This window comes from Candidatus Symbiopectobacterium endolongispinus (assembly GCF_018777385.1).
GTDB classification, from domain to species: Bacteria; Pseudomonadota; Gammaproteobacteria; order Enterobacterales; family Enterobacteriaceae; genus Symbiopectobacterium; species Symbiopectobacterium endolongispinus.
Genome location: NZ_JAFJYB010000002.1, coordinates 1 through 53,094, shown reverse-complemented (window position 1 = coordinate 53,094; position 53,094 = coordinate 1). Strand labels below are relative to the sequence as shown.

At 47.9% G+C, this 53,094-nt stretch carries 73 protein-coding genes and 19 pseudogenes (1 of these 92 only partly in view); 41 read left to right on the top strand and 51 right to left on the bottom strand.

The genetic code is table 11. The features are described from left to right. From JZM30_RS06835 to JZM30_RS06785, 12 genes are all read right to left on the bottom strand, one after another. On the bottom strand, nt 1-318 hold the 5' portion of the coding sequence (locus tag JZM30_RS06835; protein ID WP_252318127.1) for a hypothetical protein. 18 nt of this gene lie to the left of the window's left edge; the window shows 318 of its 336 coding nt (coding positions 1-318); its start codon is at nt 316-318; its stop codon lies beyond the left edge, outside the window. Between the two features lie 154 nt (nt 319-472). Continuing rightward, entirely contained in the window at nt 473-727 is a 255-nt protein-coding gene (locus JZM30_RS06830; RefSeq protein WP_252318125.1) for a baseplate wedge 1 family protein, read from the bottom strand. Between the two features lie 67 nt (nt 728-794). Continuing rightward, entirely contained in the window at nt 795-1,211 is a 417-nt protein-coding gene (locus tag JZM30_RS06825; protein ID WP_252318123.1) for a hypothetical protein, read from the bottom strand. Next, the gene (locus tag JZM30_RS06820) at nt 1,208-1,996 is read right to left on the bottom strand and encodes a baseplate J/gp47 family protein (protein WP_252318122.1); all 789 of its coding nucleotides are present in this window, start codon (nt 1,994-1,996) and stop codon (nt 1,208-1,210) included. Before JZM30_RS06820 ends, JZM30_RS06825 begins: the two co-directional genes overlap by 4 nt. Further along, on the bottom strand, nt 1,996-2,358 hold the full coding sequence (locus tag JZM30_RS06815; RefSeq protein WP_252318120.1) for a contractile injection system sheath initiator: 363 nt from the start codon (nt 2,356-2,358) through the stop codon (nt 1,996-1,998). The genes JZM30_RS06820 and JZM30_RS06815 overlap by 1 nt, the downstream gene beginning before the upstream one ends. A gap of 47 nt (nt 2,359-2,405) precedes the next feature. After that, nucleotides 2,406-3,062, bottom strand: coding sequence for a Gp138 family membrane-puncturing spike protein (locus tag JZM30_RS06810; protein ID WP_252318118.1), 657 nt, complete (start codon nt 3,060-3,062; stop codon nt 2,406-2,408). Beyond that, nucleotides 3,062-3,949 carry a phage protein gene (locus JZM30_RS06805; protein WP_438801476.1) on the bottom strand — a complete coding sequence of 296 codons (888 nt, stop codon included), beginning with the start codon at nt 3,947-3,949 and terminating at the stop codon, nt 3,062-3,064. The genes JZM30_RS06810 and JZM30_RS06805 overlap by 1 nt, the downstream gene beginning before the upstream one ends. After that, a complete protein-coding gene (locus JZM30_RS24640; RefSeq protein WP_438801475.1) occupies nt 3,942-4,232 on the bottom strand; it encodes a phage baseplate plug family protein in 291 nt (96 codons plus the stop codon). Before JZM30_RS24640 ends, JZM30_RS06805 begins: the two co-directional genes overlap by 8 nt. Then, complete coding sequence (locus JZM30_RS06800; protein WP_368858836.1) at nt 4,229-4,855, bottom strand: phage baseplate protein; 627 nt, start codon at nt 4,853-4,855, stop codon at nt 4,229-4,231. Before JZM30_RS06800 ends, JZM30_RS24640 begins: the two co-directional genes overlap by 4 nt. 21 nt (nt 4,856-4,876) lie before the next feature. Continuing rightward, complete coding sequence (locus JZM30_RS06795) at nt 4,877-5,815, bottom strand: glycoside hydrolase family 24 protein (RefSeq protein ID WP_252318114.1); 939 nt, start codon at nt 5,813-5,815, stop codon at nt 4,877-4,879. A gap of 54 nt (nt 5,816-5,869) precedes the next feature. Next, nucleotides 5,870-6,124 (bottom strand): hypothetical protein, encoded by a 255-nt coding sequence (locus tag JZM30_RS06790; protein ID WP_252318113.1) that lies wholly within the window; start codon nt 6,122-6,124, stop codon nt 5,870-5,872. Between the two features lie 45 nt (nt 6,125-6,169). Beyond that, entirely contained in the window at nt 6,170-6,592 is a 423-nt protein-coding gene (locus JZM30_RS06785; RefSeq protein ID WP_252318111.1) for a hypothetical protein, read from the bottom strand. Nucleotides 6,593-6,632: 40 nt separating this feature from the next. Between JZM30_RS06785 and JZM30_RS06780 the strand changes: the two genes are divergently transcribed. The 3 genes from JZM30_RS06780 (at nt 6,633) to JZM30_RS06770 (ending at nt 7,902) form a co-directional block, all read left to right on the top strand. Beyond that, nucleotides 6,633-7,019 (top strand): hypothetical protein, encoded by a 387-nt coding sequence (locus JZM30_RS06780; protein ID WP_252318109.1) that lies wholly within the window; start codon nt 6,633-6,635, stop codon nt 7,017-7,019. A gap of 179 nt (nt 7,020-7,198) precedes the next feature. Continuing rightward, nucleotides 7,199-7,456 carry a type II toxin-antitoxin system RelE family toxin gene (locus JZM30_RS06775; RefSeq protein ID WP_252318108.1) on the top strand — a complete coding sequence of 86 codons (258 nt, stop codon included), beginning with the start codon at nt 7,199-7,201 and terminating at the stop codon, nt 7,454-7,456. A 74-nt stretch (nt 7,457-7,530) separates the two neighbouring features. Next, nucleotides 7,531-7,902, top strand: a complete 372-nt coding sequence (locus JZM30_RS06770; RefSeq protein ID WP_252318106.1) for a helix-turn-helix domain-containing protein — start codon at nt 7,531-7,533, stop codon at nt 7,900-7,902. A gap of 20 nt (nt 7,903-7,922) precedes the next feature. Here the strand turns inward: JZM30_RS06770 and JZM30_RS06765 are convergent, their stop codons facing one another. From JZM30_RS06765 to JZM30_RS06585, 37 genes and pseudogenes are all read right to left on the bottom strand, one after another. Then, nucleotides 7,923-8,165, bottom strand: coding sequence for a hypothetical protein (locus tag JZM30_RS06765; protein WP_252318104.1), 243 nt, complete (start codon nt 8,163-8,165; stop codon nt 7,923-7,925). 62 nt (nt 8,166-8,227) lie between these two features. Next, complete coding sequence (locus JZM30_RS06760) at nt 8,228-8,494, bottom strand: hypothetical protein (protein ID WP_252318103.1); 267 nt, start codon at nt 8,492-8,494, stop codon at nt 8,228-8,230. Between the two features lie 102 nt (nt 8,495-8,596). Continuing rightward, nucleotides 8,597-8,902, bottom strand: coding sequence for a hypothetical protein (locus tag JZM30_RS06755; RefSeq protein ID WP_252318102.1), 306 nt, complete (start codon nt 8,900-8,902; stop codon nt 8,597-8,599). 5 nt (nt 8,903-8,907) lie between these two features. Next, on the bottom strand, nt 8,908-9,543 hold the full coding sequence (locus JZM30_RS06750; RefSeq protein WP_498037992.1) for a hypothetical protein: 636 nt from the start codon (nt 9,541-9,543) through the stop codon (nt 8,908-8,910). A 53-nt stretch (nt 9,544-9,596) separates the two neighbouring features. Next, nucleotides 9,597-10,061: a DUF3383 family protein gene (locus JZM30_RS06745; protein ID WP_252318099.1), complete on the bottom strand. Its 465-nt coding sequence runs from the start codon at nt 10,059-10,061 to the stop codon at nt 9,597-9,599. Nucleotides 10,062-10,069: 8 nt separating this feature from the next. Then, nucleotides 10,070-10,594: pseudogene (locus JZM30_RS24635) on the bottom strand (phage neck terminator protein). Nucleotides 10,595-10,686: 92 nt separating this feature from the next. Further along, nucleotides 10,687-11,019: a hypothetical protein gene (locus JZM30_RS06730; RefSeq protein WP_252318095.1), complete on the bottom strand. Its 333-nt coding sequence runs from the start codon at nt 11,017-11,019 to the stop codon at nt 10,687-10,689. A gap of 152 nt (nt 11,020-11,171) precedes the next feature. Then, on the bottom strand, nt 11,172-11,489 hold the full coding sequence (locus tag JZM30_RS06725) for a hypothetical protein (RefSeq protein WP_252318093.1): 318 nt from the start codon (nt 11,487-11,489) through the stop codon (nt 11,172-11,174). After that, entirely contained in the window at nt 11,486-11,899 is a 414-nt protein-coding gene (locus tag JZM30_RS06720) for a DUF4054 domain-containing protein (protein ID WP_252318091.1), read from the bottom strand. Before JZM30_RS06720 ends, JZM30_RS06725 begins: the two co-directional genes overlap by 4 nt. 38 nt (nt 11,900-11,937) lie before the next feature. After that, nucleotides 11,938-12,165 carry a hypothetical protein gene (locus JZM30_RS06715; protein WP_252318089.1) on the bottom strand — a complete coding sequence of 76 codons (228 nt, stop codon included), beginning with the start codon at nt 12,163-12,165 and terminating at the stop codon, nt 11,938-11,940. Nucleotides 12,166-12,170: 5 nt separating this feature from the next. Further along, nucleotides 12,171-13,055 carry a DUF2184 domain-containing protein gene (locus JZM30_RS06710; protein ID WP_252318087.1) on the bottom strand — a complete coding sequence of 295 codons (885 nt, stop codon included), beginning with the start codon at nt 13,053-13,055 and terminating at the stop codon, nt 12,171-12,173. Nucleotides 13,056-13,121: 66 nt separating this feature from the next. Next, entirely contained in the window at nt 13,122-13,634 is a 513-nt protein-coding gene (locus JZM30_RS06705) for a structural cement protein Gp24 (protein ID WP_252318085.1), read from the bottom strand. Beyond that, nucleotides 13,634-14,041, bottom strand: a complete 408-nt coding sequence (locus JZM30_RS06700; RefSeq protein WP_252318084.1) for a hypothetical protein — start codon at nt 14,039-14,041, stop codon at nt 13,634-13,636. Before JZM30_RS06700 ends, JZM30_RS06705 begins: the two co-directional genes overlap by 1 nt. Before the next feature lie 96 nt (nt 14,042-14,137). After that, a pseudogene (locus JZM30_RS06695) lies at nt 14,138-14,824 on the bottom strand (DUF2213 domain-containing protein). A gap of 9 nt (nt 14,825-14,833) precedes the next feature. Further along, entirely contained in the window at nt 14,834-15,727 is an 894-nt protein-coding gene (locus tag JZM30_RS06690) for a putative phage head morphogenesis protein (protein WP_252318083.1), read from the bottom strand. Next, nucleotides 15,720-16,897: pseudogene (locus tag JZM30_RS06685) on the bottom strand (DUF1073 domain-containing protein). The gene JZM30_RS06690 and the pseudogene JZM30_RS06685 overlap by 8 nt, the downstream one beginning before the upstream one ends. A gap of 140 nt (nt 16,898-17,037) precedes the next feature. After that, nucleotides 17,038-18,383 (bottom strand): annotated as a pseudogene (locus JZM30_RS23885) (terminase). A 231-nt stretch (nt 18,384-18,614) separates the two neighbouring features. Next, nucleotides 18,615-19,631 (bottom strand): annotated as a pseudogene (locus JZM30_RS06665) (terminase small subunit). Nucleotides 19,632-19,685: 54 nt separating this feature from the next. Beyond that, nucleotides 19,686-19,892: a hypothetical protein gene (locus JZM30_RS06660; protein WP_252318076.1), complete on the bottom strand. Its 207-nt coding sequence runs from the start codon at nt 19,890-19,892 to the stop codon at nt 19,686-19,688. Then, nucleotides 19,889-20,486 (bottom strand): annotated as a pseudogene (locus JZM30_RS06655) (Rha family transcriptional regulator). Before JZM30_RS06655 ends, JZM30_RS06660 begins: the two are co-directional and overlap by 4 nt. Nucleotides 20,487-20,764: 278 nt before the next feature. Continuing rightward, nucleotides 20,765-21,028, bottom strand: coding sequence for an Rz1-like lysis system protein LysC (gene lysC, locus JZM30_RS06650; protein ID WP_498037993.1), 264 nt, complete (start codon nt 21,026-21,028; stop codon nt 20,765-20,767). Beyond that, nucleotides 20,928-21,164 (bottom strand): annotated as a pseudogene (locus JZM30_RS24975) (hypothetical protein); the annotation flags it as partial. The gene lysC and the pseudogene JZM30_RS24975, both read right to left, overlap by 101 nt. Before the next feature lie 137 nt (nt 21,165-21,301). Continuing rightward, entirely contained in the window at nt 21,302-21,913 is a 612-nt protein-coding gene (locus JZM30_RS06645) for a glycoside hydrolase family 19 protein (RefSeq protein WP_252318072.1), read from the bottom strand. Nucleotides 21,914-21,915: 2 nt separating this feature from the next. Continuing rightward, nucleotides 21,916-22,053, bottom strand: a complete 138-nt coding sequence (locus tag JZM30_RS24630) for a phage holin family protein (RefSeq protein WP_438801474.1) — start codon at nt 22,051-22,053, stop codon at nt 21,916-21,918. Continuing rightward, a complete protein-coding gene (locus JZM30_RS24625) occupies nt 22,023-22,250 on the bottom strand; it encodes a phage holin family protein (protein WP_438801490.1) in 228 nt (75 codons plus the stop codon). Before JZM30_RS24625 ends, JZM30_RS24630 begins: the two co-directional genes overlap by 31 nt. Before the next feature lie 92 nt (nt 22,251-22,342). Further along, nucleotides 22,343-22,750, bottom strand: a complete 408-nt coding sequence (locus JZM30_RS06635) for a type II toxin-antitoxin system HicB family antitoxin (protein WP_252318070.1) — start codon at nt 22,748-22,750, stop codon at nt 22,343-22,345. 47 nt (nt 22,751-22,797) lie between these two features. Next, complete coding sequence (locus JZM30_RS06630) at nt 22,798-22,974, bottom strand: type II toxin-antitoxin system HicA family toxin (protein WP_252318068.1); 177 nt, start codon at nt 22,972-22,974, stop codon at nt 22,798-22,800. 201 nt (nt 22,975-23,175) lie between these two features. Continuing rightward, entirely contained in the window at nt 23,176-23,796 is a 621-nt protein-coding gene (locus JZM30_RS06625) for a hypothetical protein (protein ID WP_252318067.1), read from the bottom strand. Further along, nucleotides 23,793-24,149: a RusA family crossover junction endodeoxyribonuclease gene (locus JZM30_RS06620; protein ID WP_252318066.1), complete on the bottom strand. Its 357-nt coding sequence runs from the start codon at nt 24,147-24,149 to the stop codon at nt 23,793-23,795. Before JZM30_RS06620 ends, JZM30_RS06625 begins: the two co-directional genes overlap by 4 nt. After that, nucleotides 24,146-24,439, bottom strand: a complete 294-nt coding sequence (locus tag JZM30_RS06615; protein ID WP_252318065.1) for a hypothetical protein — start codon at nt 24,437-24,439, stop codon at nt 24,146-24,148. The genes JZM30_RS06620 and JZM30_RS06615 overlap by 4 nt, the downstream gene beginning before the upstream one ends. After that, complete coding sequence (locus JZM30_RS06610) at nt 24,424-24,831, bottom strand: hypothetical protein (protein ID WP_252318772.1); 408 nt, start codon at nt 24,829-24,831, stop codon at nt 24,424-24,426. The genes JZM30_RS06615 and JZM30_RS06610 overlap by 16 nt, the downstream gene beginning before the upstream one ends. Before the next feature lies 1 nt (nt 24,832). Further along, nucleotides 24,833-25,282 (bottom strand): annotated as a pseudogene (locus tag JZM30_RS06605) (recombination protein NinB). Nucleotides 25,283-25,415: 133 nt separating this feature from the next. Next, nucleotides 25,416-26,267 (bottom strand): annotated as a pseudogene (locus JZM30_RS06600) (ATP-binding protein). Further along, nucleotides 26,264-26,443 carry a phage replication initiator YdaU family protein gene (locus JZM30_RS24970; protein ID WP_498037991.1) on the bottom strand — a complete coding sequence of 60 codons (180 nt, stop codon included), beginning with the start codon at nt 26,441-26,443 and terminating at the stop codon, nt 26,264-26,266. The pseudogene JZM30_RS06600 and the gene JZM30_RS24970 overlap by 4 nt, the downstream one beginning before the upstream one ends. A 194-nt stretch (nt 26,444-26,637) precedes the next feature. After that, complete coding sequence (locus tag JZM30_RS06595) at nt 26,638-27,093, bottom strand: replication protein (RefSeq protein WP_252318063.1); 456 nt, start codon at nt 27,091-27,093, stop codon at nt 26,638-26,640. 100 nt (nt 27,094-27,193) lie between these two features. Next, the gene (locus JZM30_RS06590) at nt 27,194-27,517 is read right to left on the bottom strand and encodes a CII family transcriptional regulator (protein WP_252318062.1); all 324 of its coding nucleotides are present in this window, start codon (nt 27,515-27,517) and stop codon (nt 27,194-27,196) included. Between the two features lie 17 nt (nt 27,518-27,534). Continuing rightward, nucleotides 27,535-27,825, bottom strand: coding sequence for a transcriptional regulator (locus JZM30_RS06585; protein WP_252318061.1), 291 nt, complete (start codon nt 27,823-27,825; stop codon nt 27,535-27,537). 100 nt (nt 27,826-27,925) lie between these two features. On the opposite strand from JZM30_RS06585, the gene JZM30_RS06580 reads away from it, so the two are divergent. Together JZM30_RS06580 and JZM30_RS06575 are read left to right on the top strand one after the other, a co-directional pair. After that, nucleotides 27,926-28,390, top strand: coding sequence for a hypothetical protein (locus JZM30_RS06580; protein WP_252318060.1), 465 nt, complete (start codon nt 27,926-27,928; stop codon nt 28,388-28,390). Between the two features lie 385 nt (nt 28,391-28,775). Further along, nucleotides 28,776-29,078 (top strand): hypothetical protein, encoded by a 303-nt coding sequence (locus JZM30_RS06575; RefSeq protein WP_252318059.1) that lies wholly within the window; start codon nt 28,776-28,778, stop codon nt 29,076-29,078. Here the strand turns inward: JZM30_RS06575 and JZM30_RS06570 are convergent. After that, the gene (locus tag JZM30_RS06570; RefSeq protein WP_252318057.1) at nt 29,053-29,229 is read right to left on the bottom strand and encodes a hypothetical protein; all 177 of its coding nucleotides are present in this window, start codon (nt 29,227-29,229) and stop codon (nt 29,053-29,055) included. The genes JZM30_RS06575 and JZM30_RS06570 overlap by 26 nt on opposite strands. Nucleotides 29,230-29,361: 132 nt before the next feature. Between JZM30_RS06570 and JZM30_RS06565 the strand changes: the two genes are divergently transcribed. The 12 genes and pseudogenes from JZM30_RS06565 to JZM30_RS06510 all read left to right on the top strand — a co-directional run bounded on the left by JZM30_RS06565 (nt 29,362) and on the right by JZM30_RS06510 (nt 35,939). After that, nucleotides 29,362-29,562, top strand: coding sequence for a cell division protein FtsZ (locus tag JZM30_RS06565; RefSeq protein ID WP_252318055.1), 201 nt, complete (start codon nt 29,362-29,364; stop codon nt 29,560-29,562). Between the two features lie 89 nt (nt 29,563-29,651). Beyond that, nucleotides 29,652-29,945 (top strand): annotated as a pseudogene (locus tag JZM30_RS06560) (host-nuclease inhibitor Gam family protein). A 7-nt stretch (nt 29,946-29,952) separates the two neighbouring features. Then, nucleotides 29,953-30,540, top strand: a pseudogene (gene bet / locus JZM30_RS06555) (phage recombination protein Bet); the annotation flags it as partial. Between the two features lie 30 nt (nt 30,541-30,570). After that, entirely contained in the window at nt 30,571-30,717 is a 147-nt protein-coding gene (locus JZM30_RS06550; protein WP_252318053.1) for a hypothetical protein, read from the top strand. Continuing rightward, nucleotides 30,701-31,132 (top strand): YqaJ viral recombinase family protein, encoded by a 432-nt coding sequence (locus JZM30_RS06545; RefSeq protein WP_308167142.1) that lies wholly within the window; start codon nt 30,701-30,703, stop codon nt 31,130-31,132. The genes JZM30_RS06550 and JZM30_RS06545 overlap by 17 nt, the downstream gene beginning before the upstream one ends. 187 nt (nt 31,133-31,319) lie before the next feature. Continuing rightward, a pseudogene (locus JZM30_RS06540) lies at nt 31,320-31,991 on the top strand (phage N-6-adenine-methyltransferase); the annotation flags it as partial. A gap of 112 nt (nt 31,992-32,103) precedes the next feature. Further along, nucleotides 32,104-32,451 carry a helix-turn-helix domain-containing protein gene (locus JZM30_RS23880; protein WP_308167141.1) on the top strand — a complete coding sequence of 116 codons (348 nt, stop codon included), beginning with the start codon at nt 32,104-32,106 and terminating at the stop codon, nt 32,449-32,451. Then, a pseudogene (locus JZM30_RS06530) lies at nt 32,334-33,487 on the top strand (tyrosine-type recombinase/integrase). Before JZM30_RS23880 ends, JZM30_RS06530 begins: the two are co-directional and overlap by 118 nt. Before the next feature lie 201 nt (nt 33,488-33,688). Beyond that, nucleotides 33,689-34,069 carry an Arm DNA-binding domain-containing protein gene (locus JZM30_RS06525; RefSeq protein WP_252318051.1) on the top strand — a complete coding sequence of 127 codons (381 nt, stop codon included), beginning with the start codon at nt 33,689-33,691 and terminating at the stop codon, nt 34,067-34,069. After that, the gene (locus tag JZM30_RS06520) at nt 34,063-34,560 is read left to right on the top strand and encodes a hypothetical protein (protein ID WP_252318049.1); all 498 of its coding nucleotides are present in this window, start codon (nt 34,063-34,065) and stop codon (nt 34,558-34,560) included. Before JZM30_RS06525 ends, JZM30_RS06520 begins: the two co-directional genes overlap by 7 nt. After that, nucleotides 34,557-34,772, top strand: coding sequence for a site-specific integrase (locus JZM30_RS06515; RefSeq protein WP_252318047.1), 216 nt, complete (start codon nt 34,557-34,559; stop codon nt 34,770-34,772). Before JZM30_RS06520 ends, JZM30_RS06515 begins: the two co-directional genes overlap by 4 nt. A gap of 251 nt (nt 34,773-35,023) precedes the next feature. Beyond that, nucleotides 35,024-35,939: pseudogene (locus JZM30_RS06510) on the top strand (Rpn family recombination-promoting nuclease/putative transposase). Nucleotides 35,940-36,150: 211 nt separating this feature from the next. Here JZM30_RS06510 and JZM30_RS06505 read toward each other — a convergent pair. Continuing rightward, nucleotides 36,151-36,480 carry a helix-turn-helix domain-containing protein gene (locus JZM30_RS06505; RefSeq protein WP_252318770.1) on the bottom strand — a complete coding sequence of 110 codons (330 nt, stop codon included), beginning with the start codon at nt 36,478-36,480 and terminating at the stop codon, nt 36,151-36,153. 227 nt (nt 36,481-36,707) lie between these two features. Between JZM30_RS06505 and JZM30_RS06500 the strand changes: the two genes are divergently transcribed. From JZM30_RS06500 to JZM30_RS06385, 24 genes and pseudogenes are all read left to right on the top strand, one after another. Further along, complete coding sequence (locus JZM30_RS06500; protein ID WP_252318046.1) at nt 36,708-36,980, top strand: Cox family DNA-binding protein; 273 nt, start codon at nt 36,708-36,710, stop codon at nt 36,978-36,980. A 591-nt stretch (nt 36,981-37,571) separates the two neighbouring features. Continuing rightward, nucleotides 37,572-37,859: a hypothetical protein gene (locus tag JZM30_RS06495; protein ID WP_252318045.1), complete on the top strand. Its 288-nt coding sequence runs from the start codon at nt 37,572-37,574 to the stop codon at nt 37,857-37,859. Continuing rightward, the gene (locus JZM30_RS06490; RefSeq protein ID WP_252318044.1) at nt 37,859-38,209 is read left to right on the top strand and encodes a hypothetical protein; all 351 of its coding nucleotides are present in this window, start codon (nt 37,859-37,861) and stop codon (nt 38,207-38,209) included. The genes JZM30_RS06495 and JZM30_RS06490 overlap by 1 nt, the downstream gene beginning before the upstream one ends. 142 nt (nt 38,210-38,351) lie before the next feature. Continuing rightward, nucleotides 38,352-38,975, top strand: a complete 624-nt coding sequence (locus JZM30_RS06485) for a YqaJ viral recombinase family protein (protein WP_252318043.1) — start codon at nt 38,352-38,354, stop codon at nt 38,973-38,975. Nucleotides 38,976-39,152: 177 nt separating this feature from the next. Continuing rightward, on the top strand, nt 39,153-39,404 hold the full coding sequence (locus tag JZM30_RS06480; RefSeq protein ID WP_252318042.1) for a single-stranded DNA-binding protein: 252 nt from the start codon (nt 39,153-39,155) through the stop codon (nt 39,402-39,404). A gap of 282 nt (nt 39,405-39,686) precedes the next feature. Continuing rightward, entirely contained in the window at nt 39,687-39,908 is a 222-nt protein-coding gene (locus tag JZM30_RS06475) for a hypothetical protein (RefSeq protein WP_252318041.1), read from the top strand. Nucleotide 39,909: 1 nt separating this feature from the next. Then, nucleotides 39,910-40,203: a hypothetical protein gene (locus JZM30_RS06470; RefSeq protein WP_252318040.1), complete on the top strand. Its 294-nt coding sequence runs from the start codon at nt 39,910-39,912 to the stop codon at nt 40,201-40,203. Continuing rightward, nucleotides 40,196-40,966 carry a replication protein gene (locus JZM30_RS06465; protein WP_252318038.1) on the top strand — a complete coding sequence of 257 codons (771 nt, stop codon included), beginning with the start codon at nt 40,196-40,198 and terminating at the stop codon, nt 40,964-40,966. The genes JZM30_RS06470 and JZM30_RS06465 overlap by 8 nt, the downstream gene beginning before the upstream one ends. After that, nucleotides 40,963-41,814: an ATP-binding protein gene (locus JZM30_RS06460; protein ID WP_252318036.1), complete on the top strand. Its 852-nt coding sequence runs from the start codon at nt 40,963-40,965 to the stop codon at nt 41,812-41,814. The genes JZM30_RS06465 and JZM30_RS06460 overlap by 4 nt, the downstream gene beginning before the upstream one ends. 407 nt (nt 41,815-42,221) lie before the next feature. Continuing rightward, nucleotides 42,222-42,665, top strand: a pseudogene (locus JZM30_RS06455) (phage N-6-adenine-methyltransferase); the annotation flags it as partial. A 261-nt stretch (nt 42,666-42,926) separates the two neighbouring features. Then, nucleotides 42,927-43,472, top strand: coding sequence for a RusA family crossover junction endodeoxyribonuclease (locus tag JZM30_RS06450; protein WP_252318034.1), 546 nt, complete (start codon nt 42,927-42,929; stop codon nt 43,470-43,472). 50 nt (nt 43,473-43,522) lie between these two features. Continuing rightward, nucleotides 43,523-43,714 (top strand): phage holin family protein, encoded by a 192-nt coding sequence (locus tag JZM30_RS06445; protein WP_252318032.1) that lies wholly within the window; start codon nt 43,523-43,525, stop codon nt 43,712-43,714. Continuing rightward, complete coding sequence (locus tag JZM30_RS06440; protein ID WP_252318031.1) at nt 43,707-44,204, top strand: lysozyme; 498 nt, start codon at nt 43,707-43,709, stop codon at nt 44,202-44,204. Before JZM30_RS06445 ends, JZM30_RS06440 begins: the two co-directional genes overlap by 8 nt. A gap of 104 nt (nt 44,205-44,308) precedes the next feature. Beyond that, the gene (locus tag JZM30_RS06435; RefSeq protein ID WP_308167140.1) at nt 44,309-44,899 is read left to right on the top strand and encodes a Rha family transcriptional regulator; all 591 of its coding nucleotides are present in this window, start codon (nt 44,309-44,311) and stop codon (nt 44,897-44,899) included. 66 nt (nt 44,900-44,965) lie between these two features. Further along, nucleotides 44,966-45,172, top strand: a complete 207-nt coding sequence (locus tag JZM30_RS06430) for a hypothetical protein (RefSeq protein ID WP_252318029.1) — start codon at nt 44,966-44,968, stop codon at nt 45,170-45,172. Nucleotides 45,173-45,568: 396 nt separating this feature from the next. Beyond that, nucleotides 45,569-45,757, top strand: coding sequence for a lysis system o-spanin lipoprotein Rz1 (gene rz1, locus JZM30_RS24295; RefSeq protein WP_367115944.1), 189 nt, complete (start codon nt 45,569-45,571; stop codon nt 45,755-45,757). 366 nt (nt 45,758-46,123) lie between these two features. Next, entirely contained in the window at nt 46,124-46,381 is a 258-nt protein-coding gene (locus JZM30_RS06420) for an HNH endonuclease signature motif containing protein (RefSeq protein ID WP_308167139.1), read from the top strand. 163 nt (nt 46,382-46,544) lie between these two features. Then, nucleotides 46,545-47,008, top strand: a pseudogene (locus tag JZM30_RS06415) (phage terminase small subunit P27 family). After that, a pseudogene (locus JZM30_RS06410) lies at nt 46,959-48,731 on the top strand (terminase large subunit). Before JZM30_RS06415 ends, JZM30_RS06410 begins: the two co-directional pseudogenes overlap by 50 nt. Then, nucleotides 48,731-50,060: pseudogene (locus tag JZM30_RS06405) on the top strand (phage portal protein). Before JZM30_RS06410 ends, JZM30_RS06405 begins: the two co-directional pseudogenes overlap by 1 nt. 64 nt (nt 50,061-50,124) lie before the next feature. After that, nucleotides 50,125-50,951 (top strand): annotated as a pseudogene (locus JZM30_RS06400) (head maturation protease, ClpP-related). Between the two features lie 12 nt (nt 50,952-50,963). Next, a complete protein-coding gene (locus JZM30_RS06395; RefSeq protein WP_252318026.1) occupies nt 50,964-52,238 on the top strand; it encodes a phage major capsid protein in 1,275 nt (424 codons plus the stop codon). 98 nt (nt 52,239-52,336) lie between these two features. Next, nucleotides 52,337-52,654: a head-tail connector protein gene (locus JZM30_RS06390; protein ID WP_252318024.1), complete on the top strand. Its 318-nt coding sequence runs from the start codon at nt 52,337-52,339 to the stop codon at nt 52,652-52,654. Beyond that, nucleotides 52,651-53,034 (top strand): phage head closure protein, encoded by a 384-nt coding sequence (locus JZM30_RS06385; RefSeq protein ID WP_252318023.1) that lies wholly within the window; start codon nt 52,651-52,653, stop codon nt 53,032-53,034. Before JZM30_RS06390 ends, JZM30_RS06385 begins: the two co-directional genes overlap by 4 nt. Nucleotides 53,035-53,094 lie beyond the last annotated feature (60 nt).

The following is a 53,094-nucleotide window of genomic DNA, read 5'->3' as shown; positions in this document are numbered from 1 at the left end:
ACTTGCGCGCGCCATGACGCTGAACTGATCGCCAACACTCGGTCTTGTGCTAAATTGGCCGTCATCGTCAGTCACCAGGTACTCTGTAACTGTCGATTTGTCGGGTAGCGTGTAAATCAGTGTGATATCAGTATCTGAAACAATGATCCCGGCGTTCGCCGTCAGCGCACCAGATAACACACCATCGGCAAGCGTGAGGGTTAATTTCAGATTCGTGTAAATTTTGATACCGTCGCCGTGCCAGAAAGGGGCGCGGAAATTTGCATAGTGCTGGCCGAAGCCAAAAGGCTTGTATGTGAGGACGCGAACATCTCTCATGCCCACACCTTGAGGGCGAGGCAATAGGTCATATTCCTAAACTAATTTTTGAGTACCAATATCAACATTGTGCGCGAACCAGATCAGGCGCATTGTCATGTCCTGCCCGTCCAGCAGTCGTGTATTCTCTTCAAGAATGTAATCGGCCACTTCCTTAGATCTCATCGATAGTGGCGGTTCCATTATTTTTAAAGATTTTCGCTTTAATCATTCGGCGAAACAGGACGTCGTTAACGGGTGCAGGTTGACATGCAGGATAGAACGTCCCTATCGGTCGCGTTTGGTATCCAACGATGCGCCCGCAGATATCAAGCTGTTCCCCTTCAGCGGTGTTGATGTCCAGCATGCGTTGAATTTTGTCTGCCTGCGCCTCAATGCTTGATTGAGCGATATTCGGCAGTATTTTCAACCACTCAATTAATTTCGGGGCGTTTTTGTATTGTCAATAAGCGCGGCTTAACACTTTTTTCTGGTGGTCATACATAGGCCACCTCGATATTGTCTACGCTGAACACGCTGGGCTGGTTAAACCAGATATCGACCTGCGAATTACCCACTGACGCCGCTGACGTTCCGACACCAATTGAATAAACAAAACCGTTTCCGGCCACTGTGTAGTTAACAGGTGTAAATAGCCGCCCCGCCCCCGCGTCCTCGCCGATGCGAAATCCCGTTTTTGCAAACCAGGTTGTTTGCTCAAACCCGATACTCGAATACTCAACGATAGAGCGTTTTATTTCGTCACCATCAAACCGCAGATCGCTGGAAATACTGACGCGAACAAAAACGGGAATAAACTCAGGCCGGAAGAACGTAGCATTAAATGGATTGCCGCCAGGCGTCAGCGTATCGATACTGACTTTATTGGGAATACTGGTGTTATAGCTATTCAATCCACAGCCAGGGTTTTCCATTTCGCCATGGTAGCCACAATATCTGCAGTCGCGCCGCCATCGATGAAAATAGCCATAGAGTGCCCATCAACACCATTTTCATCCGGTCCGGACTCGGGATTCTCATAAATGCGGACCTGTTTCACTCCGTCTAAATTGACCAAGGCTGCATAAAGATTGTCGATCTGGTTATTGCCAGGGAATGCGACCGACTCGTAACGCCGAACACGGAAAGCGTTGTTTGACTCTTCATCCCTGCCCAGTGAAGCCGGATTCACGTTGGTAACAGCGGTGATACCACCGATCGGTGTAGCAATAATTGACATGTTATTGCTGTTCCCCGCCTGACTGCCAACTGCTGTACAGGTAACATTGACGATTGCAATTCCGCTATTATTTGTCGCTACAGTGGTGTCGGTTGCCCACAACGTATTAGTAATCCGGTTTCGCACCAGTGTGCCGGCCGGAATTTCAACCAGCGGCGTGCCGGTGAATGTCACAGTTGCAGTAGAAAAAGTGGCATCAAGACGGGTTATACCTGCGAACGCCGCTATGTGATCGAGCTGCTGCCCAATTGCTGCGTTCGGATCGGCTGAATGGTAGGCACTTATGATCGCCTCATCCAGATTCGCCAGTGTTTCGCACCACGCGGCAATAACGAGCCCATCCGGCGATTCGGGGTTAATGTTCCAGCCATCGTCAATATCCAGATAGCGCTGGCGCATCACTGTGAGATAGCTGTTCAGTGTCTGCCCCGCTGCGCCATCTTTGGTAATGTCAGCCATCAGATAATTTCCTCATCAAATAGCAGTTCAAACTGTTCATTATTGATGTCCACCAGCGCGGCGTAAATCGTGATTTTTCGCGTGACTTGGTCGATATTGAACTCAAACCGAGTAAGGCCAATTACTCCCGGAGAGGTCAGGATACGTTGCTTGATATTGGCGGCGGCAATATCCACCTGCGTTTTTCCGAGGATGCTCTGAAACCACGGCGTGCCGTCAGCAGCATTGAGAAAATATTCACCGAAAAATAGCCGGAATCTTCGGATTACCCCCTGCCGTGTCGCTTCCTTTCCGGCCACAAAGTGATCGCCGTGCGTGACAATATCGCCGCCTGCAAAGTTACGGATCATGATTAGCGTCAAATAAAAAAACCCGGCACCTTGGCCGGGTATAGCTCAGAACTTACAGATTACAGCGGGCCGTCGGTGTTGCCGTCGCCGCGCGCCACGCCGCTGTGGGTATGCGTCTCAAATTCCACATTGCCAACGGACAGCGAGCCCTGCGTTACCTGCGTGCGCTCGTTCAGCGTCGTGTTACCGCTATGCTTCACGCCATCCTGCGTCACCGTCAGTGATACGCCGCCACATGTCAGGGTTATGCCGTCATCGGTCAGGTGAATCCGCACAGAGCCGTCACGATTGCTCATGCCCATACCTGAGGTGGGAAGATCAGGTATGGCGGTTTTCAGTGATCGATAACCCGGTGAGAAAAACGCATCACTGGCACTGAACATTCCGGGGCCTGTTGGCGGTACAGGTCCCACCATATCGAGCCACGCATCAACAGATCGCTGGCTGAAGTGAATATATCCCTCAGTACCCACTGGTAACTCATGGAACAGCACCCAATCAGCAGAGCCGGAGAATCGCACAGGGACGTTAATCAACACAGATAAGGTCTCAATCGTACCATCAGGCATTCTTCGTTGAATGCCGCATTCAATCTGAGCACGTTGTTTCCTTGGGTCGTATGCCACAACATGGCCGGGCATTCCAACCATCAAATCCCCGATCATGTTCATACTGGCAGATTGGATGGCAGAAAATAGCTGGTTTGTGCTTTTCATTATGCTGCACTCCACTGGCACCGGAATGTGGTGCGCCAGTCATCATTCCAGAAATCACCCTGATGCGTTGTCGACAGCACCCGAAAAGACCCGGTGCGGCGTTGAATATTCGATGTGTCATTTAGTCCGGTGTTGTACATGCCGCTATAGTTAATTGTCCAAAAATCAGAACGGATTTTTATCAAATCGCCAGGCTGGATTATGTGGTTAAGGCGGACATCGACTTCCAGATCCTTCTGGTACCAACGCGGGTAACTTTCCATGCCATTATCGGAGTTAAGTTCATAGGTTGTGGGACGGGTAGCGCCATCACGAATAAGCGTCGTTTTAGTTTCCGACAATAGCCAGTCACAGCGCCACGCCGCTTTCATCGCATTTAGAAAATTCCTGCTCGATGTGTGGGGCAGCGTATAGCCATGGTTAAACATTGGCAGGTCGGAGAAGTCACCAACGGTTTCGATCGGTGGACCGAACGATCGCACCACATCTTGCAGTATTTCTATTGCCTGCGTTTTCTCGCCCCACGTCTTACCGATAGTGGCGTCAGACCAAACCTCAGTCCAGCAGTTGAGGCGAAGATAAACACTCACACCATCGCGCCCGACCTCAACGCTATTTATCTGCCCGGTAAATATTTCCCCATATGATTCCTCATATTCGGCAGTCAGGCGAACAGTGCCGAAACGCTGGCGTGCTTTATCAAACTTCTGTATTAGTTGTCTGTACTGATCCGACACGCCGTAGATCATTATCATGCCTGTGGCCACTTGGTTCTCAGGCATGTTGGTGATCAGGAATTTGACCTGCGTTGGTGACTCACCCCTTAATTTATTCCCCTCCGCTGAGGTCACCTCCAGGTTATACGTTCTCCCGAATAATCTAGTCATTTGGGTACCACCGCAGGTTGTTTGTGACTCCGAGGTTTTCCATTGTCGGTGTTTCGCCATACAGCACCAATCTACCGATGTCGGTATTCAGCCCCGCTAATAAATTGACGCCAACGTGTAGGCCTCGTCCCAACGTGATCGGATTACCCGTTGCATCACGAATATCTACGACAAAATAACTGTACCGCGTGAGCCATCGCACATTGAATCGTAACTTTGCATCATTGAGGGTTGAATTGAACGAGAAATCAGCCAGGCCGCGCGTAAGTGGGATAACTTTCATTGCGGCGTTACCTCTCCTAAATGGATGTTCGCCTGCCCCTGAGTGGCGGCAGTATCATTTTTTGGCAGGTTGCGATTTATGGTGGACGCAGTATCATCGCGATTTTTTATCAGTAACTTTCGCATTTCGACAACGATCTCCTGCCCGCCCTCATTCTGTTTGTTTTTCTGAACTCGCGTGGTGGTGGTGATCATATCGTCATAAGCTGTGCTGGTACTGATAACAGTCAGGGTCTTGTTATAGCGCTGTAGTGTTCTGATTTGTACCAATGCGGTTTCCGATCGTTTTCGTCCTGATGAGGCAAAAGATAGCCCCGCAGATGCAGCCAGCCCAGCCAACGCAGCAGCGCCACCACCAAGCATGGAGCCGACAGCACCAACAGCGACACCCGTACCAATCCCCGCAATTCCTGAAAGTTCTCCCGTTTCTGCCATCAGCGCCTTTACTGGGTTATCTGAAATAGCCACAGTCATCGTTACTGTCATGGGGCGAGTTACAGCGTTATCGTTCGCTGTTTGCCCTGTTTCCAGCGGATACTCGCTAACATCCGTACGCAGTTCGCTAGACTCCTCCAGTATTGCATCAAAAAAAAATCCCGCCGATTTCTGGGCGGGACTTATCAAACACTCCGACGATTGACATAATTACCGCCCGTTTTGATTGAATGACTTTTCCAAAGATGCAGCAGCGTCAGCTACTACATCCTCAGCCACGCCGCGCACCTGTTGCGCATCTAGCCCTAATCCAGGCATATTAAAGTTGTTGTTCTGCGTGACCTGTGTTGGTCTTGATGATTCCGAACGACTATATGTATGGTTGTATGGCGCAGCGCTGCGCTGATGGCTGTAATCCGACAGGTAATACGATTCCATTTCAGCCTGGCTGCGTTTAGGTTGCGCATACGGTGATGATGGCAATGATGCCCATACACCGCCAAGATTGTTCGTTGCGGTCATGAAATCGCCGCCCAATACACTATCCAACTGCCCTGCACACTGAATCAGCCACAATGCTGCTAAATCTTGGTTACGCGGAGAAAAATCATTTAGCCCCAGCGCAGCCGCAGCCTCATCCCATGATGTCTGTGTGAACTGATAACGACCTGCAGCAGATGTCTTATTCCACGTTCCATCACTTTGCTGAAACCCTTTTAACTGCCGAGGATGGTCGGATAGGCTGGCAACTTGCCCACCACCAAACATCGTGTGATAACCGGAGTTCATATAACCGCTGGTACCCTCGGCGCGGGATATCGCATCGAGGTAGGATCGTGCGTTGGGGTTATCAAGCGCCTGGTGTAATGCATTAGCCTGAGATGCACTGTTAATCGCTAAATTCCTTGCTTTCAGGCGTTTCAATTCCGACATTTCAGCGCCGTGGCTCTGAATGCCGCCGTACTGTTCGCCGTTCCATGCCGCTTTCGCGCGGTTATACACCCCATACCCCGCAGCACCAGTTACATAGAGCCCGCCAGCAGAAACCAGCTTAGACGCAATCCCCCCCCCCTTCGGGCCGGGAGAGTTTGGTCGTAAGAAACGACTCAATACACCGCCCCCAGCAGCAACACCGGCGGCACCAATCATTGTGCTGGCAATTTCAGGGTTTTCATGAATAAATTTATTGATAGATTCGAGAAATTAATTAACTATCGGCAATAATTTCCCACCCATTGAGATGGCAAGATTCTCAAAATTACGCGACAACTTCGCCATTTCATCGTTAAAATCCTGCGCGACCTTCGCTAATTTTGGATCTATTTCCGGCGTCATGGCATTTGACATGTTCATGCTTTCACGAAAGAACTTACCGCCATATTCCCCGAGGCGAGCTATATCGTCGTTTGCTGAAATTCCAACACCTGACCGCAAATAAGGGCGCTCATACTGATTCACTGAACCATAGGCGTTTAAAAAATATTCAGTAGCAGCATCATTACCCTAAGTTTTCAAAATCCTAGACATTTCGGATGGCTTAAATTTTGGACTGATGTATGCATCGCCGGATAACTGCCTTAAATAATGGCGACGAACAATATCAGGGATCAGTTGTGCCAATCGCTGTCCTGACGCTACGGGATTAGTAGATCCAATGCGTCGCATAGCAAACTCAAGCCCACGAATTTGTTGAACGGTAAAGCCCGTAATATCAGAAAGTCTCTTTAGCTCATTGTATGAGGACGCCACACCTTGTGTCAGCGCCTTGAAACCCAATCCAACACCAGCAGCGGCAGCGGCAGCGAGTTGCAGCATTCCATCAGTAACACCCTTTATAGCGTCAGCACCTTTCTGAAATGATTTAGCATCAGTTTCCAACCCAAGCGAAACCAGCAGGGAATCGATTGTTCCTGCATTTTCAGCCATAATATTTCAACCTCATTTGTTTTTTTACAAAGGAATGATTATGAAGAAGATAGTCATCTCGATGGTTGCTTTAGGATTTCAGGGATCAGCGTTAGCCTACCCATACGCCACAACATGCAGTGTTGAACACATAATTTTTAAAACTCACAATGGAATATCCTATCCAGAAGTAGAGAAAAGCACAGCTAAGCTCGTTGTGTACAAAGATGAGGATATTAAACATGTTGAAGTTAGGGGTTTAGTGATAAAGGGAGTCCCTACAACCCTTGAATCACCACCTCTTTCCGAATTTTTTCATAATAATGGATTTAGAGAATGGAGCTACCTCAGCGATAGAAAACAATTCATATATCACTACACATCAAATTGGTTATATGTTGAATTTGGGGAAAACTTAAAAAAACAAAGAAAAAACAAATACAACTGATAGGTTTTTAATAAGGAATTGCCAATAAAAAACCACCTAATGGCGAAGTCTGCGTAATGGTCAGCCATATCCCCACATAAGAAAAAAACAAAAAAATAAGAAAATAGTTGACACGTAATCTTATTTTATTATAATTAACTTATACCAAAACAGTATGGCTCTTTAAAAACTGAGGGATTATGGTTCAGGTTAGTTGGTCAAAACGAGCGTTAAAACAACTCGGAACGATTGACACCAGATACCGGAAGCGCATCAAGGATAAAGTGGGTGAGTTAGCCGACTTTCCCAATGTAACAATGGATCTGAAAAAACTCGAATCATCTGGCAAGCAATACAGGTTAAGGGTCGGCGATTATCGCATCATCTTTGAGTTAATCGACGGCACACCGCAAGTTTGCGAGATACTCGAGGTCAAGCGTAGAACATCAACAACATAATAAGGTGGGGAAACCCGCCACTATCCTCAGATTAAAGAGACTTTAGACAAACAAAATTATTTACTGGAGAGACTATGAGCGTGCAGGTTATACACGACAAAAACGGCGTGCCTGAATATGCCGTGGTTCCATACGAACTGTATAAACGCCTGATTGCCAATTCAGACGATGACGCGCTTTACGAGAGCTTGCCTTACACATCCAATAACGATGATGACGTTACCATTCCTCACGAAGTGGTCAGCATTCATATCGATCAGGATGTGAGCATACAGGCGGCGTGGAGAATACACAGAGGACTATCACAGCAGGATGTTGCAAGCGCGCTTGACATGACTCAAGCTGCCGTTTCTCAGCTTGAGTCACCAGATTCAAGGCCACAAAAACGCACCAGAATCAAATTGGCTGAACTGTATAAATGCACCCCAGAACAGCTAGTATTGTGAATTAGCCCGGTTCGCCGGGCCTACCCTTTGGCTTTTTCTCTGGCACGCTCCACACTATCGATAGCCGACTCAATTACAGCATGCATAGTTTGCACATCATCAATCGTGTACGTACCATCAATCATATCTGACCACGCTGCCAGCGGCGGACAGGCATAGCCAGCCCCCAAGCATGGGCGCCAGAGGAACCAGTCTATACCGCTGTCGTCTCGTTCGTCGCTGTCGCGCTTACGCCGTTTTCGCTCCCTGCGCTGAGCTGCCAAAAAGGGCCGATATTCTCCTTGAGCACGCAGCCCAACAATAACAGGTAGTTTTGCACCTGATCTTAAAACAGGTTTTCAGCGACCGGAATATTGTCAGCACCGCGCAAAATATTGCTGTTTTTGATGCACAGTTCCTTTAGGCGATTCAGCGACAATACATCCATGCTGGCCAGCGCTACCGCCAGCCCCATATCTGATGCAGTCTCACCCAGCGCAGGGAGCACACCGTTTTTGGTGGCGATTTGTAGCATTTCGAGTTGGTCTTTTGCTGACGGCGTAGCGCCTGTGTACATCACACCATCAACTTCAATTTCAATACGACGCCCCATTATTAGGTTTCCTCACTGTCTGCAAATTCGAAAATAAACGATTCGTCCGATACGCTAGTTTTACCACCGCGTGTCATAGAGCCACGATTTACCAGGATGCCGTCAAAACCCAGCACAGTTTCGGCGGTACCGGTTTGAAAAAAAACTGAATGTGGCATCCACACCCGTTTTTTCTACCGCGAGAATATGGCGCACCTGGTCAGAACTGGGGATCAGATTGATGGTCAGGCGCTTCGGTCGTGTCTGGCTGTCCAGTCGTACAGACGTTTTCCCAATGCCGCGTTTTAACGTGGTGCGCGGCTCCAAATCCTCGATTGTGATCGGCGGATCGGTATCACCGAAGTCATCAATAGGGATGCCGAATACCGTCAGGTTGGCGCCGTCGGCACCATACCGTTTCATTGTCATTGTGGTTACTCCACGTTGATGTTGATTTCAGCAACGTGGCCAGCACGCGCCAGAATGACCAGAATTGATGTTGGAGGATAAACGCGGCGGGTGCGCTGTTCTGATGTCAAGTCGAGCACATCCTCTGGTGAGCTGCGCAGTACAAAACCAAACTGCGCCACTTTCGTTTGCCCATCATCGGGATCGACATACGAGCCGGTACCCAGCACGCCGTTATCGAAAAAGCGTTTACAGGTGCCCGAGACAGCCGACAACAGGCCAGCATAATCGCGTGGTGTCAGCGCACGCTTAGAACCGGCATTCGCGATGTAATTGTAACCGTCTACCTGAATATGATTTTTCAGCACATCGAGATTGACCACATCATCGATAAACTCACCGTAGGAGGACATGGATTTACTGTTGATCACCCGGCTATTGTTCGTTGAGCCAGCTAGCTCAATCTGAGTGAAAAATACCGTGTTTTTCGCCTTCAGCGCGTTGTAGGCGCTGGTGGTCAAATCATCACCGCTAACACCGGGCAGCACCTGATATTCACCAGTGATGGCGGTATTAATGCCTGTTGGTCGGAATTTGTGGAATGCCGCAGCCAACTGCACCATGGCGTATGCCTGTGATGCGTCAGCAGTAACGGACGCCACTGATTTATATCCCGCGAATACGTGGTGATTACCCTTCGATTTCAGGGCGGAAATCACATCAGTGGTAATGTTCTGGTCAATGATGTTATATGCGCTAAAGGTGAACCATAGCGGATGGCTTGCGGCATCCGACAGTCCGATAAATCCGGCAGAATTGCCGCTGCCACATCGACGTTCTTAAGGAAGTAATGATAGCGCCAGATGCGATCATTCGCGCTGTTGATGATTTCCAGCAGCGTATCGGTAGCGTTCTTCATCCACACGGTAATGGTTGGCGGTTTCTGGATGTTGGCGAAATAGCGGGTGGCAATACGGTAAATGTCACTGTCCGTTTTAAAATCAGCAGCAACATCAGTTACGGAGCTGTAATCGCGGAACGTATCAACCGCGAATGTCACTCCCGCAACCAGATCCGCCGCATCAGCAAACACTATCGCGCTGGAAAAATCAGCATATCCCAGCCCTGCTGGTTTTAGCAGTAGATTGATCGGGATAATGTTATCAACTGGATAGGCCATCGGGATGTTTACCCATCATTGGTAAATTGAACGTCAAACCCTGCGGCGCGCAGTAGTTCGTAAGAAATGGTTTGCTCAATGAAAAGATGAATGTCAGCTTGCCAGCGCGGCTGTATACCTGCCTGCAAAATTCCGGTGAGGTTCCGGCATGTGCTGACGTTGCGCCAGGCTATTTCATTGCGGTAAAGGAATTCACTGACTGGCTGGCGGAAATTAGCATTATGCAACCGCATAATTGCGGTATCTGCCCCCTCATTGAGGATGTTCACGGATAAAATGAACTCCATCGACGTAGCCACGGTTTCGCGCAAATCCTGCCACTATTCAAGATATGGATCAGCTTCTGCTGTCTCTGCGGTTAATTCTCGCCGTCGCTGCGACCAGCCGTATGCGCGGATGTGGATGGGTTTATAAGTGGCATACAGGCCGGTTGGCGCGTCTCGCCCCTGATCGGCGAGAATGACCGTCTCAACACCGGATGTCAGCGATACTAACTGCTGAAATACACCGTACAGATCGTCGATATTCTTCATTACCCCTTACCTCGATAGCGCTCAACAACAGCGCGGCAGAAATTGCGCCGTGGCCGGTTATCGCACGACATCACACGCCACTGGCGCACTGTCTACCCGTCGCTGAACGCCAATAAATCGGCGAATTTTCCGTTGTCGTCCGGGTAAAGGTAATTCACGCCGTCGTTGATATGCACCACCCGCGCGTCCTGCGGGTTAGTCGTGCCGCCCATTCCCATCAGCATCTGCATGTCTTTCCACTTCGCTGGCTGAACGTTAACGTGCGTTAACGGGATCGTTTCGCTCGGCGTAGTCTCTTCATAGCGTCCACCGGGCCCGGTATAGTCACCGGCACCAGCGCGAATTATCCGCACACCACCATCAATGGGAGAATTAAACGTCGAATCGACATGGCCTTTCATATCCCGGCCGTTACCGAATGCCATAATCAATCCTCCACAATGTGGGTGATTTTTCCCTTTAAGAAACCGTGATTGATAAGGGGTGTAGAGCTGCCTTTAGCCTTGATTGTTGAATCAGCGTTAGCTGGCTGGATCCCCGCTTCAATCGCCTCCTGACAGAACCCAGCGGCGCGGGCTCAGATCTGGTCGAGCATCTGAAACGCGGTAATTTCTCCGCGCGTAACTGCACCAGTTAACGCCAGAAACGCCTTTTTGATGTTGTCCTGATTCTGACGAATCGGTACACGAAGGAACGAACGCTCTGGCACGCGGCCGTCAGCTGGACCAAATTCCTGAACGGCCCCGATGACAGCTATTGGTGTACCATCTTCATAACTTCCAGATCCTGCGGGTAGGCCAACCAACACACGGCGTTTAGCCATGATGCGATCCTGAATCTGCTGGAGCCGCTGCGCGATGTTGTTTCCGCCGCGAACCTCTGCATTGAGTTTCATATCATTACCCCGCCTGTTCCCGCACGGCGACGCAGGCGCATGAACTCCACGCCGTAGGTCGTCAGCGGCAAATTACCGTTAATCGTCAGGTCATCCATCGTCACGGATGGCACAGCAAACGATGTGGATTCATCCCCAACAGACTTACCGGAGATCGCATATGCCGCGCCGACATCACCACCAGCAGAGCGCTGACGCATAACCAGACGGTGAGCGGCAAACGCAAACATGCCGCGTTTTTTGATGCTGACCACCTGACCATCTGGATATCGCCCACAGCGTTTGCCGGTTTCCACATCACCCTCAGCAAGTGCGGTAATTATCCCCGGATCCGGCCACGCTGTTTCGTCGCTGAATTCGGGGTAATAGGCACGAAAATCAACAACGATTTGCGTAGTGATTTCCATCATTACCCCCATAAAGCAAAATCCCTCCAGATTGACGGGGTTTATTCTGTTGCGACGGCGTCACCGCCAGAGTCCGGCTTGTTTGCCAGTAGTGGCTTGATATCGGCTTCATCATGCTCGGCGCGGATCATGCCGGACTTAACAAACAGATGCTCACGAAAATCCCCAGATACCAGCGCAGAGTGCCAGCGCTGGATAGTAACGCGCTGCCCGGCGGCCGCATCAGTGACGGTTACCGGCGCAGTGTGTAAATTGTGTAATTCAGCCATCTTACTTATACCCCATCAACATAGTGACCAGCTTTCGGGATGCGCCACTCAGTACCACCGGTGCGCAGAATTGCCGGAACCTTAAAATTCACATTATCTGCCGTGGCCGGAGCCAGGAAACGCAGCGGCATAACGTCGTGACCTTTAACGATACGGATCTCTTCCTTGTACACCGCCATGCGATCCGCGCCAGCGACACCTGCGCCTTTCAGCAGAATGTCATCTTCAAACGTGACATCAGGGAAGTTAGTACGCAAGAACTGCAACAGTGTTACGTTTGACGCGTTCTGAGTAGACAGCAGCGTACGCGCCAGCAACTGGAATTGTGCAGGCGGCAGCACAAACGTATTCGGACGATGAACGGTCAGCGTATTATCCAGATAAACGGTGTTGTACGCGTTTCCGAAGAAGTCGATGATCGGTTGCGTACCTTTCGTGGGGATCGCTGTCACCAGCGCAACGAGGGTTGATGTTGCCGTTTCGACTGAGACATTCGGGCTGGTATAAAGCCCTTCGCCGACACCTTTATCGCCTAGCAGGTAGATTTTATTCAGTCCCTGCTCAACGACATCACGTACCACCTGCCCGCGCTCAGCGTCCAGATTGACGTTGCTCAGCATTGCAAAGCCGATTTCTTCAATCGAATACGTGTAGCCAAGCGCCGCCGTGCTGATGTCTTTGAAACCTTGCGACATTGCAATATCAACGGTTGGCACATCAGTAGAATTTGGACCGAATAATTGCAACTCCCCACGAGAATCGATAGAGCGGAACATCACCGCCTGCGCCCAATCGGGTGCGCTGTTGTCCAATGGCAACAATGTGCCGTATTTGAACTGCTGGTACTCGATGCGGTAGATCTCCGATTCGATATGCGCAGCCTGGTTCACTAGGAACGACAGTGCTGAAACCGGGCTGACGTAAAATACGCTCTCTGGAATGTCAATTTTCCTTTATTAAGCGCTTACGTTCAGAATGCCGTCAACGCGGATTTCACCCACTTTACCGGCGGTCACCGCATCAACCCATTTAACCTGATTGAGCACCAGCAAACCCGTACCCGTGCCAGCCGTTAAGCGGCCCTGGTTATCTCCTGCCGTAAGCATTACACTGACAGACTGCCCGGCACTGGCACCATCAACACACAGTGCAAACATGCCACCACAACGCAAAACAGATGCGACGCTATCAACGGCATAACCTGTGACGTAATTTGCGTGGTTGGCGGGCGGGGTTGGACTGGATGTAGCCATTGAGCGAACAGAGAAACCGATGATATCGGCAGCGGTCGTTGCCGTGCCAACTGGCGCACAACTCCGTTTCTCGGTACCACGAATTACAGCTCGACCAAACTGCACCAGCGCCGTTTCCACTTTTCGTGACACAACCTCAACAACATCCGTCGTCGAAATCTGCCCCTCATACGCTTCACCGCGGTAAAGCGAAAAACTATCTTGAGCAATAGCCATTATTTGCCATCCTGAGTGCCGTAACGCTTATCAAGCCATGACTGACGAACGCTATCGCGTGTTGCTTGCCAGCCACCTGCTTTGGCACGTTTCATATCGCGACTGAAGTTGCGAATACAATCATCCGAGCGCTGTTTATCGTCGTCCGGATCTTCCTCATCCTCGTTTTCCTTACGCTCCTCCTTAGCATCAAAGTACGCCGTCACATACGCATCAGGGGCCGTATCCCATGAGCTGTACTTGCGGCATTTAATGCCTGCTGAATCCAGCGCAGAACGTTTGATTTTCAGCGGATCGAGTGAATCACAAGAGAATTTCTCACCCGCGATTTTCACAGCAGAATAGCGGACAGGCACCACCTCGGCGATCAGCCTGGAAATAGAATCCTCGGAGGTTTTCTCCCTCAATTGTTCGATCTCTTCATCTTTTGCGTCGGATTGGGCTTTTTCCTTTTCCAGTTCCTCTTCCGTCTGGTCTTTAGCCGCCTCAACCTTTTCTTTCTCTTACTCGGCATCCTTTACGCGCTGGCGCAGGCTGTCGATGGTCAATTGGATCAGCGTGTATGCGTTTTCGTCGGCCACTTCGACCTTAACGCCGCTGTCCAGCGTCACTTTTGGCATGGGTTTAACTCCCGTTGGTTTATTGTCGAACAGACGCGCCTTGTGTCCGGCGCGAGCCTGGTCACATAACGCAATGTGGTTAATGGTGATGTCACGTTGGACGTATTCGTATGCTGTGCCGTCCGGTGCCATACCGGGCGTATCGTCATACTCGGATGTGTAACCTGCGGATAACTCTGCTTTGCCTTTGTCGATTTCATCAATGGCCCTTTGGTCTTTAATCAGAAAATCAACGACGACAAAATCACCATCCTGCCGACCGGGCGATATTGCATGGCCGGCTGTCACCTCTTTGAATGTGGTGGAGTCCACCAAGTCATCGGGGTGATCGATAGTGACGTCCATGTTGTCGTAGCTCTCTAGGCTACTGGGTTTAAAAACCTCCTAGTGTGGGAGATAAACATTAACAATCTGACCGGGTGGCCTGTCCGTTAGCCCAAGTTCGGATGCCAGATATTGCTGGATACCGACGCGAGCAACCCGCCCAGGGACTTTTAAATAGCCTTCGGGTGTAATTTCTCGCAGGGATGGAACGGGAAACGTCACGCGGTCACGAATAGTGATCCGCATGATTAATCCTCAGTAGTCGAGACCTTTGATTTGTGGAATGGCGTGGCAGCGGCACCCAATGTGCGCCCTGCCGGGGAATAGGTCGGTTTGACCGTTATATTTCGCCCCGCGTGACCAGAGATAAACGCCTGCACCCATGCCAACATTTATCCGTGAGATAGCGAAACACGATATTTTGGCGAGTGGATATTTCCCAGCAGGGTTGACAGAAACTCGCACGTCCCGTGATGTTGCCCAGCGAAAGCGATCGATGCCTGCGTTCTGCTGACGGGCGCTGGTGATGTCAGCCTGAATTTTTGCCGTCTGGTCACGCGCTATCAGATGTGCGCGGTTGTATGCGGTTCCCGTGCTGTGTTGCAGGTTACGAACAATGGTTGTAAGCGGATCGCCGCGCAGGATGCCACCAAACACCTGCATCTGGATATCTTCGAAATAATCAGATGACAGCGATGTGATTAGCGCAACATTGCTCTCTATTGACGCATCGACATAATCAACCAGATTTTCGTTAACCATCAGCGCGGTCATGTCCATGCCTATGGCGCGGTTTATCTGTTCAACAAACGCAGTTGAGCTGGCCGACTCAGCACGACTAACAACGCGTTGAGATAGTCTCTCAGCGTTGCGCTGAAACGCCGTATTCATGAATTGCTCTGACGCCTGCCGAATGGCCTCTTTCAGAATATCAGTGAGGTAACTGTCTGCCGTGTAGTTTCGGCGCAGTACCGGCACTAGCGCCTCATCAACCGCCTGTGCCATCTGCCGGACAATATCACGCAGTTGTGCCCGGTAAAATTTCTCCGCGTCGTCATTCGGCTTGATTGGACGGATCGGAGCTCGGCGGCGTATTGGCGTTTTCGCCAACAGCGTTTGCAAGTTCTCCAAGTTTGTATTGTTAATCACCGTCCCGCTCTGCTTTTTCGTCGGACTCAATGAATTTAATATCGGATTCATCAATGCCATAAACGCCTTGCTCCATCAGTTTGCGCGCCACCTGTGATGGCCTTACAACACGCTGTTGCAGGCGAATATCATCAGCCTGCGCATCTGCCAATCGCTGCGCCGACAATTCGGTATCAGTGGGCTGCGCCAACGGGGCGAACTCGAAATCAAGGCCATCAGGCATGGATCCCAGCGTTGAACGGATCAGCACTTCATCAATGCGTTTTAAGAACGGACGATACTGCGATTCCTGCCCGCCTCGAATGGTGTTGTAATAGTTGTTCATGTCGCCTTGCCCGCTATCACCCAACCCCTTCGCTTGAATGCCAAACAAGCGCGTCATCGGGATGCCTGCCGCGCCAGAGGTCCACTCCATGAGTGCGTTTAGGATTTCGCCAAGTCCACCGAACGAAATTTGTTTACGCTCAAAGGCCTCCTTCGTATCCAGTAGAGCTAGGCGGTAAAGCGATTTCATCATGCCAAAGTGTTGTATCGTCCGGCAATGGTGTCATCCATATCACCCGAGGCTAAGTCATTTGACAGATTTTCCCGGTTGATAACATCAATGTTGGCCTCTTGAATTAACGCGGCCACGCCACTTTTAGCGGAAACGGCGTCTTTAACGTCCTCTAAGCAACGACGTAAACGGCTATCATCCCACCCACCATTCACCATCCGTAAACGCATAGGAAGCGGCGCACCGGGAGCTTTTACAAAATGACTGTAATTGATCTGCTGAGAGCCACCGTTTACGACAAAATAATCCGGCAGCATGTAATTTTCAGCCAACGGGTTAGTAACGTTAAACGACTGACCGTTGATGAACATGCGATCAAGCACCAACAAACGCTTTAACGAACCTTGCTTGATTTTCTTTACGTTGAGTGGTTTATTGAAGGGCTGGTCGGTGATCATCAACACACCAGCAGCACCATACACGCCAGCCCATTTAAACGCGTCCTGCGTCACCGCCTGAACGTTATAGCGCTTCTCTGCTTCACGAATGGCCGTCGCATCATCAGAGGCAAACTCCCGCCATTCACGGGTTGAATCATATACCGGAATATCAATGATGGCGCGGGCGATCCAGTTCTCAATGTAAGCGGCTTCCAGCTCCGCAAAATCCTGCATCATGCCAAACATGAAGCGGTTAAAGGTTCTACGATCCCGCTCTGTCCCCATGCCGTTCATCATGTTGGCCAGGCCATCATTACTCACTCGGATTCTGGGCTTTCCGCCGTATTTACTCTCGGTCATCATTAAACCCACCCTCACCCGGCACCAGCGCCGGAAATTAATTCGATCTCGATCGCATCCATGAACGTATCGAGAATGTCATCGTTTTTGTGGCTGTCATATGCGGAGAAATCCGCGCATTCCGCGAGTGCTGGCATAACCCAGTCAGTTTTTGCGGCCACAGATCCATCGGCGTAATACACCTGGTCAATTCGCTGGCCGTCATCGGTTAGCAATGCGGGGATGAATACCGTTCCCGTCTTGATTTGAGGGACCGTGTTCAGGCATCGGATCAGCTTGTTTTGTCCTGCGCCGCGTGGGATTTCCAGAACGGGAAGTGACTTGCGCTTTTTCAGCGTGGTGATTAATCCTTGCCCCGCCTGCTTGTCCTCAATCCCCATGTGACGCAATGGCGCGGGTCGTTTGCGGTCAAATGGCCGCCATTTCTCCCACAGGCGCATCAAATCGCCGACGTATTCGTTTACCGGCCAGTACGACCAGTAGCGAACGCCACCGACAACGACGCTCTCGGTGTTCTTAACGGAGAACCAGCACATTGACCGCCACGGCTCCAGCAGCGAATCGATATATTCTTCGCTAACCAGTGCAGGGATTGTGACGTGGTGGAAATCAACCCCCCATCCCGCTAGCCAGCATGAATCCTGTTGCGTCATCAGTATGGAGACGTTGCTGGATGCTGACGAACGGTGTCGGATGGTCTTTCGATTTATCACCACGGCGGGAACGAATGGTGTTCACTAACAGGCGATTGGCGTTATCACGCTTTGTGCCGGAAAACATATCCTCCGGTTTGTTGTAGTCATCAAGACAAACGAAACCAGAAAAATCGGGGCCAGGATAACCAGCGCGCCCCCTGTTATCTGTCCGCCACTGGAGCGCGAAACCGTCTGACCGACAGTGCGCCCGCGCCCGTTAACAACTTCCCACTCTTCCGCCTGATTTAAGCCGAACCTGCAAGGCCATAGCGATTGATATTCAGGGCTCGCGATAATGTCACGCGTGCGGCGTGAGTTACGTTTTACCAGCGTGTCGGCAAATGAAATATTGAGATTACGGAATCGCCTGAGTTTTCCGTTTGCACCAGCATGTTGATATACTCTGGCAGATGAACAGAAACGAACTCGGTTTTTGTACCGCCCGGAGGGACGTTGATGATCAGGTTTCGGGGCTGCAACCTGCCAGCCACCAGGTCATCAATTTTGCTGGCCATCATTTTATGATGCCAGTTCACCAGCAGGCGATCGCCCTGCAGCATCTCAAACCAAATACGGGTGAAGTTGAGGAATGATTTTTCAGACCTGGGTTTCAATGCTACCCGAGCGGGGAAATCCAGATTTTCCCATTCGAGTAACTGTGACATTTTCAATCCCAATTTTTGCCCGCTTTGAGGGCTATTTAATATATTGTACCTTTTACGCACCACACGATCGGCGCTCACACCAAAATCGCCACGAGAGCGTTAAAAGTGTTGGTTTTCTCAGTAATAAATGGGAATTTTAGACAATAACATTTTGATAACAAAACGCCACTATTGCAGTTCGAGCAAAACAGCAGACTAAAGCGATTTTTCCCTACGTTTTATCTGTCCCGGTCAATCCAAATCAGGTAGCTGATTTTCTAACGCCGCTTGCGCCTTTGCGTAATCCTCCGGTGTGTAATTCACCTGGTTGATCGGACCACCATCAGTACCAGTTAGCTCTGTTCTGTTTTTCAGCATACCAAGATGCTAGGCAACCATCTTTAGCGCCTCATTCTGATTGAGGGTGATGACTTCTAGACCGAACTTACCTTCTTTCACACCAGCGTACAGGCGACGAGCTGCGCTGCGCAAATCCCGCGTATCATGAAAATACGACCGGCTAACCCCCATACCGTTACAGCGTGGGCACTCAGGATTCGGATCAAGCTGAGCATCAAAGCTGTAACCGCCATTATCCAACGGCTCACGCTTTTTGCTTTCCACTGCCTTTAGCCCGGCATCTTCAAACTCCACCGCATCTTGCCATTGATACTGGAAACCAAATCCCCAGCAATGACGGCAGCACAGGCGACGCAATTCAGTAATCTGGTTCGCGTCAGCGGTCGCAATCTCCCACCACATTTTCAACACGTCATCCTGCGTGATTTGCGTGCGACGTTCCCGCGCTTCAAATGCATCACGAATGGCTCGGTTAACCTTTAAATTCCTATAAAGGATCGATGCGGCAGCGTAAGCCTGCTGTCCCCCACATTTATACCCTGCCCGTTTGTATGCAGCCACCCTGTTCATGTCGATCAGGTACTCATTCACGAACTTAGCTTGCATATCGTTAAGCCCGTATTCATCAGGGTTTAACGTCCATTCGTCATAAGTGATTTCAATTACCGGACGAACTGGGTCAATTTTATTTTCAATTATAGGATGGGCATTTTTTGTCTTAATACTCTGGTTTACACTTGACGCTCTTTGCGTACCGCTTTTCTTATTGCGTACACAGCCCAGCTTTGCAGCCCTTTTGCGTATGGCTCCCTCAGTTATACCACCGCCATACTGTTCTGCTATTTCACGGAGTGACAACAAACCAGCCCGGTATGCCGATTCGATGGCCTCCCAGTCCGGTTTTGCCATGATTATTTCCTTTCTTGGCGCTGTGCTTCTATTTGCCGAATGCTCTGGATTTCGTCATTTCTTTTTGGGCTGGTACTTCATCGCCCATGCCTTTGCTATGCGAAAGCAATCGTCAAACATTTTCCCCCTGCCAGACGCCGAGCCTGAACTGCGGTAGTGATCTACCGCTTTGTTTGCGCACATCTGGGCCACGGAAATATCAAACCCATCACTGATGAGTTTCGATTTCACATTAGCGTGGATGAAATCAGGATGGTTCATGCTGGCTCTCCATCAGGGAAATCGCCCAAATCGCACAGCCTGAACTGGATAAGGTCTTTAACCAACTGCTCTGCTTTCTTAATGGCTTTCTTCTCTTTTTTGCGGCGGGTCATCAAAGCGCTCCCCGTCTGTCCGTGCTCTTCGAAAGAGAATTTCTCAGCAGCAGCCACTCGGTTTGTCATCTGCTGAATGGTCATTTCGGTTAGCCCGGAGAAGTCGAGCAGGTTGATATCCTTACTCCCCTCAAGCTCAGTCATGTGATCGAAGACCTGAGCCTGTAGCTCGTAGCTGTAGCTCATCGCCATCAAGCAGGCTTCGCGCTTCGGGAAGTTGCAGATTTCACGCTCAACCTTCCCTCCTGTACCATTGATGTAAGAGTCAGATGCAAAATATTTTTCAGCTGCATCCCCCAGCACCTTCGGCACTTTTCTCATGAAGCTACGGTGTTCAAGTTTTCGATACTGCTTGCAGGGGAACTTTAGCCCCATCGCCTCGGCTTTTGATTTGCGATCAGCGTTAATGTAATCGACCATTTCCAGACTGCTCATGGTCGGGGCTTCTATGGCTGGATAAAACAACTAATGATGTAGTCATAGCGATAGCTACCTTATAGAAACGAGCCTTGTTGCCCAGAAACGCTAGCGCATAGAGACGGCTACCGGCCTGAACCAGCATTTCTCCAAGGCTTGTTTCTGTAAGACTCTATGCTTTGATTACGCCGGGCATGGCGTGTGGGATACTACAGGCACAAAAAGGGCCTGGATTAACCGAGCCTCATTGTTTTGTTGCTTTTTTGTTCAAGTTAATCAAGTAAAATCGCGTAGCGATTACATCAGTTTGCAGCCTTTCCACTTCTTCACAGAGTTGCGCAGCTACTTGTCAGGTAAATTCTTCCGGGATTCTTCGATTTCACGAATGCTTCGCTTGTCAGCGTTACACTTCTCGATAATGGTCAGCAGTTCTTCATTCAGCTCTACACTCTTGCCGTAGGGCATTTGGTGCGGAATGTCCGGTGCTGGGCAATCCTGTAGAAGTTCAGCGGGGATCGGTACGACGGGTACAGTTACGTATTCTTTCCGCGTGCTCTCGCAGCCGGTTAACGACATCATCAGGAACAGGCCGAACTGCAAATTCATCAGTCGATAATTTTTCACGGATGTAAACCACGGTGTTTCCCGACTGCTGCTGTATCTGCTGTTTTTCATCGTGGTTGACCCGAGTAATAGCGTTGAATATGCGCATCGACTGGATCACTTTTCCAGCGATGGTTTCAGCCTGCTGCTGTTTCCGCGCTGCTGCTTTGAGGTCTTCCTTTGTGTCGCTGTATGCATCCCAGAAGTATTAGACGCCGAATACTAACAGACCAAGCAGCACTACCAGTGCAATATAGAGATACGGCTTTGCGGCTGTCATACCAGCACACGTTGGGCCAGTTCGAACCGTTCGCGCCGATCATCCAGACCATTGCGGCCACCGTTGATAATCAGCGTCACCCGTTCAATGTCATTACCGTACTGCCCACAACGATTGGACGCCCAGAACCAGCCCGCCGAGCGCATGGCGTTTGCGTATTGCTCCAACAGTTCAGGGGATGATACTAAATCTAACTTCAAACCAGTGCCACATGCCTGGTAGTTGTCGAGGCCGGTGATCTGAATCAACCCGCGCCCGCGATATTTCCAGCCGTCGCCCTTACCTTTGTTGCCAAGGCGATTGGCATAGACCAAATTGGCAATGACCTCCTGATTCGCTGGTTGCTTTGCTGTTCGCCCTAGCATATCGGCTTGATACTGGGTAATACGCTTACCGAACGTGGCAGCCAGCGCTGCTGGCGTATAGTTCAGCGACTCGACGGCGTAGGAGAAGCTCCACGATTCATGCCCCACCTGTGCAATAAACATTGCCTGTTCGCTCACTGCGGTGATGCCGAATTCGGTAAACGTCGCAGTCAAATGCGGAAACCAACGAGCGGCTAATCCGGCGCTGATGCCAGCCGCCTTTTGAAATTGGTCTTTTGTCATGATTATGCCTGTGGGTTACCGCCGCCAAAACGATTACCGAGGAAACGCAACGCCAGCGCACGAATTTGGTCAACGCCGATAAATCCGATAGTGCCAACCAGAGCAATCGTTAACGTTTTCGACCAGTTGAAATAGTCCATTGCTTAGGCGGCGGTAAGGGTGAGTGCGCCACATAGCGCCCCTCAAGTAGCATTTGTTTTCGTCCACCACCGGTATAGGCCACACGAAGGATAGTGATGATGATCGATAGCATTACGCCGCCCAGAGGCACGTCGCCATTCCACCAAGCGCGGAAAAGCTCCCAGACATCCGTCCAGGTGTTTACGCTGTTTTGCATTTTCATAGACCTCACCCCGCTATGTGGGCGCTGTGTTTAACGGAAAGAAAAAAGGCACACCGAAGTGAGCCTTAAGAGTTGAAAGGATTAAGTTATGCGGCGATGAGTTCCAGATTTTTACCCAACGCTTTTAATGCCGTCTGGATGGTGTCTATTTTGGTGCTGTGGGCCAACGACACAATGCGCTGTACTTCTTGGGGTCTGGTACCGATGAGTCGCGCCAATTCCGCGTTTGATGTTCCCGTTTGAATCATGGCATTCAGTAAAAGCACCTTAGCCGCAACGCTGGCCGGTACCTCTACAAATTCCTCACCCTCTGATGAAGGTAAAGGAATTTCACGCTTATCTTCAAAGTAGAAATCAAACGCCGTTACCAGGGCGTCTTGCGCCAATGATAGCGCCTCGTCCCTGGTCTCACCGCCCGTTAAGGCTTCTGGAATGTCGGGAAACAACACCGCCCATCCGGTTTCGTCATGATCAAATGTTATTGGGTATCGCATATTCGTTCAGTGAATCTCCGCGAGTACCAGCCCCGAAGGGCTGCCCTTTATTTCAATCCGAGTTGCTTAAGAATTGCTTTCCTAAGCGGCTCCGGTATCTCCTTCCCCGGATGCCTCGGCATTATCGTCTGCTTGCCGTTGAGGAAGATTTTAAGATGGTTTGTGCCGTCCTTAAATTCTGCCCCTTGAGCTGCAAGCCAACGCCTGAACTCGCTTTGCTTCACTGCCTCCTCCTGTCTGTTTAACTTGAGATAAATATAAACATTTTTGTTTATTTAGTCGAGGGGGATATAAACTTTTTTTGTTTATTTTTTTGAATGCAATCCCCGATGGTAGAAAACGAAAAAACCCGCACTGATGGCGGGTTTCTGTGATTCTGTCGCTTTCGGATACAGCTTTGCAAAGCATACATAAATTATGCAGATTCAAAACCTGTTTTCAAGTTTTTTTGCATTTTCTCTGCGTAATTCTGCAAGTAGCGTGAAATAGACGGCAGAATTGAACAATTCAATGCACCAGCGAACCCGGTCAATGCACTGTTTTTCTGTCAGGAATGGAGCATATTTGTGATTCAGCCAACGGGCCATATCAAACATGGTTTTATTCCAGGTGTAGTATTCTCGGCCAATCTCATAAACAGGGCTGTCCTTAGCGAAGGATTGCAGAATAACCCGCTCCATGAACTCTGCTTCTTCCTCATCGCCAGCGTTACCTATCATGTCGGCCAGTGATTTCTTGGGCCACAGAATTTTTTTAGCCATGATCAGCAACTCGTTTCCCTGATACCCTATTTCTCTCAAACCAGTGAGCACCACTTCCATTTTCTCCTGCTGTTCGCGACTCCAGCCCGTTTCCGCCTTAGACCACATACTTCCACCAGTGGAAAGATGTTCGGTACCGCTGCTGCCATACATTGCCCCCCAGAGATTCAATAGCGATCGCACCCAGCGATTCTGGCCGGGAGTTAATCTGCAATATTTGCCTAAATATGAGCGGCGCGGGGCGCATGCCAGTTTTTGCCATGACTTGTCTTGAACCACTCTCACGCGGCCTCCTCAATAAGAATTTGCCCAACCTCTCCCCATATTTTTGATACCCGACCATCCCAAACCCGGCTATCGTCATCAAAAATCGCATCCAACAACGCTTTTTCCAGGTTGTCTTTGTTCGGCTTTTGCTGGTGAGGTTTGCCATTCATATCAGTCCGGCGTTTCTTACTCCAGCTCGCGGGCATCGGCAACACAAACGTGACGTGCCAACCGCTTTCCGGCAGCGTGATTTTGTTTAACCTAACCTCATCGCAGAATGCGCGGTACCGAAGTACTAGCGGACGCTTTTGCCATTTATCTCTTTGTGTCATTCGAGGTTTTCCGAGCGGTGTGATACCGTAGGTTTTCATGCCGGCACCACCAGCCCACGGCGGGCAACTTCTATTATGGTCAGCACGATGGCGCGATCAATTAACTGGCGTCGCTCATCTCTTGAGAGCTTATTGCCGTTGTCGATGCTCTCGTGGCAGCACACACAGATCGCCGCCGGTGCACAGTCATCAGCTTTCAGCCCCATGCCCTTACCTTCGTTGCGGTGAGCGACCTGCGTTCCCCACCTACCGCATAGGACACACCGCTCTATGCTGCCGACGGCGGCCAGCCATTTTTTGCTGCGGTAAGTTTTCAGAACGGCAGACATTGTTGACCTCCTCCCTGGATGGATGAGAGCTGACGTCGGTGGTTGTTCAGGTCGCTATTCCAGTGCGCTTTACGGATTATATCGGTCTGTGCTTCTGCCAGGCATGGCTCGGGGATGGCAAAATCTTTGCGGTGAGGTGCGACGCGAATGCGCTCACCAGATTGGTATAGTACTTCACACAGCGGGCAATAGTCTTTGGTTTCCATCCCCCCGCTTTGCCGGAAAAAGAAGATATTCCCATGCCAGGTGGCGCAGTCCTGGCACATTGGCGCGTCGCAGGTAAACATGCCACGGCAGTTCATCATCATGCCGTTTTCGTCTTCGTCAGCATCGAAGCCAATCAGACCATCGCAAAGCAAAATCGCTGGTTTTCCGTAAAACAAACAGGGCATCTTACGCATGGCGCTCCCACCATCGTTTCGCCCACGCGATCTCCAACTTGGATACATAGCTGAATCTCACACCTTGTTCAGTGCCGAACCAGTAGATAGCCTCAATGACTTCCACCATCTGGCTTATTTTCATTTTGCTGGTACGCTGGCCGAATATCACTACGCCGCCATCAAGACCGGGAGCCATTCGCTGCTCCTGCCTTTTGCTCTTGGCCACCAGTGCGGTGATCAGGTCTTTCCAGTCGTCGGAGTCATATTTGTTGCCAAACCAAACCACCTGATCGGAAATGTCTTTCAGCAGTGGTTACATCTTGCGGCTTTGCTCTGCTGTGCGTTTCATCTCTTTGATATCGAGGATCAGCAGGCGTTTCTGGTCTACCGGAAGATCGCGGATGAAATTGATAGCGTTCTGCTTAACAGCATCGCTCACAAGGTGGAATTGCTGATTCATACGTCATCCCCAAGGGCAAACGCCGAATACAAAAAATCGCTGGCATCAGATAACGTCAGGCGAGAGAGGTCAGGTTGGTCAGTCAGTTGCGCTACGGTTGGGAATGCGGGTAAAAGCGATTTATCGATTATAATCAGCTCCCACCCAGTGACCGGTAACTGTCCCAGGTGAAAGCCAGTGTGCAGCCACCCCCATCCTTCATGCGGTCAATCACCCTCTCACCGATAAATCCAGCCAGTTCGTTCATCGCCAAATTGCTGATTAGGATCGTCGGTTTCATCGCCTCTTAGCGCGTGTTGATGACCTCGAACAAAATTAGCTTTTCTGCGTCGCTGCCGAACTGAACCCCGACCTCATCAATGATGAGCAAATCAGGCTGAGTATTGCGTTTAATCACCTCGGCCTCTGAACAATCAGCGCTTTTGCTCCACGTTAATTTGAATGCCCGTGTGATCCGTAGGGCGGTTGTGAATAGTGTTGAACTTTGGTGCGCGTTGATGATGTGCTTCGCAATGGCCAACGCCAGATGATTCTTGCCTGTACCTGGCTTCCCACACATCACCAAGCCGCCACCACGCTTAAGGCGTTCAGGCCAATGGGTTGCATAGGCATTACAGAGCGTTAAGCAACGTGCCGCATAAGAATTCACTGGCTTGTAGTTATCCAGGGTGACATCAGCAAAGCGTTCAGGCGGGCTTAAGTTATCCATGAGCATTTTAATTTTGCTGCGCTTGCGCTGTTTTTCCTGTTCCGCTTCAGCGTGCTCCAACTGCGTTAATTTTTCTTTCAGGCAGAACTGGCATTCGGTTTTTGTCTCAATCCCTTTGCCGTGGAGTGCCATCCTGCGGCAACGCTGTTTAAATACACCGTGCTGGTCACATATGGCTTCAACTTCCTCATACACCGTGTGTTCCAGTGGCTTGGGGGGCGCATTCAGGTCTGCCAACTTTTGGCGCACCGTTGTGATTTCTTCGCTGTAGTTCATACCAGTCCCTTTGCCCAGCCAGGAATTTGGGTTGTGCCGTAGTCCTTGCTGGAGAAATTATCTGCGACAGATGGATGCTTCGATTGCTGAGGTCGTGCAGGTTTCTTTGGCTCAAAGAGTCCTTGCCAGCCATTGCCAATGCTGCGGTTGATTATCTCACCCGGCGAATACCCCATTTCACGGCAGCGTGACAGTTTGCCTTGACTTGATTGCTTTCTTGATTTCTTTCCGGTACTGAACCCATGAATGCCACTCGTCAGCAGGTAGCCATTCGGGGAGTTCAGCAGTGAGCGGATCGTATGCCGGTGGTGGTGATTTTTTCGGTTTGGGGACTATAGGGGTAATACTGTTTTTCTTGTCTTTTGTATTATTATCTTTTGTGGTTAGCAACTTCCGCTAAACTTTTCTTAGCAGGTTCCGCTAATGTTTCTTTCTTAGCAAGTTTAGCTAATGTTTTGCAGAATCCGTTATTTTTAGTTTCCCACTCAGAAATGTTGGTGTTCATACCTATTTTTCGGCCTTCTTGCAGTAGAACTTTCCTCCTGACAAGATTGTTTTTAGCTGTTGAGCAATGGGTGAAATGCTTCCCTATCATCGCCTCAAGCTGTTCGTTACTTATCCAGTCCATCTTTTTGCTGTATCCGTATGTTTTGCGCCATACAGCCATGACGATGCAGAGTTCAGTCTCTGGTAGCCCTGAACACATGGTTGCATAAAGAAGATCATTCGCCAGGCGCAAGAAACCATCTTCTAGCTGCGCCACTCGCGACTCCTCGAGTGCCTCTTCAGGCACAGGGAAATTGATTATTTCTGCAATATTTGTCATAATTGCTCCTGTGAATTAATCCAGTCATGCCTCAAAAAAGTCGGTACTGTGCGAGCAGTCCGACTTTTGTTTTTCTAAAAACTCGCTCTGGTTCATGTTTTTAATCCCAACCAAGTGGCTCAGGCTGCATGCGTACCGCTTTCATTCCGATGTCCGCTAACGTTTCGACCGAAAAGATATAATCACGGCGAACAAGTACCGCTTCCGGCGGTGCAAGCTGAATACCTAGCTCTGCCATGAATCGACAAAATTGCTCGATATGTCCTCCTTTTCCCTTCCAGCGACTTAGTGTCGATTCATCCACACTGAGCGCGTCTGCCACTGGCTTTTGCCCCGCCGATGCAAGGCGGTTGAGAATCAAACCTTCCATTTCAACAGGCTTAAGTTTCGGTAAGTCTGACTTGCGTGCGATTGCGTTCTCCATGGGTGATAATTACTCCACTATCTGATTAAGCTACTGTCAGGCAGCATTGTTGTATGTGATCTGGTTTTGCCAGGCGGGCAAGCATTATCAGCTCGAGTTCCGCGAAGATAAGCCCAGTCAACATCTGGCCTTAAGTCTTCACATGTAACTATTCCAGCGGTCGATTTCTCTATCTCAGGGCAGCGCTCCGCAGGAACTTGGCGGATGCCATTTGCCCATTGTGAGATTAAAACTGACGGTATCCCCAGCGTGCGGCCTAAACTCGCCGCACGACCCCGTTCTTGAGTGGTGTAGTTTTTTAAGTTCATACGGGTTGAATTCTCTCGATTGGCAATTGCCTCAATGATAGCGCTGCGCTTCTCCCTATGCTTAGCGAAGTGCTATCAAATAGAGGAAATTAAAATTGAAATGATGACAGTTAATATGCAGACAGTTGAGAAAATCAGAAGGGAGTGGCTTATTGAGCTTATTAAACAGCATAAGACTATTGCCAATCTCAATCTTGCGCTCGGCAGATCCAAAACCGATGCGACGTTATCTCAGATTAAAAATCAGGCTGTAGACAGCAAGAGCGGAAATCCTCGCAATATGGGATCCCCACTTGCTAGAGAGATCGAGAGTAAGCTTAACCTTGAGGTAGGTTCGCTTGATCACCCTGTGTATGGTGAAACTAAGGACCAGTGGAAAGAATATCGAAGTGCTGATGACGCGATAAAAATTCTTATCGATTATCTATTAGATGACAATAAAGCGAGTTTACCAGGCTGGGCAGATAGTGATGCTATGGCATATGTTGACTCTATTGAGTTAAAAATACGAAAGTGGTTAATTCAAGAAAAAAATTCCTATTGTGAAGAAAAAGCCCGGGCCTAGACTCGTCTGGTCTGACGGCAAGATAGTCACTAAATTCTAACCTTCTCCCCTACACATCAAATCCCGAATCTCGGGATTTTTTGTCTTGCGCAAATATAATAGCGCCGTGCTATTGGCATTGAGATAGCGGCACGCTATTTTTATAAACAGGAAGCACACGAAGTAGCCGCCCGGGGCATACAAAGACCACTAGTTACACGCCGATTGCCTGAGCGTAAGTAGCCAGCCCGAGGAGAACGAACATGACGGCGGTCGCGAGAGTCAGTATATGAATATGGCGTTAGCAAAGAACTCGCGGTAGGGGTACAGAGAGAACCTGGCCGCCTGACAGGAATCAAGCAGGCACATTTAACGCAATGCGTTTTAACAACAGATGGAGGCATCAATGCTTAACACTGACGAACGACTTTACTACGCAGGCGCAGGAGAAACCCTGAAAACGCTATTGCTCCATGTTTATCAAGGAGAAGCCCTTAAAGGATCGCGAAACGATGAAAGTACCGAACAGGTTTTTGCAAACCGGGCAAAGCAGATCGCCGTCAGCGTTCGCGACGCATATCTGACACTGCTTCACGTTCCGCTACCGCAACGCGGTGGTGATTTCGATTTAGCACTTAGCCAGAAGATCGCGAAAAACCTTAAATATCTGCTCGCCGATGAGATTAACGGGAAAGGTCAAGCAGGCTGATTAGCCGTTCTTTCTTCTCGGTACCGTCGGGAAAAAAACTCAGCAAGCGTTCGCTGAACTGGTTATCCGATTCAGCAACGAGGGCTGATACAACAGTTTTTAGCAGCTCGACATCGTTAATCAGTTCTTCAAATTCTGGTGATTTAGGCATTTTAGTTTTCCTCTTTGTTTGTGGTGAACAGAGGATACCACTGCCGCCTGAGGTGGGGAAATACAGCAGGCATTAAACCAAAGCAGATTGATTAGTTTGTCTGGCAGTCGGGAAGACGGCAAGGAGACTTATATGGCGGGTTACGGCACAACAATATTACCAAGAACCAGCGTGGTTCCAGGCATGCTGGTTAAGTACCAGGGGCGCACATATCGCGCATCGGCAAATGTAGGAAAGGGATTGTATCTTTTCACCCTGTTTGAGCGCCTACGAACCAACAACGATGAGATAGAGGTTTATCTCAACCCGTTTGGAAAACCTGCCATCCACTAGCAGGTACTCCCAGAAAAACGAATTTAACCGAATAGTCGGCTAATAAAGCGACAGGATTTCTGCAACCAAATTTCGGGAGAGGATGATTGATGAACGCATATGCACTACAGGATCGCCTTGAAGATATGGCATGGGAGCGGCATTACCTGCACGTCGCTCGTGAGGAGGAGTAAGCTGAACTTGCTGACTGGTACGACAAGTTGCTCAAACCGTGTTTATTCCAGTTCATGGTCGGGAGCGCGCTGTCAGGAAAAATCGAATACCCCGCCGCAATTACTCCCGCTTTCGATGATAACGGCGAATTTCAGGAGAAGATCCCTGAAATAGCACGCTATATGGCTGAAACGTTTGCACATAATCACTTAAAGATTAAATACGAGTAATAAAACCATGAGTACAGCGCTAACCACACTGGCTGGAAAACTGGCTGAACGCCTTGGTTTGGATGCCGGTGATGATCTGCTTGGCGTATTAAAAGCCACCGCTTTTTCTGGAGAGGCCACTGATGCTCAGTTTACCACATTGCTCATCGTTGCCAACCAGTACGGTTTAAATCCATTCACTCGCGAAATTTACGCCTTCCCGGACAAACAGAATGGCATTGTTCCTGTAGTAGGTGTTGACGGTTGGGCACGCATTATTAACGGACAAGACCAGTTCGACGGTATGGAGTTCGGGCAGGATACAGAGTCCCACACATGCAAAATCTACCGGAAAGATCGCAACCACCCGATCAGCGTCACTGAATGGATGGATGAATGTAAACGCGAGGCTTTTAAGTCTAAAAACGGTTACGAAGTTAAAGGACCCTGGCAATCGCATCCGAAACGGATGCTGCGCCACAAGGCAATGATCCAGTGTGCCCGTCTGGCATTTGGTTTTGCCGGTATTTACGACAAAGACGAAGCAGAAAGGATTATCGAAAGCAGCCCGGCAAGCGTTGTTGTTGGAAAGGAAACCGACGAACGTCGCCCGAAGCTCATTGCCAGGTGAGAAGAGGCGGCTCAGATGAGCATGGAAGTCTTCGCTGAAACATGGAAGAGCCTCACGCAGGAAGAGCGCCAGATTATCGGCAATGCAGAGAAGGAGCGCATCAAGAAAAGCATTCCCGTCGATGCAGAATATAGCGAGGTGGATCATGAAACAGCGGAGTGATGAATGGCTTGCCGCCCGGTGTGGCAACGTGACCGCCAGCCGCTTATCTGACGTGATGGCGAAAACCAAATCGGGCTATTCCGCCAGCCGTCAGAACTACATGGCAGAGCTTATATGCCAGCGCCTAACTGGAAAGGTGGAAGAAAGTTACTCAAACACCACCATGCAGCGCGTTACTGAACTTAAACTGGTGGCGCGGGAGATGTACGCACTGAATGAGTTTGATGCGGTTATCACGGAAGTAGGGCTGATTAGCCACCCTACAATTGCCGGATTTGCCGCTAGCCACGATGGACTGGTCAACGATGACGGACTTATCGAAATCAAATGCCCAAATACCTGGACGCACCTTCAGACATTGAAAACGAGAGAGAGCCAAAGTGCCAGTATCTGCTACAGATGCACGCACAGATGATGTGTACAGGGCGCAGGTGGTGTGATTTTGTCAGCTTCGATGATCGTCTGCCCCCGGAACTATCTTACTTCAAAACTCGCATTCACCTTGATGAAAATCTGGCTAAGGAAATCGAGACTGAGGTTATTTCCTTCCTTGCTGAACTTGAAAGCGAAATACAGAAAATAATACATCAGGAGAATGCTGCATGAGATACGGTTCTGTTTGCAGTGGGCTTGAGTCCGAATTGTTATCACCTTATAACCAAAAACTAAACAAACTGCGCTCGCGTCCTGGACACATGCTGAAAGAAGTCGGCGATCAGTGGAGCACACCAGAAGCCCTCTGGTGGGGAATTAATGCCAAATTCGGGCCATTCGTTCTGGATCTGTTTGCCGACCATCAGAACGCCAAGTGTGCAGCTTACTACACGGCGGAAGACAACGCATTAACACAAGACTAGGCTGTCCGTCTGGCAGAACTCGGCGGTGCCGCCTACGCCAATCCACCCTACAGCCGCGCATCCAGGCACGAAGGGCAATACATCACAGGTATGACTCACATTATGCAGCACACCATGGCAATGCGGGAGCGTGGCGGTCGTTATGTGTATCTCATCAAAGCGGCCACGAGTGAAAGCTGGTGGCCTGAAGACGCCGACCACATCGCTTTCATCCGTGGTCGAATAGGATTCGATGTTCCTGATTGGTTTGTACCTGTGGTCGATAGACAAAAGCCGTCAGGCGCTTTCTTTGCAGGAGCTATTGCCGTCTTTGACAAAAACTGGCTTGGACCAGCGACCAGCTACATCAATCGTAAAGAACTGGAATCGATGGGGCGTATGTTCATCAACCAGATCCAGCGTGCTGCGCTCAGGATTCAGGGGATCGCCACATGACGCACGCCAGACGTTGAAATTACCAACCACACAGGCAATCGCGTTAATTGATGAACGGCCACATAAAGCATAACCAAAAATAGTAGAGGTAATCATGACTGATGAAAAGCCCATGACACTTGCCCAGGCAGCAGATTACCTGCAAGTTTCAAAGAGAACCATTAGCAGTCTAATCAACAAGGGCGAGCTAGTTGGTCGCCGGACAGGTGGCAACTCCGGCAAATATCTCGTCTTGAAGTCCGCATGTGTTGAATATCTTTCAAATCCACCCCAGAATCGCAATGCGAGCGTGGGTGATCAGACAAAAGGAAAACCAATATGTCAATCACCCTCAGAGGCGGAGTATGGCACTGTCATTTCTTTACCCAGAATGGCAAAAGAGTTAGGAGATCGCTTGGGACAGCGGACAAAAAGCAAGCACAGGAGCTGCACGACAAATTAAAGGCAGAAGCATGGAGAGTTGAAGAGTTAGGGGATTTGCCGCAGCAGTCATTTGAAGAGGCATGTATGCGGTGGCTGGATGAGAAAGAACAAAAGCGCAGCCTTGATGATGACAAGGTGAAAATTGAGTTCTTTCTCCAGCACTTAGCAGGTCGTGACATCTCCAAGATTACCGGCGCAGAAGTACAGAAGATTGTCGGCAAGATGATTAACCGCAACCACCGCAGAAAATGGGAGATACAGCGTAACGCGGCAATCAGGAATGAAAAACCGATACCAGCATATAAGGATAAACCAGTCAGCGCCGGAACAAAGAGCCATTACCTTTCCTTTATGCGATCCTTGCTTCGTGCTGCCGCTAACGAATGGGGATGGATAAAAAACGCACCGGTGATCAAAACCAAGAAGCCGGTTAGTAAACGCATACGCTGGCTGACCAGAGAGGAAGCATCACGCCTCATTGAATGTATGCCGGAAAGCATCAGGCCCGTTGTGGTTTTCGCTCTTTCGACCGGGTTACGCCGATCAAACATTCTCGATCTCGAGTGGGCACAGGTTGATATGCAGGGAAAGGTTGCCTGGATCAATCCAGAGAACGCCAAAGCGGGCAAGGCTATTGGCGTGGCCCTGAATGATACGGCATGCCGGGTGCTGAAGGGGCAGATCGGAAAGCATTCTGGGTGTTTGTCCACACCAAAGCGGCAACGAGAGCAAACGGAACCAAGACAGCTGCTATACGTAAAATGCGGTGTGGCGATAATAGCGCATGGAAAGTCGGACTTAAACGTGCAGGTATAGAAGATTTCCGTTTCCATGATTTGCGCCACACCTGGGCAAGCTGGTTGATTCGGTCTGGTGTTCCACTTTCTGCTTTGCAGGAAATGGGCGACTGGGAATCTATCGAAATGGTTCGCCATTATGCACACTTGGCACCCAACCATCTTACCGAGCACGCGAAAAAAATAGACTCACTTCTAGATGGTAACGACACAAATATGACACAAGAGGAAAATCAGATGGGACTGAAGCTTGCGTAACTCATTTATTTTAAATGGTGTGCCATGTAGGATTCGAACCTACGACCTACGGCTTAGAAGGGCGATAACTTCTGATTTTAACTCATAACAGATGATTTAATTTACTTTCAACTTACTGTAATAAAAAGATTTTTACATGTTGCCTGATTTCATATTATAACATAGTATTTCACCATAACGACACCCGTAAGAGCACCCGTAATGGCAGGAACACTACTCACTGACAGCAAGATAAAGGGCATAAAACCCAAAGAGCAAGCATATTACGTGTGGCAGGCATCAGCCACCAGAGGTACAGGACGCTTGGGTCTGAAAGTTTACCCTTCCAGCAGAAAGATTTTTGTTTACAAGTACCATAAAGATGGTGCTCGAAAATTCCTTTCACTTGGAGATTATCCCACGGTAACCCTCGCAGAAGCAACCGCAAAAGCCCTCACCGCCGCGGCCAATATCACCGCGCCAGAAAAGTCTATCGCTGAACACGCCACTATAAAACAATTGTTTCACGATTACATCACCACTCAAAAAAACAAGGTAATCGCTCTTATGACAAAACAAAAAACAGACTCAACCAAGTGTTAACCAGTAAGTACATTGATCCTGCGACACCCGCTAAAGAAATAACACCCGTTCAGATCAAGCGTGTTCTTGCAGAGTTTATAGAACGTGGGGCAAACGCTGAGGCAAATAAAATTAGAGCTAACCTTCATGCCGTATTCAATTTTGGGTTATTCGCGGACAACGATCCGGCCAACATTAACGGAAAAACCATTTACGGGCTTGACCGAAATCCAGTCAGTGTCATTCCACCACAAAAACGGGTAGATAAAGCACTTGATCGTTTTTTGTCATGGGACGAACTCAGCGAGCTATTAAGATTGCTCTCAGTAACGGAATCAGCTTGCCCCATTCATCCAGACTTCGCTCAATTGACCCTGCTGTGTATCTTTAGCGGCGGGCAGCGCCCGTGGGAAATAATGACCAATACTCGCGATCAATGGGATGAAAAAAATAAAACCCTTACAGTACCCCCCACATATCAAAAAATAGTGATTTCCACATTATTCCAATGAATAAAACCGCCACTGAGATTCTGAAACGGCAGAGAGAAAAATATCCAGACGCGGTATTTCTTTTTCCGGGCAATACAAAAGAAGGGCATTTGCTGTCCGCTGAGTACAGTAAACAACTTCGTAAATTCTGTAAGTTAACCGATTTTGATAAATTTACACCCCGAGATATTCGCCGTACCTTTAAAACCCTGGCAGGAGATATGGGGGGTTAGTGCAGAAATGCGTGATAGACTTCAAAATCACAAAAGGCCAGGTGTGTCAGCGAAGCATTACGATAGGATAGGTATGATTATTTAAGAGAAAAAAGAGAAATTATTGAACTATGGGAAAGAAAATTACTTATCTTGTAATTTATCAATTTCTGTTATCTATCCAACAGAAGCAATATAGCTCGTTGAGTCGTTATGTGTTGGACTTATTACTTCAATTGGCATTTATTAACTTAGCTTGGTACATTGTGCCCATGACAAAATCATCACTCTCAATACATGATTCACTGTTCAAAAAGTTCCTTGGTGATATCGCTATAGCCAAAGATTTTCTGGAAGTACATTTGCCTCCCCATCTTCGAGAGCGTTGCGATTTCAGCACCCTAACGATGGAGTCCGGCAGATTTATCGAAGACGATTTGCGCACCCAGTGTTCAGATATGCTCTACTCTGTACAGACGAATTCGGGGAAAGGTTATATATACAGTAGTCGAGCACCAGAGCCACCCTGAAAAGCTAATGGCATTCAGGCTTCTACGGTACAGTGTGGCAGCCATGCAGCGGCACCTTGAACAAGGCAACGACACCTTGCCGGTAGTGATCCAGCTGCTGTTTTACCACGGCACCACATCACCCTATCCGTACACTACCCAATGGTTTGACTGCTTTGCTGACCCTGAACTGGCAGAATCAGTCTACAGGCAAGCTTTTCCGCTAGTTGATGTTACCACGATACCGGATGAGGAGATCCTGACGCACCGCCGAGTAGCACTCCTGCAACTCGTACAAAAGCACATCAGAACGCGCGATATGTTGGAACTTGCTGTATAGTTAGCTAATCTAATAGAAACATGGCAGTATTCCAAAGAACAATGCAGGAGTTTATTATATTATATAGCTCAGGCAGGAAATATGATTGACGGCGAGGGATTTATCCGAGCCCTTGCGGAAAAAGCACCGACTTACCGGGAGGATTTTATGACGATTGCAGAACAACTTGAGGCTAGAGGTGAAGCTAGAGGCTACCAGCTAGGGCGACGGGATGGGGTTAATGAAGGCGAGAAAAACGCCTCACGTAAAATTGCTCAACAGTTGCTAGCTAATGGTGCAGGGCGAAATTTGATAAAGATTGCCACTGGCCTTTCAGATAGTGAAATAGATAAACTCTGAGGCAAGAAGCTAGTTTGCCTCTAGCTTAGATATGAAATTACTTTAATGTACAATCAATTAGTTGTATCAGCCGGCTATTTTCTCTTTTCAGTAACACTTCACTTTTTGAGTGGAATACATTAATTAACAATAAAGATAACATTATTTGTTTATCTGGTTCCCTGCCACCCTTAGTGTTTTTTCTTCCATTCCAAATAGAACTCGTACAGCATCATCCAATCTTCTGGTCGAATTGGGATGATTTCATTTTGGCTATCGTTCTTGCTCGACTTATAACTTCTGATTGATCCAACCAACTATGTGTGAGAGCAGGCTCGATTTGGCCGGCAGAGGGAGCGACTTTATCAGTCATCAGCCAGAGTGCGTATTTTTCAAATCTAGGATTTTTTGTAATGATTTGAAGCGTCGTCCACCCTGGTTCATTATGATTTCCTTCCAGTTTTTTCAATGTGCTCATGGATATCCCAATAATCTTACAGAATTCAGCTTGAGTTAGCCCTTCTGCCCTACGGATAGCTTTAAATTTTTCAGATATTAACATTTGACTAGGTTCCGACTTGTGATCTATACCCATAATAAATGGTTCCGACTTTTACACCAAAAGGTGTGGAGAAACCGCAAATGTAGCTTATTCCAGACAAAACTGGATAAATCGCGACAAGTGCACCCAGTGTTAAGCATAACAGATGTCAAGCTCCATTTTGATGTTTTAAAGGGTAAGGAGCGGTCTACAGCGGTCTAGAAGGGTCTGGAAGACATGAGGCACAGATGATTAACAGTGACTACACAGGGCAATATCCCGTTGACGCAGTAACGATAGAAAAGTTTGCCGAGTTGATCGGTAATACAGATGAAGCCGTCAGATTAATGATTAAACGAGAAAAATTGCCTGTGGTGGATTTTAAAGACCCGAACAAACCTAATTCACGAGTAAGTGAAACGTGGATATATCTCCCTGAGTTTAACCGAATAGTCCGAGAAGCTTACTTTAATCGTCCCGCAGAAGAACGTGATGCTTGGCTTAAGTGGCTTGGATTGTGAACCAAGCAAGAAATTTGAACAAAAGTCAATAGCCAGCGTTTAGTGCGGTGAACTGCTCTTTAACAATACGGTATCAGCAAAAAAAATCTGTGAAGCGGATGGCAGGGAAATTGCGCCTGTAATTTGTGATAGCTTCAACGTTGTTTTTTGAAGCGGAGTCAAGCCGATGTTTATCGGGACTTTCCGACCGGACGTATGCCGATACAGGTGTACACAAATCACCAATAGGTGGATTTGTAGTAAGTATTTCTTGTGTACTTACCATAAATCTTCTTGTAGGGGGATATGAATTGATGGATGCCCGCCAACGTTGCCGTGAACGGCGGAAAATGCGCTATCGAGATCAGTACAGAATACGACAGATAAGATTGAATATTATACGTACGGCTAACGCACAGCAACGTTCAACCGAAGAGATAATTGATGATGTTTGGCGTAATTATCCTGATAAAGATAACGAATTAATCAATTTTATTCTCGCGTTTAAAAGAAAGCTCTCCGCTCATCCCTCAAGTAGCATCGATAACCGCTGTTTAACGAAAACGTATCTTTATACTGTCAAGAACCGCTATCGCCGAAGAAGGAAGCAGTGTGGACATTCAAACTGAGAATGAAATTCTTCGAGCGTTAAAAAAATTAACGGTTGAAGAAGAGGAATTTTGTCAGCCGGGTGGGGAATATTTATACGGAAGTTTAACCAACGCTTATCTTGCGCAAAAACTCGCCGATGCAGATAAAGGCGATGAATACAACGCATGGTTACTGGTACTGGAAACTACCGACGGATTCGATGAAGTCTTGTACGACGTTACTCAGAAAGTTGAACAAATTTTATATCTGATGCGATGCCGTGATGCTTACTACGAGGTGCCCGCTTAATGAAAGACAAAACGCACTATAGAAAGGCGTTCGATTCCCCTTATTTGAGCAGCGCCGATATCATTGAGCCGACAGTATTAACCATCTCTCATGTTGTGCTGGAATTAGATAAAACCAAGAAAACGCAAGACAAGTTCAATACGGCTTATTTCAAAGAAAAGCAGATTAGACCAAACGAAAAACTTAAGACAATGATTCTCAATGCAACCAATAGCAAGGTCATTAAAAAAATATCAGGTTCGTCATTTATCGAAGACTGGCAGAATTTAACCGTGATGATTGAGGTTGAGCATGTCAAGTTTGGACGTGAATATGTCGAAGGATTAAGAGTCTATCCTGCCATTACTTAGAAAAAAACATTAACACCTACTCAGGTTGAGATGTGGGAAAAGGCCAAACAAAGCTACATCAATAATGGGTCACTCGATAAAGTATTAGCACATGTTGAGATGTCGCAGGAAGACCGGGAACGCCTCAAGCAGGAGTGCGCTAATGCAATGGCATGATGTGCAGCAAAATACGGAAGCGTGGGATGAGCTTCGTTTAGGAAAGGTCACTGCATCACAGTTTAGCTGTTTTATGGCCAACCAGGGAAAAGCTTTCGGCGAACCTGCCAAGCGATGTGCGTTACAGATTGCCCTGGGAATTATTACAGGGAAAAAATCAGAATTTAGTTTCACTAATGAGCACATGTTACGTGGACACGAACAGGAGCCAATAGCCAGAAGGCTATACGAAGAAACAAACTTTGTTGATGTAACCAATGGCGGATTTTTTGATTGCTGTAATTATGGAGATAGTCCAGACGGATTAGTTGGAAATGATGGTGTTATTGAAATTAAGTCCGTTACCGCCGCTGTGCATTTTGAAACATTGAAACGTAAAAATTTTGACCCCGCGTACAAATGGCAACTTATAGGCCATCTTGATTGTACTGAACGAGACTGGGTCGATTTCGTCAGCTATTGCGCGGATTTTCCTGAGCATCGGCAATTAATATCGCACAGGCTATATCGTAAAGATTGCGAGGAAGAAATAAATCAACTCAGAATGGGAAGAAAAGAATTTCTTCATTTTGTTGCAACTACTTGTGATGTTATAGAAAAAGTTGATTGAAATAATCAATCATAAGCGAGTCAAAAAATGACAATAAACACGGTGATATTTTCCGGCAATCTTGGCGGTGACTGTACGACCCGCAGCACTTCAAGCGGCAAGTTGATTGCCACATTTTCTTTACCGGTCAAGTAAGGATACGGCGAGCATGAGAAAACCTCTTGGGTGCAGTGTCGGATGTTTGGGGCCAAAGCTGAAAAGTTACCCATTTATCTGACACGAGGAACCAAAGTTACGGTTATCGGGCAATTTTTGCTCGAAAATTGGACAGGTAAAGATGGTACAGAAAAAACAACCGCTGTTGTTCTGGTTAACGAGATTGATTTCTCCAGTAAGCAGGGGAATAAACCCCAGCAAAATCAACCGCTAGTAAGTCAATCTGGAAATGTAACGTCAGACCCATTTTATGACACCGAGATCCCCCTTTAAAATGCGAGGGTTAACCAACACGCAGTTCATACTTGCGCACTACCGTCAATCTGTTATATTTAGACTTAGCACCTTAACAAAACGGGTGTCGGGTTTAGTCGCCCGAGTACTAGGGCGGACATCAGCCGCTATAAGCGGTTTTTTTACGTCCATGATAACCAGCGTTACGCCCCTATAATGGCGGGACGTAGCGGGGGAGCCGAAAGGCTCGCCGGGTTCTCTAGTGCCGGTCGACTAACCCCGTTACGTCTCGCCACCCCGTTTAGTCGCGAGGAGCGGGGTTTGAAAGAACCTACTAGAGAGGCCGCCACTATGGTTGCTACCACCCAAACTCGCCATGAGTTCACTGATACCTACTGGATCATTCCAGAATACTCCACTACGCCTTACGGCAAAGTATCATTTACACGCCAAGATCGCCGCACCTTCAACTTCATGTTCAAAGACAGTCGACTAATCTGGGCCGGTCGTCAACCTGTGCACACTGGCATAGATGGAAATTAACATGAGAATTGTTGATATCTCTACTGCACAGCAGGAAAAAATAAAGCTAGAAATCACTTACGAAAGTCATAACCGGCTTATCAGAGCAAGAGAAGTCGCCGCTAACATCTATAAGTATCTTGAAGCTGGAGAAGCTGAATTTAAGCCTATTCCGTGGCCCCCTGAAATTCTGGATTATCTGTGCAAAGACATTGATGTCATTTTGCATGAAATCGATAAATTGGAATTGAGAAATAGCTTATCAAACACCTATTTATTTAAAGAAAATAATTTACAGGAGCCTTGTCATGACTAACGTTACCTATGCCTATTTTAAATCAAAAGATGAGGAACAGGCGTTTCTCATGACGGGAAGCGATATTGGATTTACTAAGTGGGATAATGAGTTAAAAGAAGCATTACTACGCGCGCCTCTTACATTTCGGCAATATAAAGTTTTCGATGCCATTCATCGACTGACTATCGGTTGGAATAAACAGTGTGCACACATTGAAAATACGCGAATAGGGAAAATGGCGGCGATCCATCATACGCATGTCAGTAAAGTTAGGAAGGAACTTGAAAACATGAATATGATAGTTAAACACAATAATGAAGTATCCATAAATCAAAATTATCATGAGTGGAGTTTCAATAAAAGTTTAGCTGAATCAGCTAAACATAAAAGACAGGAAAGAAATATTTTAAAACATAAACTACCCCAAACCCCTTCTTTGACAAAATCAAAATCGTTTGACCCAAGCTCGGTAGAACTTCCTGATTGGCTACCCAAACCAACCTGGGATTCCTGGATTCAGTACCGCAAGGAAATCAACAAGCCGATTAAATCCCAGCAGACGGTGACTCAGGCTGTCAAGCTGCTAGGAAAGTGTCGTGAGAACGGAAATTCCCCGGAAAAAATCATCAACGCCAGTATCGCTAACGGTTGGCAAGGACTCTTCGAGCCTAATCAACCCGGAAGAACTCAGCAGACGAAACCCCATTCTGTCACAGATAGCTTTGCTGACAAGGACTATGGCACAACCCAGATACCTGATTGGGCGAGGGACTGTCCATGAACTACAGCATAGAAATTACTACCGTGCGTCAAAAACTGGCAGACCTGAATGCACCACCCAAGCCACTGGAACACACGGTTTTCGAGGAAAGGGGGGCCATTTGCGACAGGCACGGCATGTTCAAACAGCGCTGCCGCAAGATGGCACTGCGCGGCAAAGGAATTGAAACAAGAAGCGAATGCCCTGCTTGCCTGACCGAAAAATTAACCCAACTGGAGCAAGCCGAAGCAGGGCGGGGAAAACACCGCAAGCGCTCAAAAATTAAAACGCTCATGGATAATTTAAACCTGCCTGAACGCTTTGCCTATGTCACCTTGGATAACTACGAGCCAGTTAACCCCTATGCAGCACGTTGCTTAAAGCTTTGCAACGCCTATGCAACCCATTGGCCCGAACGCCTTAAGCGTGGTGGCGGTTTGGTGATGTGCGGCAAGCCGGGTACAGGCAAGAATCATCTGGCACTGTCGATTGCGAAACACGTTATCAACGAACATCAAAGTTCAGCGCTATTCACGACAGTTTTGCGAATTGCCCGCGAGTTTAAATCAACCTGGCGCAAAAACGCAGAATGTTCAGAAGCTGATGTCATCACGCGGTATACGCAACCTGACTTGCTAATCATCGACGAGGTAGGCATTCAGTTTGGCAGCGAGGCGGAAAAGATGATTTTGTTCGAGGTTATCAACACGCGCTACGAGAGCATGAAGCCAACGATAATCATCAGCAATCTGGCGCTGGATGAACTATCCCGATTTATCGGAGAGCGTGTGATTGACCGCATGAACGACGGTGGCGGTTGTACTTTGGCGTTCACGTGGGAGAGTTATCGTTCACGCATGGCTGCATAACTCGAGGAGGTTCATAATTCAGACATGACCCAGGAATCAATTTTAACCACGCTGAAACGCCCGTAGCGGATTTTTCACTCTCTACAATACCAAACAACCACCTCATCGATAAAAGCGCTCATAGTGGTGTAATGGTGGCATTTGTTAAATTTTCAAGAGTAGTAAAATAATATGCTCAAAAAAAGCTGGTTTCGACATGAAGCCATTAGTACAAAACAAGCCAATAGGCTGGTTAAGCAATACACCCAGAAGGGCTATCATGTTGAGAAAACACTTAACAGCGATCCTGAATTATGGGATGTCGCCGTTAAACTGGTAGAAAGCGGTAATAATCACCCCACCCCACGCTGCATGACTAACAAAGTCTGGAACTCTGCATTATATAAAAATCCTACAGTGGTTTAAATATGCTAATCAGTAATACACCAAAGTCATTCAAAGACAGGTGGCGCACCCCTATTGAAGTATTTAAAGCGCTGGATGCCGAATTTGGTTTTAAACTGGATGCCGCCGCCGATGAAAGTAACGCGCTATGCAAAGCATTTTTAACTGAACAGCAAGACGCATTGAAATGCGACTGGAATAGCAGAGGTGCTATCTTCTGTAATCCGCCCTACAGCAAGATTATGCCTTGGGTTAAGAAAGCGCCTGAGCAGTGTAGAAAACAGAATCAGACTATTGTGATGCTACTGCCTTCTGATACCTCTACAGCATGGTTTCATGAAGCGATAAAAACTTCTCATGAAGCGCGATTTATCACCGAGGGGCGATTGTCATTCATCTCCGCTGAAACAGGCAAGGAAGGAAAGGCGGGCAACGGCAAGGGCAGTGTGTTGTTTATCTGGCGACCATGAAGAAAACTTGGGTGCAGAATGACATATGTCCAAAGAAACAAACTATTAAAAAGAGCGTGAAGCATGAGTAAATATATCAACATTTTTATCCGGTTTTTATTTATTATCCTTGCTCTCCCAATCATTTTTTACCTGGGTGTAGTTCAAAATACTGATTTAAGTTTTTTATTGGTAGATGGGAAGCCAGGGCTGAAAAGCTCCTTTCATTACTGCAAACATTCTTAGATAAATATTTCCCAGTAAGTGTTGAGTAAAAACATGATTATCGAGCTACCTTTCCAGCCAAGTGTAAATACCTATTGGCGACATAATTCAAAGCGCCCTTACTTAAGTGATAAAGCCAAAGAATTTAAAGCAACAACGGCAAAAATTGTCAAAGAGATGCGCCAGAAATCCGTCTGTCAAAAATTTGAAGGTGAAGTCTCTGTATTGATGCAGCTTTATCTACCCAACAAGATAAAGCGTGATGTAGACAATTATTCCAAAGGGGTATTCGATTCGTTAACTGGAGCGAATGTATGGAACGATGATAGCCAGGTTCGCGTGATGACCGTTGAGAAGATAGGTAACAACGGCGGAGTTAAAGGCGGCAAATGTGTCGTCGTGATTGACGGGTATTATGAAAAGAATGAGATGACAGAATATGCAACATTCAAGGAAGTCGCCGAAAAGCTGGAAAGCAAGGGACTATACCGCCGTGCCACCAATGTTTGGCAACAGGCGATGTCTGCAACTTCTTCGATCGAAAAGCAGAATATCTGCATTAATGCCATTAAGCGATGTTCTGAACACCCAGGGTATTAAAAACACTTCCCGCTCCTCTTAAATGCCTACACCTACAAGCAAAAAAAATCATGAATAATATTGAAAAATACACAATGGGCACTGCCTATGGTGCCAGTGCAAAAACGTTCCTATGCGGTGCGCTATCACTCAGTGAGTGGGCACTGATTACGGGTATTATCTGTTCAGTGCTGATCGTTGGACTGAACTGGTATTACCGGCACAAGGAATATCGTTATCGAACGAGAAATCTCAATGAATAGCCAACTTAAAAAACGCCTTCTGGTGTCAGCGGCAGGCGGCGTATTAGCACTGGCTGCCGTCTTGGTGCAGTGGCACGAAGGTAAGCGCTATAAACCTTATCGTGATGGTGGCGGTGTGCTCACTGTCTGTCACGGTCATACTGGCAAGGAGGTTACGACAGGGGAAATTTATAGCGAAGAAGAATGCAACCTGTTGATGAAGCAGGATTTGCAGATAGCACGTTCTACCGTTGAGCATTGTGTCACTGTTCCGCTTACCGATTTGCAGAAAGCCGCCTTGACTTCATTTGTTTACAACATCGGTAGTGGAGCATTTGCCAATTCAACGCTACTCAAAAAGTTGAACGCCGGAGATATTCACGGCGCTTGTGACCAGATGCGCCGATGGAAGTATGATGAAGGCAAAGTATCAAAGGGACTCATTAATCGCCGTTCGGTAGAGCGAGAACTTTGTTTAAATCCAAATTCACTAACCAATCCAACTCAATGAGCCTTAGCATCGATTAAGACTTTTCTATACCGATAGCGCCCCGCTGCGCAAATCATCATATCGAACCTGAACCATTTGAAATAAACTTTTGAGGAAGTCGGTTAGTGCTGGCAAGCCTCGATAGGCTGATTTCCTGTGCGGTAAAGGTTCATTTCAAAAGGAAAACGCAATGCAATATTCAAATGTTGTCGTACTCCACACATCTAAACAGCTCAACCATGGGCAGCCTTGAGATGGTTGAATACATAAACAATGACCGGGCATCAAAAGCAAAAAGTGAAGGCTTATCATTCCCTTGTAAGAAATACAGACAATTACAACACAGAAGCTTTTTAACAAAAGTGCCGAAAGTGTTAGGCGAGCACTCAGCAAAATTTTTTGCTCAGTACAAAGACAGCGCCGGTCGTGATCTTCCCTGCTACCGCTTCCCCAAGCGTGAAGCCTGTTTGATGGCAATGAGCTACAGTTACGAACTACAGGCAACCGTGTTCGACAGGATGACTGAGTTAGAAGGTGGTCAAGATATTAACCTTCTCGACTTGTCCGGTTTAACGGAACTCGCCATTAAGCAGATGCAAGATCGGGTCGCGCTGGCTGAAAAGTATTCTTTCATAGAGCACGGTCAAAAAGGTAGTAGCCTAATGGCGTTACGCAGAAGAGAAAAAAGACAATTAAAATCGTTGAAGAACAGGTGAAAAAACTCTCTCAACTTCTTCTATGCGATCTTGGCGATTTTCCAGATACCAGGAATTTAAAGCAAGATGAACAACCTAGAATTCATTGAAAAACATGTAATAACTGAATTGATAAAGCAAGGATATGACCAATCTGTGGCACGGATCAGTGCAGACATAGCGAAAGAACATTATTGCCGCAATACCGCCAGCGCAAAAGGTAAAATGTTTGTAGATTGTCTACATGTTGCCAAAGTGTGGGCTGGAAAGTACCAGCCTCAAATCAAAAGATAACGAGTGTATCCCATGTGGATATTAATTTTTGCTATGTATGCTGCTCCTTTTGCAGAAACTGATTTTGCCTCGGTGAGTAGTCGGGAATTTTCATCAAAAGAGCGTTGCGAAAAAGCGAAAGCCATATTTGAGGTAAAGTTTGAAACACTGAGATCAATTAACGGTATAGCGTATTGTGTAGAAAAATGAACTGGAAAATTCCTCTTGTTATCGCTTTGCTACTGACCTCAATGTCAGGTGCAACCCTGTATTACTGGACACTGTATTAAGACGCTGAAAAAGCACGAAAGATTGCTGTATCGGATAGGAAAAAACAACAGGTTATATTTGAGCAGTTAAGCCATCAAATGCAGATCATCTCAGCGCTGGATACACAACACACCAAAGCACTTGAACATGATAAGAAACTTATTACCCAGCTTGAGCGCGATGTGGCTACTAGTCGTCGCCGGTTGCACGTCAAAGCAACCTGTTCCAATGTGTCCGCCAATACCACCCCCTCCGCCCTGGATGATGCAACCCGCGCCAGACTTACAGACACCGCTCAACGAAATTATTTCACTCTCATACGGCGAATCGAAATAGCGGAAGAGCAGGTAAACGGCTTGCAGGATTATGTACGGCAAGTCGTCTTGTTTCATCAACAGGAAGCGAAGAATTAATGAACTGGATTGATTGTCGTGTAAGCATGACAGAGATAAACAATAAAGTACTTATTTATCAAAAGGATAGAAAAGAATATCTGGTGGGTGTTTATCTTGGTAATTCTCAGTTTCACTATGCATATTGTTGCCAGGGTATTCAGAAAGCTTGTACCGCTAGCCACCGTTGCCTGAATCACCAATCAATAATAAACCCGTGAATGAAAAAGCCAAATGAAGAAAACCCAACTGTACAATGCTCGCTGGGATAAAGCGCAGGGCTTTTCTTGCCAGAAATCCCTTATGTGTAATGTGCCTGGAAAGTGATTTAATTAATCCTGCTACTGTCGTTGACCATATTGTACCGCATCGTCTGCGCTTTGCTCAGACAGCCGAAGAAGTAAAAAAATCTCAGAAATTATTCTGGGATGAAAATAACTGGCAGCCACTTTGTGCTCAACATCATAACACGACCAAGCAACGGATGGAGAAAGGGAATAAAGGTTATGGTTGTGACGAAAACGGCATGCCGAATAATCCAAATAGTCATTGGAATACCACAATATAATGGGGAGGGCGGGTTAAAAGTTCCAGTAAATAAAGCTTTCTGACCCATGTGCCCCCTATGTACGCACAGTCGCGAAATGAAAACTTTTTTGATCGCACCTTATATTATTGAAAATAAATATATTTTAAAATTTATGGTTTTATTTAACAAAAAAGACGTATTTATGGCAGGAAGACGACCTAAACCGACTGCCTGTAAAATAATCGCCGGTAATCCGGGTAGACGACCGCTCAATAGCGCAGAGCCTACCACACCACCCTATTTAGCCCCTCACCCAAAACACTTATCCAATACGGCAAAACCTGGGAGCGGCTGGCTCTGCTGCTAAATGGCATGGGCGTATTAACGATTGCCGATGCTTTTGCGCTGGAAAGGCTGTGTGATATTTACGCTGAGATCCTGCGGTATCGCGCCTTGATAGAGAGCAACGGTGAAACGTTTGAGGTGCATTCTCAAAACGGCCTATTAATCAAGGCGAATCCAGCCGTTTCGATGCTGGCTGATGCGGATAAGCGCTTTAAGAGCTATCTGGTTGAATTTGGACTCACGCCAGCGGCAAGGACAAAGGTGAGGACGCATGAAAAAGAAAAACACCCTGACGAACTCGACGAATTCTTTGCTCACTGATTTAGCTACCGACTATGCCACCGCGGTGGTTTCAGGTCAGGAGCTTGCTGGCCCCGATATTCGTCACGCCTGTCAACGTCACTTGCGGGATTTAGCCACGGAGAGTACTCGCGAAATAGTGTGGAATCTAGCGGCTGCTCAGCGTGCCATCCGTTTTTTTCCAAGGTACTGAAATTAAACGGGGTACCTATGAAGGCAAGCCGTTTAATTTACTACCATGGCAGTGTTTTATCGTTGGATCCCTTTTCGGCTGGCAAAATAGCGAAGGACAACGCCGGTTTCGGATGGCCTATGTTGAGGCAGGAAAAGGAGCCGGTAAATCCCCTCTGGCGGCGGGTATTGGGTTGTACTGTCTGGTTGCCGATTTGGGTTGTACTGTCTGGTTGCCGATAATGAAGCACGAGCCGAAGTTTACGCCGCCGCCACCAAAAAAGACCAGGCGATGATCCTGTTTCGTGATGCAGTCGCAATGGTAGACCAATCGCCAAAGTTGGCCGAACGGATCCAGAAGTCCGGTGGGGCAGGCAAGGAATGGAATTTGGCCTTTCTACAAGCCCGTGCCTTTTTCCGGCCTATCAGCGCCGATGATGGGCAATCCGGCCCGCGTCCTCACTGTGCTTTGATTGACGAAATTCACGAACACAAAAGTAATCAGGTTGTGGAAATGATGCGGGCGGGCACAAAAGGACGCCAACAGGCATTGATTTTCATGATCACCAATAGTGGACACGACAAAACCAGTGTCTGCTACGACTATCACGAATACGGCCGTAAAGTCGCATAAGGAAGAATTGAGGATGAGAGCTTTTTCGCGTTCATCTGTTCGCTGGATGAAGGCGATGATCCGTTCAAGGAGACAAGCTGCTGGAAAAAAGCCAATCCATCACTCAGACATACGATCAGCGAACGCTATCTACAGGAGCAAATCACGCAAGCGCGGTGGATGCCGTCCAAAGAGAGCCTGGTTCGTCGTCTTAATTTCTGTCAGTGGGTCGATGCAGAGAATCCCTGGATTAACAGTGATAGCTGGATAGCATGCGAAGAAACTACACTGGATTTAGGTACGTTAGCAGATTCACCCTGCTACAGTGGGCTGGATTTATCCGGTAAACAGGATTTAACGGCACTGGCGCTTTATTGGCCGGAAGAAAAAGTGGCTTATGTCGAGTTTTGGACACCGAAAGATACCTTACTGGAGCGTGCCAGGGTGGATAGAGTGCCTTACGATGCCTGGTTAAGAAACGGCTATCTTAACGCTCCGCCAGGGAATGCGATTAATCTGGGCTTTGTTGCCCGACGGATAGCGGAATTATCCGCACGATATACCCTCAACAGTATTGCCTACGATGCGTATCATATTGATTATTTAAGGCCAGAACTGGAAAACGAAGGGGTGAATACGGTATTAACCCCTCACGGACAAGGCTTCGGCAAAGCGAAACAATCCGGACTTTGGATGCCAAGATCCATTGAATTATTTGAACAGTATCTTCTCGTGGGCGAATTACGTATTAATTTCAATCCCTGCCTTCGCTGGAACGCCGCGAATGCCGTTATTGAAGAAGATAAAAACGGTAATCGTGTTTTTAGCAAACGTCGCAGTAACGGGCGTATTGACGGTGTGGTAGCGCTGGCAATGGCAATAGGTGCTGCTGAAGTTGTTGACGAAGAAACCGGTGATCTGGATGGCTTTTTAACAAACCCCATTATGGTAGGACTGTAGTGAAAAAACATAACTCTCCTGGCAAAATTAAAAGCGCGGTGCTCAACTGGCTAGGGGTGCCGCAGAATTTAACCGATAAGCTGTCATCGTTTCATGACTATAGCCAAAGTAAGAGCGGGCAAGTAGTCACGGCTGATAAAGCGATGCAACTCTCCGCCGTCTGTGCTTGTGTGCGTCTGCTGAGTGAATCAATATCCACCTTACCGCTCAAATCTGTATCACCGCGAACCGGATGGTTCACGCAGCCTCGCACAGCAACACCCTGCTTATCCTATCCTGTGTCGTCGTCCTAACCTGGAAATGACACCGTCGCGTTTTATCCAAATGATTGTTGCCAGCTTGTGTTTACGCGGTAATGCCTTTGTTGAAAAAAAGAAGGTCGGTCAGCGTCTGGTCTCCCTCGTCCCACTATTACCCCAAAACATCACCGTTAAACGGCGTGATAACGGGCGACTGGAATACCACTATACCAACGACACCAAACCCGGTTATTCCTCATTAAAACCGCGAGTTATTGCAGATAATGACATGATGCACATCCGAGGTTTCGGATTAGACGGCATTTGCGGCATGATGCCGCTGAAAACGGGTCGTGAGGTGTTTGGCTCCGCGATGTCGCTCGAAACAACGGCCGCGCGGTATTTCCAGAAAGGCATGTTGGCATCCGGTTTTGTCACTTTCGACAGATTACTCAGCAAGGAGCAACGAGAAACGTTTAATAAAGAGCTTGAGCGATTTTCAGGATCGGAAAATACCGGCAAAGTGATGTTGCTGGAAGCAGGTATGAAATTTAATGGTATCACCCTCGATCCGCAAACCTCACAAATGCTGGAAAGCCGCGATCATAGCGTAGAAGAAATCTGCCGCTGGTATCGCGTTCAGCCGTTTATGGTCGGTCATATTACGAAACAAAGTAGTTGGGCATCCAGCGTTGAAGGGATGAACCTGATTTTCCTGACCAATACATTACGGCCCTTATTGGTGAATATTGAATAGGAAATCGCCCGCTGTCTGCTCGATAATGACGATGATTATTTTGCAGAATTTTCTGTTGAAGGACTGCTCAGGACCGATAGTACGGGTCGAGCAGCCTATTACACGACTGCGCTACAAAATGGCTGGATGAGTCGCAATGATGTAAGGAGACTGGAAAATCTGACGCCGATTGATGGCAGAGACCTGTATACCGTTCAGTTGAACCTGACGCCACTCGATCAACTGGGGCAGAAGAATGACGGCGAAAAAACACGAGCCGCGCTAAATGCCTGGTTATTTCCTGACAAAGCATCTTCTCAGACCCCACCTAGCGTCACGCAAGACAACGAATAACTGGGGTTTTCCCCGATGAAAAAATGCACTTCCGGTATTACCGGCGGTTTTTCCCTGTCCGAAAATGACCAGTGAAATTTCCCCGTCAGCATTAGCAAAATGGAACAGCAGCATCAGGGCATCAAGCCAGGATGATAATACGCTATCGATATTTGAGACGATTGGGCAGGATTGGGCAGGATTGGGCAGGATTGGGCAGGCGAAGGGATCACCGCTAAACGAATTGGCGCAATCTTGCGTTCACTGGAAGGTCAAGATGTCACCGTCAATATCAATTCGCCAGGGGGCGATCTGTTTGAAGGCTTGACTATCTACAATCAGTTACGCGAATACTCTGGCAAAGTGACCGTGAAAATATTGGGGTTAGCGGCCTCAGCCGCTTCAATCATTGCCATGTCTGGTGATGAGATACAAATCGGGCGCAGTGCTTTCCTGATGATCCACAACACTTGGGGCATGGCAGTCGGTAATCGCCATGACTTTGCCGACATTGCCGAAAAAATGACCCCCTTTGATTTTGCCATGCGGGATGTTTACGTCGCCAGAACCGGCATGGATGAAAAGACGGTCACCGCGATGATGGATAATGAAACCTGGATTAATGGCGGCGAAGCGGTGGAGAAAGGTTTTGCGGATGCCTTCCTGCCCGCTGATAGCACACAACAGGATAACGATTCGCCTACCGCTGCACTGAGAAAACTGGATGCACTGTTGGCGAAAACCAATACACCTCGCGCTGAACGTCGACGATTATTTAAAGCTTTACGGGGTGATATGCCGAGCGCTATCACGCCCTCTCACGGTACGCTGTCCGCTACCCCTGAGGTTTCCTCCGAGACCTTGACACAACTGGATAATGCCTTGCGTCGTCTGGTGTCGACACCCCATTAAACTGGAGATAGTATGTCTGATGTTAATGAAATGTTTAAGAAAGTAACGGCTTCTATTGAAGAAGCCAGCAGCAAATATAGCGCCCAGGCAGAGAAAGCCCTGAAGGAAGCGCAAAAATCCGGTGAACTTTCCGCAGAAACCAAGGCGGCCGTTGATAAAATGGCGGTCGAATTAAACGCCTTACGAGAAGCAGAAAAAACCCTGAAATCCCAGGTAGGCGAAGTTGAACAACATATTGCCCAAATGCCCGTCGCCAATGCGTTGAACGTGGTGAGTTCTATCGGTCAACAAGTGGTTGGCATGGAGGTGGTACAGGCTTTAGGCTCGGGCATGGAATCCAGCAAACGGATAGTCGCGCCGATTAATGCCGCACTTATTTCATCGGATGTCGCCGGAACGATTGTTGCCCACGACCGTCAAGCAGACATCTTAACCAAGCCGCCGCAACGGTTGTTTATTCGTGATTTGATTGCCAGTGGAAAGACGCAAAGCAACACGATTTATTACGTGAAGCAGAAAGGATTTACCAATAATGCCAAGACTGTCGCGGAAAATACCGCCAAGCCCTATAGCACGATTGAATTTGAAGAGGCAGCAGTACCTGTTCGCACGATTACACATATGTTTAAGGCATCCAAGCAAATTCTGGATGATTTTTCGCAACTGGCCTCGATTATCGATATGGAACTGCGTTATGGCCTGAAATACGTTGAAGAGCAACAAATTCTCTTCGGTGACGGTACCGGTTCAAACCTGAACGGGATCTTTACTCAAGCCACTGCATTCAAAGCAGAATTAAAACCAGCACATCGAACCGCGATCGATAATCTGCGGCTTGCCATGCTACAAGCGCAACTCGCACGGATCCCCGCGACAGGCCATGTGTTGCACTTTACCAACTGGGCACAGATTGAACTTATCAAGGATACGCTGGGGCGTTATCTCCTTTCCAATCCGGCAGCCCTGACTACGCTGACGTTGTGGGGCTTACCTGTTGTCGTGACAGAAGCAGCTGAGTTTAAAGATAAATTCCTGGTGGGGGCTTTCAATTTAGGTGCGCAACTGTTTGATCGTGAAGAAGCGAACGTGGTGATCAGTACCGAGAATACCGATGATTTCGAGAAGAACATGATCTCGATTCGTTGCGAAGAGCGTCTGGCGCTGGCGGTTTACCGCCCTGAAGCCTTTATCAAAGGCGATTTAACCAAAATAGAGGTCTCTCCTTCTACTCCATCAAATGCAGGCGGTGCGGGGAAAAGCGGTCAATCAGGTAATAATGGTGGGTAATCTGTCAGTACCAGTTTTGGATCGGTAGTGACAGTAAGCATCAAGTTAAACAGAGTGGCCTACCGATGTAGGCCATTTTTTACTGTAAATAAACAACCATGTTTATTAACAAAGAACAGGTCAAACGACAATGCAGGATTGAATTAGACGATAACAATGAAGATGTACTGCCTGAGAATTATATCGCCACAGCAGAGCAAAAAACCATCGCACATCTTAACCGTAATCTCTACAAAGAATCCGTGCCTGAAACTGACCCTAACTGCCTGGTTATCAATGCGGCGATTGTTCAGGGGATGTTGCTATTGGTGACGGGGTTATATGAGCATCGTGGGGGGATATCCGATATGGAGCAGTTGTATGTTTTTCCGTTTTTTAAGTTTTTAGTTAATGACTACAGGCTTAGCGGCCTATGAAGCCGCATTATAGTAGACCGTATTCCCGTTTCCCCGATCCCGGGGAGTTAAATAAGCGCGTGTGGTTTTATACGCGACAGGATGAACCGATAGGCGGCAGCGGGATACAGGCAGCAAATCAAGACGAACATACCGTCTGTGGAAAATTGATCCCCGTAAGTGACACACTTCGCATTTACTCTTTTCAAATCAACAAAACCATCACGCATAAAATCATTGTGAGATACAGACAATCGCTTTACTCAAGTGATCAAGCACTGATTAACGGTGTCGTCTACCTCATACGTGGCGTTGCTGATATCCACAGTGCGGGTCGTTTTCTGTCTTTTTCCTGTGAAGAAATGAGCAGTCAACCAGAAAGAGAAAATGATTTTGGATAATCTCCATATTGATTTTCATCAACCCAAAGAATTTGTCTTTAATCGCGCAAGGATCCGTCG

What these genes read in the sequence shown, in the direction of transcription:
- JZM30_RS06820 (WP_252318122.1), bottom strand. Translation starts at nt 1,996, where the DNA reads ATGGCTGACATTACCAAAGATGGCGCAGCGGGGCAGACACTGAACAGC.
- JZM30_RS06810 (WP_252318118.1), bottom strand. Translation starts at nt 3,062, where the DNA reads ATGAAAAGCACAAACCAGCTATTTTCTGCCATCCAATCTGCCAGTATG.
- JZM30_RS06805 (WP_438801476.1), bottom strand. Translation starts at nt 3,949, where the DNA reads ATGACTAGATTATTCGGGAGAACGTATAACCTGGAGGTGACCTCAGCG.
- JZM30_RS24640 (WP_438801475.1), bottom strand. Translation starts at nt 4,232, where the DNA reads ATGAAAGTTATCCCACTTACGCGCGGCCTGGCTGATTTCTCGTTCAAT.
- JZM30_RS06795 (WP_252318114.1), bottom strand. Translation starts at nt 5,815, where the DNA reads ATGATTGGTGCCGCCGGTGTTGCTGCTGGGGGCGGTGTATTGAGTCGT.
- JZM30_RS06785 (WP_252318111.1), bottom strand. Translation starts at nt 6,592, where the DNA reads ATGGCTGAAAATGCAGGAACAATCGATTCCCTGCTGGTTTCGCTTGGG.
- JZM30_RS06780 (WP_252318109.1), top strand. Translation starts at nt 6,633, where the DNA reads ATGAAGAAGATAGTCATCTCGATGGTTGCTTTAGGATTTCAGGGATCA.
- JZM30_RS06775 (WP_252318108.1), top strand. Translation starts at nt 7,199, where the DNA reads ATGGTTCAGGTTAGTTGGTCAAAACGAGCGTTAAAACAACTCGGAACG.
- JZM30_RS06770 (WP_252318106.1), top strand. Translation starts at nt 7,531, where the DNA reads ATGAGCGTGCAGGTTATACACGACAAAAACGGCGTGCCTGAATATGCC.
- JZM30_RS06760 (WP_252318103.1), bottom strand. Translation starts at nt 8,494, where the DNA reads ATGGGGCGTCGTATTGAAATTGAAGTTGATGGTGTGATGTACACAGGC.
- JZM30_RS06755 (WP_252318102.1), bottom strand. Translation starts at nt 8,902, where the DNA reads ATGACAATGAAACGGTATGGTGCCGACGGCGCCAACCTGACGGTATTC.
- JZM30_RS06745 (WP_252318099.1), bottom strand. Translation starts at nt 10,061, where the DNA reads ATGGCCTATCCAGTTGATAACATTATCCCGATCAATCTACTGCTAAAA.
- JZM30_RS06730 (WP_252318095.1), bottom strand. Translation starts at nt 11,019, where the DNA reads ATGGCATTCGGTAACGGCCGGGATATGAAAGGCCATGTCGATTCGACG.
- JZM30_RS06725 (WP_252318093.1), bottom strand. Translation starts at nt 11,489, where the DNA reads ATGAAACTCAATGCAGAGGTTCGCGGCGGAAACAACATCGCGCAGCGG.
- JZM30_RS06720 (WP_252318091.1), bottom strand. Translation starts at nt 11,899, where the DNA reads ATGATGGAAATCACTACGCAAATCGTTGTTGATTTTCGTGCCTATTAC.
- JZM30_RS06715 (WP_252318089.1), bottom strand. Translation starts at nt 12,165, where the DNA reads ATGGCTGAATTACACAATTTACACACTGCGCCGGTAACCGTCACTGAT.
- JZM30_RS06705 (WP_252318085.1), bottom strand. Translation starts at nt 13,634, where the DNA reads ATGGCTATTGCTCAAGATAGTTTTTCGCTTTACCGCGGTGAAGCGTAT.
- JZM30_RS06660 (WP_252318076.1), bottom strand. Translation starts at nt 19,892, where the DNA reads ATGAACCATCCTGATTTCATCCACGCTAATGTGAAATCGAAACTCATC.
- lysC (WP_498037993.1), bottom strand. Translation starts at nt 21,028, where the DNA reads ATGAATTTGCAGTTCGGCCTGTTCCTGATGATGTCGTTAACCGGCTGC.
- JZM30_RS06645 (WP_252318072.1), bottom strand. Translation starts at nt 21,913, where the DNA reads ATGACAAAAGACCAATTTCAAAAGGCGGCTGGCATCAGCGCCGGATTA.
- JZM30_RS24630 (WP_438801474.1), bottom strand. Translation starts at nt 22,053, where the DNA reads ATGGACTATTTCAACTGGTCGAAAACGTTAACGATTGCTCTGGTTGGC.
- JZM30_RS24625 (WP_438801490.1), bottom strand. Translation starts at nt 22,250, where the DNA reads ATGCAAAACAGCGTAAACACCTGGACGGATGTCTGGGAGCTTTTCCGC.
- JZM30_RS06635 (WP_252318070.1), bottom strand. Translation starts at nt 22,750, where the DNA reads ATGCGATACCCAATAACATTTGATCATGACGAAACCGGATGGGCGGTG.
- JZM30_RS06620 (WP_252318066.1), bottom strand. Translation starts at nt 24,149, where the DNA reads ATGAAAACCTACGGTATCACACCGCTCGGAAAACCTCGAATGACACAA.
- JZM30_RS06615 (WP_252318065.1), bottom strand. Translation starts at nt 24,439, where the DNA reads ATGTCTGCCGTTCTGAAAACTTACCGCAGCAAAAAATGGCTGGCCGCC.
- JZM30_RS06610 (WP_252318772.1), bottom strand. Translation starts at nt 24,831, where the DNA reads ATGCCCTGTTTGTTTTACGGAAAACCAGCGATTTTGCTTTGCGATGGT.
- JZM30_RS24970 (WP_498037991.1), bottom strand. Translation starts at nt 26,443, where the DNA reads ATGGGGTATTCGCCGGGTGAGATAATCAACCGCAGCATTGGCAATGGC.
- JZM30_RS06595 (WP_252318063.1), bottom strand. Translation starts at nt 27,093, where the DNA reads ATGACAAATATTGCAGAAATAATCAATTTCCCTGTGCCTGAAGAGGCA.
- JZM30_RS06590 (WP_252318062.1), bottom strand. Translation starts at nt 27,517, where the DNA reads ATGGAGAACGCAATCGCACGCAAGTCAGACTTACCGAAACTTAAGCCT.
- JZM30_RS06585 (WP_252318061.1), bottom strand. Translation starts at nt 27,825, where the DNA reads ATGAACTTAAAAAACTACACCACTCAAGAACGGGGTCGTGCGGCGAGT.
- JZM30_RS06580 (WP_252318060.1), top strand. Translation starts at nt 27,926, where the DNA reads ATGATGACAGTTAATATGCAGACAGTTGAGAAAATCAGAAGGGAGTGG.
- JZM30_RS06575 (WP_252318059.1), top strand. Translation starts at nt 28,776, where the DNA reads ATGCTTAACACTGACGAACGACTTTACTACGCAGGCGCAGGAGAAACC.
- JZM30_RS06570 (WP_252318057.1), bottom strand. Translation starts at nt 29,229, where the DNA reads ATGCCTAAATCACCAGAATTTGAAGAACTGATTAACGATGTCGAGCTG.
- JZM30_RS06565 (WP_252318055.1), top strand. Translation starts at nt 29,362, where the DNA reads ATGGCGGGTTACGGCACAACAATATTACCAAGAACCAGCGTGGTTCCA.
- JZM30_RS06550 (WP_252318053.1), top strand. Translation starts at nt 30,571, where the DNA reads ATGAGCATGGAAGTCTTCGCTGAAACATGGAAGAGCCTCACGCAGGAA.
- JZM30_RS06545 (WP_308167142.1), top strand. Translation starts at nt 30,701, where the DNA reads ATGAAACAGCGGAGTGATGAATGGCTTGCCGCCCGGTGTGGCAACGTG.
- JZM30_RS23880 (WP_308167141.1), top strand. Translation starts at nt 32,104, where the DNA reads ATGACTGATGAAAAGCCCATGACACTTGCCCAGGCAGCAGATTACCTG.
- JZM30_RS06525 (WP_252318051.1), top strand. Translation starts at nt 33,689, where the DNA reads ATGGCAGGAACACTACTCACTGACAGCAAGATAAAGGGCATAAAACCC.
- JZM30_RS06515 (WP_252318047.1), top strand. Translation starts at nt 34,557, where the DNA reads ATGAATAAAACCGCCACTGAGATTCTGAAACGGCAGAGAGAAAAATAT.
- JZM30_RS06505 (WP_252318770.1), bottom strand. Translation starts at nt 36,480, where the DNA reads ATGTTAATATCTGAAAAATTTAAAGCTATCCGTAGGGCAGAAGGGCTA.
- JZM30_RS06500 (WP_252318046.1), top strand. Translation starts at nt 36,708, where the DNA reads ATGATTAACAGTGACTACACAGGGCAATATCCCGTTGACGCAGTAACG.
- JZM30_RS06490 (WP_252318044.1), top strand. Translation starts at nt 37,859, where the DNA reads ATGAAAGACAAAACGCACTATAGAAAGGCGTTCGATTCCCCTTATTTG.
- JZM30_RS06485 (WP_252318043.1), top strand. Translation starts at nt 38,352, where the DNA reads ATGCAATGGCATGATGTGCAGCAAAATACGGAAGCGTGGGATGAGCTT.
- JZM30_RS06480 (WP_252318042.1), top strand. Translation starts at nt 39,153, where the DNA reads ATGTTTGGGGCCAAAGCTGAAAAGTTACCCATTTATCTGACACGAGGA.
- JZM30_RS06470 (WP_252318040.1), top strand. Translation starts at nt 39,910, where the DNA reads ATGAGAATTGTTGATATCTCTACTGCACAGCAGGAAAAAATAAAGCTA.
- JZM30_RS06465 (WP_252318038.1), top strand. Translation starts at nt 40,196, where the DNA reads ATGACTAACGTTACCTATGCCTATTTTAAATCAAAAGATGAGGAACAG.
- JZM30_RS06460 (WP_252318036.1), top strand. Translation starts at nt 40,963, where the DNA reads ATGAACTACAGCATAGAAATTACTACCGTGCGTCAAAAACTGGCAGAC.
- JZM30_RS06450 (WP_252318034.1), top strand. Translation starts at nt 42,927, where the DNA reads ATGATTATCGAGCTACCTTTCCAGCCAAGTGTAAATACCTATTGGCGA.
- JZM30_RS06445 (WP_252318032.1), top strand. Translation starts at nt 43,523, where the DNA reads ATGAATAATATTGAAAAATACACAATGGGCACTGCCTATGGTGCCAGT.
- JZM30_RS06440 (WP_252318031.1), top strand. Translation starts at nt 43,707, where the DNA reads ATGAATAGCCAACTTAAAAAACGCCTTCTGGTGTCAGCGGCAGGCGGC.
- JZM30_RS06430 (WP_252318029.1), top strand. Translation starts at nt 44,966, where the DNA reads ATGAACAACCTAGAATTCATTGAAAAACATGTAATAACTGAATTGATA.
- rz1 (WP_367115944.1), top strand. Translation starts at nt 45,569, where the DNA reads ATGATAAGAAACTTATTACCCAGCTTGAGCGCGATGTGGCTACTAGTC.
- JZM30_RS06420 (WP_308167139.1), top strand. Translation starts at nt 46,124, where the DNA reads ATGTGCCTGGAAAGTGATTTAATTAATCCTGCTACTGTCGTTGACCAT.
- JZM30_RS06395 (WP_252318026.1), top strand. Translation starts at nt 50,964, where the DNA reads ATGTCTGATGTTAATGAAATGTTTAAGAAAGTAACGGCTTCTATTGAA.
- JZM30_RS06390 (WP_252318024.1), top strand. Translation starts at nt 52,337, where the DNA reads ATGTTTATTAACAAAGAACAGGTCAAACGACAATGCAGGATTGAATTA.
- JZM30_RS06385 (WP_252318023.1), top strand. Translation starts at nt 52,651, where the DNA reads ATGAAGCCGCATTATAGTAGACCGTATTCCCGTTTCCCCGATCCCGGG.